Annotated in this window: 45 protein-coding genes and 3 tRNA genes (2 of these 48 only partly in view); 21 read left to right on the top strand and 27 right to left on the bottom strand. The window is 62.7% G+C overall.

The features are described from left to right. On the top strand, positions 1–542 hold the end of the coding sequence (phaC, locus tag AVCA_RS10770; RefSeq protein ID WP_012700949.1) for a class I poly(R)-hydroxyalkanoic acid synthase. 1,162 nt of this gene lie to the left of the window's left edge; only the last 542 of its 1,704 coding nucleotides appear in the window; its start codon lies beyond the left edge, outside the window; the stop codon is at positions 540–542. Between the two features lie 166 nt (positions 543–708). Here phaC and AVCA_RS10765 read toward each other — a convergent pair whose 3' ends face one another. The 9 genes from AVCA_RS10765 to AVCA_RS10725 form a co-directional block, all read right to left on the bottom strand. Continuing rightward, positions 709–2,583 (bottom strand): SurA N-terminal domain-containing protein, encoded by a 1,875-nt coding sequence (locus AVCA_RS10765; RefSeq protein WP_012700948.1) that lies wholly within the window; start codon positions 2,581–2,583, stop codon positions 709–711. Between the two features lie 223 nt (positions 2,584–2,806). Then, positions 2,807–3,079 (bottom strand): nucleoid-associated protein HU-beta, encoded by a 273-nt coding sequence (hupB, locus tag AVCA_RS10760; RefSeq protein ID WP_012700946.1) that lies wholly within the window; start codon positions 3,077–3,079, stop codon positions 2,807–2,809. A 135-nt stretch (positions 3,080–3,214) separates the two neighbouring features. Then, positions 3,215–5,608, bottom strand: coding sequence for an endopeptidase La (gene lon, locus AVCA_RS10755; RefSeq protein WP_012700945.1), 2,394 nt, complete (start codon positions 5,606–5,608; stop codon positions 3,215–3,217). Between the two features lie 129 nt (positions 5,609–5,737). Beyond that, entirely contained in the window at positions 5,738–7,018 is a 1,281-nt protein-coding gene (gene clpX, locus AVCA_RS10750; protein ID WP_012700944.1) for an ATP-dependent Clp protease ATP-binding subunit ClpX, read from the bottom strand. Between the two features lie 102 nt (positions 7,019–7,120). After that, entirely contained in the window at positions 7,121–7,741 is a 621-nt protein-coding gene (gene clpP / locus AVCA_RS10745; protein WP_041807539.1) for an ATP-dependent Clp endopeptidase proteolytic subunit ClpP, read from the bottom strand. Positions 7,742–7,845: 104 nt separating this feature from the next. Beyond that, the gene (gene tig, locus AVCA_RS10740; RefSeq protein WP_012700941.1) at positions 7,846–9,156 is read right to left on the bottom strand and encodes a trigger factor; all 1,311 of its coding nucleotides are present in this window, start codon (positions 9,154–9,156) and stop codon (positions 7,846–7,848) included. A gap of 130 nt (positions 9,157–9,286) precedes the next feature. Further along, positions 9,287–9,371: transfer RNA gene (locus tag AVCA_RS10735), tRNA-Leu, on the bottom strand. Positions 9,372–9,433: 62 nt separating this feature from the next. Continuing rightward, positions 9,434–9,509 (bottom strand) — tRNA-His (locus tag AVCA_RS10730). Between the two features lie 34 nt (positions 9,510–9,543). After that, positions 9,544–9,620, bottom strand: a tRNA-Arg gene (locus AVCA_RS10725). Positions 9,621–9,887: 267 nt separating this feature from the next. Here AVCA_RS10725 and folD point away from each other — a divergent pair. Next, positions 9,888–10,742, top strand: a complete 855-nt coding sequence (folD, locus tag AVCA_RS10720; RefSeq protein WP_012700940.1) for a bifunctional methylenetetrahydrofolate dehydrogenase/methenyltetrahydrofolate cyclohydrolase FolD — start codon at positions 9,888–9,890, stop codon at positions 10,740–10,742. 91 nt (positions 10,743–10,833) lie between these two features. On the opposite strand, the gene cysS is transcribed toward folD, so the two are convergent. Both cysS and AVCA_RS10710 read right to left on the bottom strand, forming a co-directional pair. Continuing rightward, a complete protein-coding gene (gene cysS / locus AVCA_RS10715; protein WP_012700939.1) occupies positions 10,834–12,219 on the bottom strand; it encodes a cysteine--tRNA ligase in 1,386 nt (461 codons plus the stop codon). Next, positions 12,220–13,887 carry a glutamine--tRNA ligase/YqeY domain fusion protein gene (locus AVCA_RS10710; protein WP_012700938.1) on the bottom strand — a complete coding sequence of 556 codons (1,668 nt, stop codon included), beginning with the start codon at positions 13,885–13,887 and terminating at the stop codon, positions 12,220–12,222. Between the two features lie 156 nt (positions 13,888–14,043). On the opposite strand from AVCA_RS10710, the gene AVCA_RS10705 reads away from it, so the two are divergent. Next, on the top strand, positions 14,044–14,538 hold the full coding sequence (locus AVCA_RS10705; RefSeq protein ID WP_012700937.1) for a peptidylprolyl isomerase: 495 nt from the start codon (positions 14,044–14,046) through the stop codon (positions 14,536–14,538). A gap of 5 nt (positions 14,539–14,543) precedes the next feature. Next, positions 14,544–15,269 carry a UDP-2,3-diacylglucosamine diphosphatase gene (gene lpxH / locus AVCA_RS10700; protein ID WP_012700936.1) on the top strand — a complete coding sequence of 242 codons (726 nt, stop codon included), beginning with the start codon at positions 14,544–14,546 and terminating at the stop codon, positions 15,267–15,269. A 153-nt stretch (positions 15,270–15,422) separates the two neighbouring features. Here the strand turns inward: lpxH and AVCA_RS10695 are convergent, their stop codons facing one another. Next, positions 15,423–16,025, bottom strand: a complete 603-nt coding sequence (locus AVCA_RS10695) for a MiaE family protein (protein ID WP_041807169.1) — start codon at positions 16,023–16,025, stop codon at positions 15,423–15,425. Between the two features lie 76 nt (positions 16,026–16,101). Continuing rightward, positions 16,102–16,578: a DUF1289 domain-containing protein gene (locus AVCA_RS10690; RefSeq protein WP_012700934.1), complete on the bottom strand. Its 477-nt coding sequence runs from the start codon at positions 16,576–16,578 to the stop codon at positions 16,102–16,104. Positions 16,579–16,959: 381 nt separating this feature from the next. Between AVCA_RS10690 and acnB the strand changes: the two genes are divergently transcribed. From acnB to AVCA_RS10675, 3 genes are all read left to right on the top strand, one after another. After that, entirely contained in the window at positions 16,960–19,569 is a 2,610-nt protein-coding gene (acnB, locus tag AVCA_RS10685) for a bifunctional aconitate hydratase 2/2-methylisocitrate dehydratase (RefSeq protein ID WP_012700933.1), read from the top strand. Positions 19,570–19,816: 247 nt separating this feature from the next. Further along, positions 19,817–21,067, top strand: a complete 1,251-nt coding sequence (locus AVCA_RS10680; RefSeq protein ID WP_175555921.1) for a CmpA/NrtA family ABC transporter substrate-binding protein — start codon at positions 19,817–19,819, stop codon at positions 21,065–21,067. Next, entirely contained in the window at positions 21,049–21,627 is a 579-nt protein-coding gene (locus AVCA_RS10675; protein ID WP_012700931.1) for an ANTAR domain-containing response regulator, read from the top strand. The genes AVCA_RS10680 and AVCA_RS10675 overlap by 19 nt, the downstream gene beginning before the upstream one ends. Before the next feature lie 38 nt (positions 21,628–21,665). On the opposite strand, the gene AVCA_RS10670 is transcribed toward AVCA_RS10675, so the two are convergent. After that, entirely contained in the window at positions 21,666–21,965 is a 300-nt protein-coding gene (locus tag AVCA_RS10670) for a hypothetical protein (RefSeq protein WP_012700930.1), read from the bottom strand. Positions 21,966–22,170: 205 nt separating this feature from the next. On the opposite strand from AVCA_RS10670, the gene alaC reads away from it, so the two are divergent. Both alaC and AVCA_RS10660 read left to right on the top strand, forming a co-directional pair. Next, positions 22,171–23,412: an alanine transaminase gene (alaC, locus tag AVCA_RS10665; RefSeq protein ID WP_175555922.1), complete on the top strand. Its 1,242-nt coding sequence runs from the start codon at positions 22,171–22,173 to the stop codon at positions 23,410–23,412. An 89-nt stretch (positions 23,413–23,501) separates the two neighbouring features. Next, complete coding sequence (locus tag AVCA_RS10660; RefSeq protein ID WP_012700928.1) at positions 23,502–24,818, top strand: leucine-rich repeat-containing protein kinase family protein; 1,317 nt, start codon at positions 23,502–23,504, stop codon at positions 24,816–24,818. A 7-nt stretch (positions 24,819–24,825) separates the two neighbouring features. Here the strand turns inward: AVCA_RS10660 and AVCA_RS10655 are convergent, their stop codons facing one another. Together AVCA_RS10655 and AVCA_RS10650 are read right to left on the bottom strand one after the other, a co-directional pair. Beyond that, positions 24,826–25,752, bottom strand: coding sequence for a 1-phosphofructokinase family hexose kinase (locus AVCA_RS10655; protein ID WP_041807166.1), 927 nt, complete (start codon positions 25,750–25,752; stop codon positions 24,826–24,828). A gap of 123 nt (positions 25,753–25,875) precedes the next feature. Then, the gene (locus AVCA_RS10650) at positions 25,876–27,549 is read right to left on the bottom strand and encodes a sulfatase-like hydrolase/transferase (protein ID WP_012700926.1); all 1,674 of its coding nucleotides are present in this window, start codon (positions 27,547–27,549) and stop codon (positions 25,876–25,878) included. Positions 27,550–28,065: 516 nt separating this feature from the next. On the opposite strand from AVCA_RS10650, the gene AVCA_RS10645 reads away from it, so the two are divergent. The 6 genes from AVCA_RS10645 to cobA all read left to right on the top strand — a co-directional run bounded on the left by AVCA_RS10645 (position 28,066) and on the right by cobA (position 37,811). After that, the gene (locus tag AVCA_RS10645; RefSeq protein ID WP_012700925.1) at positions 28,066–29,277 is read left to right on the top strand and encodes a nitrate/nitrite transporter; all 1,212 of its coding nucleotides are present in this window, start codon (positions 28,066–28,068) and stop codon (positions 29,275–29,277) included. An 86-nt stretch (positions 29,278–29,363) separates the two neighbouring features. Then, positions 29,364–31,043, top strand: a complete 1,680-nt coding sequence (locus tag AVCA_RS10640; RefSeq protein WP_012700924.1) for a bifunctional protein-serine/threonine kinase/phosphatase — start codon at positions 29,364–29,366, stop codon at positions 31,041–31,043. A gap of 263 nt (positions 31,044–31,306) precedes the next feature. After that, complete coding sequence (nirB, locus tag AVCA_RS10635; RefSeq protein ID WP_012700923.1) at positions 31,307–33,757, top strand: nitrite reductase large subunit NirB; 2,451 nt, start codon at positions 31,307–31,309, stop codon at positions 33,755–33,757. Positions 33,758–33,866: 109 nt separating this feature from the next. Then, positions 33,867–34,193, top strand: a complete 327-nt coding sequence (nirD, locus tag AVCA_RS10630; RefSeq protein ID WP_012700922.1) for a nitrite reductase small subunit NirD — start codon at positions 33,867–33,869, stop codon at positions 34,191–34,193. 76 nt (positions 34,194–34,269) lie between these two features. Further along, positions 34,270–36,975: a nitrate reductase gene (locus AVCA_RS10625; protein WP_012700921.1), complete on the top strand. Its 2,706-nt coding sequence runs from the start codon at positions 34,270–34,272 to the stop codon at positions 36,973–36,975. 98 nt (positions 36,976–37,073) lie between these two features. Continuing rightward, positions 37,074–37,811 carry a uroporphyrinogen-III C-methyltransferase gene (gene cobA, locus AVCA_RS10620; RefSeq protein ID WP_012700920.1) on the top strand — a complete coding sequence of 246 codons (738 nt, stop codon included), beginning with the start codon at positions 37,074–37,076 and terminating at the stop codon, positions 37,809–37,811. A gap of 113 nt (positions 37,812–37,924) precedes the next feature. Here cobA and AVCA_RS10615 read toward each other — a convergent pair whose 3' ends face one another. From AVCA_RS10615 to ppsA, 6 genes are all read right to left on the bottom strand, one after another. Further along, a complete protein-coding gene (locus AVCA_RS10615) occupies positions 37,925–38,980 on the bottom strand; it encodes an OmpA family protein (protein WP_012700919.1) in 1,056 nt (351 codons plus the stop codon). Between the two features lie 110 nt (positions 38,981–39,090). Beyond that, the gene (gene sigX, locus AVCA_RS10610) at positions 39,091–39,681 is read right to left on the bottom strand and encodes an RNA polymerase sigma factor SigX (RefSeq protein WP_041807537.1); all 591 of its coding nucleotides are present in this window, start codon (positions 39,679–39,681) and stop codon (positions 39,091–39,093) included. Positions 39,682–39,767: 86 nt separating this feature from the next. Then, positions 39,768–40,592: a mechanosensitive ion channel family protein gene (locus AVCA_RS10605; RefSeq protein ID WP_012700917.1), complete on the bottom strand. Its 825-nt coding sequence runs from the start codon at positions 40,590–40,592 to the stop codon at positions 39,768–39,770. A gap of 1 nt (position 40,593) precedes the next feature. Further along, positions 40,594–40,839, bottom strand: a complete 246-nt coding sequence (locus AVCA_RS10600; RefSeq protein WP_012700916.1) for a hypothetical protein — start codon at positions 40,837–40,839, stop codon at positions 40,594–40,596. A 197-nt stretch (positions 40,840–41,036) separates the two neighbouring features. Further along, on the bottom strand, positions 41,037–41,525 hold the full coding sequence (rraA, locus tag AVCA_RS10595) for a ribonuclease E activity regulator RraA (protein ID WP_012700915.1): 489 nt from the start codon (positions 41,523–41,525) through the stop codon (positions 41,037–41,039). 559 nt (positions 41,526–42,084) lie between these two features. Further along, positions 42,085–44,457 (bottom strand): phosphoenolpyruvate synthase, encoded by a 2,373-nt coding sequence (gene ppsA, locus AVCA_RS10590; protein ID WP_012700914.1) that lies wholly within the window; start codon positions 44,455–44,457, stop codon positions 42,085–42,087. 161 nt (positions 44,458–44,618) lie between these two features. On the opposite strand from ppsA, the gene ppsR reads away from it, so the two are divergent. Then, a complete protein-coding gene (gene ppsR / locus AVCA_RS10585) occupies positions 44,619–45,437 on the top strand; it encodes a posphoenolpyruvate synthetase regulatory kinase/phosphorylase PpsR (RefSeq protein WP_012700912.1) in 819 nt (272 codons plus the stop codon). A gap of 228 nt (positions 45,438–45,665) precedes the next feature. Here ppsR and prpF read toward each other — a convergent pair whose 3' ends face one another. The 5 genes from prpF to AVCA_RS10560 form a co-directional block, all read right to left on the bottom strand. Continuing rightward, a complete protein-coding gene (gene prpF, locus AVCA_RS10580; protein ID WP_012700911.1) occupies positions 45,666–46,859 on the bottom strand; it encodes a 2-methylaconitate cis-trans isomerase PrpF in 1,194 nt (397 codons plus the stop codon). 110 nt (positions 46,860–46,969) lie between these two features. Further along, positions 46,970–49,573, bottom strand: coding sequence for a Fe/S-dependent 2-methylisocitrate dehydratase AcnD (acnD, locus tag AVCA_RS10575; protein WP_012700909.1), 2,604 nt, complete (start codon positions 49,571–49,573; stop codon positions 46,970–46,972). 1 nt (position 49,574) lies between these two features. Further along, positions 49,575–50,738: a bifunctional 2-methylcitrate synthase/citrate synthase gene (gene prpC, locus AVCA_RS10570; RefSeq protein ID WP_012700908.1), complete on the bottom strand. Its 1,164-nt coding sequence runs from the start codon at positions 50,736–50,738 to the stop codon at positions 49,575–49,577. A 76-nt stretch (positions 50,739–50,814) separates the two neighbouring features. Next, positions 50,815–51,702, bottom strand: a complete 888-nt coding sequence (gene prpB, locus AVCA_RS10565; RefSeq protein WP_012700907.1) for a methylisocitrate lyase — start codon at positions 51,700–51,702, stop codon at positions 50,815–50,817. Further along, complete coding sequence (locus AVCA_RS10560) at positions 51,699–52,421, bottom strand: GntR family transcriptional regulator (RefSeq protein ID WP_012700906.1); 723 nt, start codon at positions 52,419–52,421, stop codon at positions 51,699–51,701. Before AVCA_RS10560 ends, prpB begins: the two co-directional genes overlap by 4 nt. Positions 52,422–52,695: 274 nt before the next feature. On the opposite strand from AVCA_RS10560, the gene rloA reads away from it, so the two are divergent. The 5 genes from rloA to AVCA_RS10535 form a co-directional block, all read left to right on the top strand. Then, positions 52,696–53,232 (top strand): retropepsin-like aspartic peptidase RloA, encoded by a 537-nt coding sequence (gene rloA / locus AVCA_RS10555; protein ID WP_012700905.1) that lies wholly within the window; start codon positions 52,696–52,698, stop codon positions 53,230–53,232. Positions 53,233–53,237: 5 nt separating this feature from the next. After that, positions 53,238–54,764, top strand: a complete 1,527-nt coding sequence (rloB, locus tag AVCA_RS10550; RefSeq protein ID WP_012700904.1) for an osmotic stress tolerance membrane protein RloB — start codon at positions 53,238–53,240, stop codon at positions 54,762–54,764. Between the two features lie 3 nt (positions 54,765–54,767). Beyond that, entirely contained in the window at positions 54,768–55,754 is a 987-nt protein-coding gene (locus tag AVCA_RS10545) for an alpha-L-glutamate ligase-like protein (protein WP_012700903.1), read from the top strand. Between the two features lie 85 nt (positions 55,755–55,839). After that, positions 55,840–57,171, top strand: a complete 1,332-nt coding sequence (gene pabB, locus AVCA_RS10540) for an aminodeoxychorismate synthase component I (protein WP_012700902.1) — start codon at positions 55,840–55,842, stop codon at positions 57,169–57,171. Positions 57,172–57,290: 119 nt separating this feature from the next. Beyond that, positions 57,291–57,671, top strand: the 5' portion of a protein-coding gene (locus AVCA_RS10535) for a phosphoadenylyl-sulfate reductase (protein WP_012700901.1). The gene runs 354 nt beyond the window's last position; the window shows 381 of its 735 coding nt (coding positions 1–381); the start codon lies at positions 57,291–57,293; its stop codon lies beyond the right edge, outside the window.

Here is a 57,671-nt window from a genome sequence, read left to right as displayed (position 1 = left end):
CTGTGGACAAATATCTCAAGGGACAAAAACCACGGACCTTGGATATGTTGTTCTGGAATAATGACAGTACCAATCTTCCTGGCCCCATGTACTGTTGGTATCTACGGCATACTTATCTACAAAATGACCTTAAATCAGGTGACTTGGAGTGCTGTGGAGTCAGGCTGGATCTGAGCAAGATCAAGGCCCCCACCTACTTGCTAGGCACTCAAGATGACCATATCGTCCCTTGGCGCAGCGCCTATAACACCAGCAACCTGCTTTCCGGCAAGATTCGTTTCGTTCTTGGCGCTTCGGGTCATATCGCAGGAGTCATCAACCCACCAGCACAGAACAAACGGCACTACTGGACCAATGAACAGACACCAGCCGATCCGGATATCTGGATGGAGACTGCCGAGAAAAAGCCGGGCAGTTGGTGGAACGATTGGTTCGCCTGGCTTGTTCAGCACGCTGGCGAGCAGGGCCCGGCAGTCAAACAGAGCGGTAATCGCGAGTATCAGGTCATAGAGGCAGCACCAGGCCGTTACGTGAAAGGCTGATCCATCAATCTCAGACCATCGTGAAGTCTGAGAAACCATCAGCGCCACTAATCAGTGCGAGCACTAGAGGCTGTTAAAGTTAAAATGCCCATATCTCTGAAGATATGGGCATTCTTGATTTCCCTATTTAAAAGCTAAAGCACTCCAGCAGCCCTACCAAGCGATGTCAGAAACGCTCGATGTCAGCTACCGACTGAAGCTGGCGCCGATAGGCTGCAAAATCCTGTTGGCCATTACGTGAGGCCAAAAAGCGTCGATACATGCCTTTCTCCTCTTCGGACAAAGCATCCGAAGGATCGCTGACTCCAGTCAGGCGAATCAGTGCATAATCACCGTTCGGTAGCTCAACTCCGGCAAAGGAGGGCTTATCTGTGCCAGCAGGCTTCGGCATGTGGAATGCCGACTGCAGGATGGCAGGATCAACACCTTCTTGATCACGTGCCGCAGCTTCCACCACATGCCAACCCTCCCCCTGTTGAGCTTGATCAATCGGTGTGTGTCCCTGCCGAAGCTCACCGAGGAGAGCCTCTCCTCTGACTCTGACCTCTTCGGCAGCATGCTTCTTCAGCAACTGCTCTCGAATTTTGCCAGCTACCTGATCAAAGGGAATTTGCTCGGGCTTCTTATGTTCTTTCACCCTCAGAACAACGACTGTATCGGGATCCAACTCGATAGCACTACTATTATTGCCTTGCTCAAGCACTTCGGGACTGAATGCAATCTGAACGACCTGCCGGTTCGCTGTTAAGCCTTCACCGCCTTCACGACCAAAAGGAGGAGTGACTTTAATCTGAAGCCCAAGCTCCTGGGCCGGCTGAGCAAGATCCGATGCCTCGAAGGCTGCATTCTCCAAGTCACGCGAAGCCTCAACAAAAGCCTGCTCGACTTGCTCTGCCTTGAGTTCATGGACCAATTTTTCCTTCAGGGTATCGAAGCTGGGAATCTCGGGCGCTTGCACATCGAGCAGCTTGATCAAGTGCCAGCCGAACTCGCTGCGAACCGGAGAACTGACCTCTCCCTCCTTCAAGGAATAAAGCACCTTCTCAAAAGCCGGATCATAGACATCAGGCCCTGCATAGCCTAGATCACCCCCTTTGTCTGCCGAGCCCGGATCCTGAGAGAACTCCTTGGCCAGAGCGGCAAAATCTTCCCCCTTGTCGATACGCGCCTTGAGCTCCTCCAGCTTGGCCTTAGCCTGCTCCTCACTCAGCTTGTCGTTCACTTCGAGGAGAATATGTGCAGCCTGTCGCTGTTCAGCAAGATTGGCAATTTCTCGCTGATAAAGTGCCTGTAGATCCTCGTCCCTGATTTCTACCTGGTCGAAGAAGGCATCCCGCTTCAGCTCGATATATTCCACTACGAGCTGCTCGGAAGTCATATAGCTACTGGCATGTTCCTCGTAGTAGGCCTGCACCACCTCGTCCCCGACCGTCACCTGGGCAGGGTCAGCGGATAATGTCAAGGTGTAAAAATCTCGAGTCTGCCGCTCCAAGCGAACAAAGTCGCCGATCTCGCGATCAGTCGCAAAGCCACTACCAGCCAAACCGGCGCGCAACTGACCGATGAGCATTTCCTGCTCCAACATCTGTCGAAACTGCGGACGACTGTAGCCCATCTGCGCAATGACTTGATCGAACCTATTGGCGTCGAATCTGCCATCGACCTGAAATTCAGGAGTCTGCAGAATCAGCTGATCCAGAGCATTTTGGGAAAAAGCAAAATCTGCCGCTTCCGCTCCCTGCAGCAGCAACTTGCGCTCTATCAGGCCGCTGAGCGCTGCATTGCGTAGCAACCCCTCGTTCAATTGAGAAGCATCGAAGTCCTTGCCAAGCTGCTGGAGCAGTTGCCGACGCTGCGTCTCCACTTCCCTGTTCAGCTCGGCCAGTCCGATTTTCGCGCCATTGACCTCTGCCGCATTCTGGCTGTTGCTCGTGCTAGTGAGAATGGCGTCGAAGCCGGTCAAGGCCAACAGTACGATGATAACCCCAATGATGATCTTGGCAATCCACCCTTGTGAATTGTCCCTGATGTTCTGCAGCATGCATCCCCCAGAAATGACCGACGAAAAGCCATTTAGCACTGGTAGAGTCTGAATATGAAAAAGGCGCATCTTTTTGGATGCGCCTCCTCGTAACTGGTGGAGAGAGCGAACTCCGACCCCATAATTTCCGACGTGACAAGTCGGTATGCTAATCGGCCGAACCCTTGCTCCGTGACCAGAGACTAGGCAATCCCCACTAACGTCCCCTATGCTCGCAAGACGCTCAGTTGACCGCGTCCTTCAAGGCCTTGCCAGCCTTGAAGCCAGGGATTTTGGCTGCCTCGATGTTGATCGGCTTGCCAGTCTGCGGATTGCGACCAGTACGAGCAGCACGCTCCTTGACAGCAAAAGTACCAAAGCCAACCAGCACCACGGAATCGCCAGCCTTCAGGGCGCCAGTGACAGACTCAATCACTGCGTCCAGCGCCCGGCCGGCAACAGCTTTCGGGATATCAGCGGATGCGGCAATCGCATCAATCAATTCCGACTTGTTCACTCTAGGTCCCCTTATTTCATTTGGGTTATTTCTTGATCCTGGTGCAGGCAAAGCGGGTGCTGGATGGTTTGCCGACACGAAAAGAGTGGCTTTATATCAAGCGCTTCAAAAAGATGTCAAGGAAAGCCCTAGCGGCTAGTGCGTACTGATTCTCTCCTTGGGATCAGTTTCGCGCTTCTCATCCTTTGCGACCATCTCCGGGGCCGTATCAGGCAAGGGCTCTGGGGCGTATTGCAGCGCAATCTGCAGGACCTCGTCAATCCATTTGACCGGTTTGATCTGCAAGTCCTGCTTAATGTTCTCTGGGATATCTTTTAAATCCCGGACGTTCTCTTCAGGAATGATAACGATCTTGATACCTCCCCGATGAGCCGCCAGAAGTTTTTCCTTTAATCCACCAATGGCCAGTACTTGACCACGCAGCGTTATTTCCCCGGTCATTGCCACATCAGCCCTCACGGGAATTTGTGTCAACGCGGAAACCAAGGCAGTACACATCCCCACTCCCGCACTGGGACCATCCTTGGGCGTCGCCCCTTCCGGCATGTGGATATGGATATCCCGCTTCTCGTGGAAATCCAGCGGAATCCCGAGACTTTTCGCCCGGCTTCGCACTACGGTCAATGCCGCCGTAATGGATTCGACCATGACATCACCAAGCGATCCGGTTTTGATCAGTTGCCCTTTGCCCGGTACGACAGCCGCTTCGATGGTCAACAACTCACCCCCGACCTGGGTCCAAGCCAGTCCCGTGACTTGACCGATCTGATCCTGCTGCTCAGCCAACCCATAACGATATTTGCGGACGCCCAGAAAATGCTCCAGCGAGTCGGCCGTTACCGTAACCTTGAAATGTTTTTCCTTGGCATTTTCCTTGACCACTTTGCGACAGACCTTGGCGATTTGCCGCTCGAGGCTACGAACTCCCGCCTCACGGGTATAGTAGCGGACCATGTCGCGGATTGCTGCCTCCTCGAACTCCAGTTCCCCTTTTTTCAAGCCATTGGCCTGGGTTTGCTTGGGAGCCAAATATTTGACGACGATATTGACTTTCTCGTCTTCGGTATATCCAGGAAGCCGGATCACCTCCATACGATCCAAGAGCGGCGCCGGAATGTTCATGGAGTTGGCGGTGCAGACGAACATCACATCCGAGAGGTCATAGTCAACCTCCAGGTAATGATCGTTGAAGTTGTGGTTCTGCTCCGGATCCAGCACCTCCAGCAGCGCAGAAGCAGGATCTCCCCGCATGTCGCTGCCCATCTTGTCGATTTCATCGAGGAGAAACAGTGGATTGCGAACCCCCACCTTGGTCATTTTCTGGATCAGCCGGCCAGGCATCGAGCCAATATAGGTACGGCGATGACCGCGGATTTCGGCTTCATCGCGGACACCGCCCAGCGCCATGCGCACAAATTTGCGATTGGTAGCCCGCGCAATGGACTCGGCCAGGGAAGTCTTGCCAACGCCTGGAGGCCCGACCAAGCAGAGCACAGGCCCCTTGAGCTTCTTCACACGTTTCTGCACGGCAAGATATTCGAGGATGCGTTCCTTAACCTCCTCCAAACCATAATGATCCGTATCGAGAATGGTCTCGGCCTTGGACAGATCCAGACGAACCTTGCTCTCGGCTTTCCAGGGCACATTGACCAGCCAGTCGATATAGGAACGGACGACAGTAGCTTCCGCCGACATCGGAGACATCTGCTTCAGCTTATTCAACTCGGCCTGGGCTTTGGCCAGCGCCTCCTTCGTCAAACCGGCAGTCTCGATGCGCTGCTTCAAGTCATCGATTTCATTGTGACCTTCATCGATATCGCCGAGCTCCTTCTGAATGGCTTTCATTTGCTCGTTCAGATAGTACTCGCGCTGACTGCGCTCCATCTGCTTCTTCACTCGCCCCCGGATACGCTTCTCGACCTGCAGCAGATCGATTTCAGCATCCAGAAGCGCCAGAACGTGCTCGACACGGGCCGAAAGATCGGCGATCTCCAAGATTTCCTGCTTCTGCTCAAGCTTGAGAGCCATGTGTGCAGCCATGGTGTCGACCAGCCGCCCCGGCTCATCGATGCTATTCAATGACGACAGGACTTCGGCAGGCACTTTCTTGCCAAGCTGGACATACTGCTCGAACTGACTGAGCAGGCTACGAATGAAGACCTCGCCCTCTCGCTCGGTGATCGAAGCCTCCTCGACCAAGGACAACTGCGCCCGACTGTGCCCCTCGGCATCGATGAAGCGCTCAATGATCCCTCGCTGCTCTCCTTCGACCAGAACCTTGACGGTACCGTCGGGAAGCTTCAGCAGCTGCAGGACCGTTGCAACGGTACCGACTCGATAGAGAGATGCCTCTCCCGGATCGTCATCTGCCGGGTTCTTCTGGGCCAGCAAGAGGATCTGCTTGTCTCCGCTCATAGCAGACTCAAGGGCTTCGATGGACTTTTCGCGCCCCACGAACAGCGGGATTACCATGTGCGGATATACGACAACATCACGCAGCGGCAGAAGAGGTAATTCGATCATATTCATGATTTAGGCTCTACGTGGGCTCAGGACCGGAGAGTGACGAACGCACCCTGATTTCTAAGATGAGGGTAGCCCTAGGAAAAAACAAGCACCGCGGTGGAAATGCAAAGGGGCCCGCAGGCCCCTTCCGGATCAAGCATCAGGTGCGGCCTTGGCAGGCGGCTCCACGTTTTCATAGATCAGTAGGGGCTTGGAAGCACCAGCGATGACACTCTCATCGATAACCACCTTGCTGACACCAGATTGCGAGGGAATCTCATACATGGTATCCAGCAGAACACCCTCGAGAATGGAGCGCAATCCACGCGCCCCGGTCTTTCGCTCAAGTGCGCGCAAGGCCACGGCTCGCAATGCATCGGGACGGAATTCAAGCTCCACCCCTTCCATCTCGAACAGCTTGCCGTACTGCTTGGTCAAGGCATTCTTGGGCTCCGTGAGGATCTGCACCAAGGCCGCCTCATCCAACTCGTCAAGCGTGGCGATGACGGGTAAACGCCCTACGAACTCCGGTATCAGACCGAACTTGACCAGATCATCCGGCTCCACATCGCGTAGAGCCTCGCCGATTTTCTTGCCAACATCCGGGCTTCGTACCTCGGCATTGAAGCCGATCCCCCCCTTCGTCGAGCGGTTCTGGATCACCTTTTCCAAACCGGAAAAGGCGCCGCCACAAATAAAGAGAATGTTGCGAGTATCCACCTGCAGGAACTCCTGCTGCGGATGCTTGCGCCCACCCTGCGGCGGAACGGAAGCTACCGTTCCCTCGATCAGCTTGAGCAGAGCTTGCTGGACGCCCTCGCCCGATACATCCCGCGTAATCGACGGATTATCGGATTTGCGCGAAATCTTGTCGATTTCGTCAATGTAGACGATACCCATCTGGGCTTTCTCGACATCATAGTCGCATTTCTGCAATAGCTTCTGAATGATGTTCTCGACATCCTCGCCAACATAACCTGCCTCGGTCAGAGTAGTCGCGTCGGCGATGGTAAAAGGAACATTCAATAGACGGGCCAAGGTTTCAGCCAGCAAAGTCTTGCCCGAGCCAGTTGGGCCGATCAACAGGATATTGCTCTTGCCCAGCTCGACATCATCCTTCTTGTCACGCTGGTTCAGGCGCTTGTAGTGGTTGTACACCGCCACAGCCAAGACCTTCTTGGCACGCTCCTGACCAATGACATACTGGTCAAGAATGGTACTGATTTCCTTGGGTGCGGGTAGCTTATGCGCACTGCTTTCGGCCTGAGCTTCTTGCACTTCCTCTCGGATAATGTCGTTGCACAGGTCGACGCACTCGTCACAAATAAAGACCGAGGGGCCGGCAATCAGCTTGCGTACCTCATGCTGGCTCTTGCCGCAGAAGGAGCAGTAAAGCAGTTTGCCATTGTCCTCGCCGTTACGGGTGTCAGTCATTCGATCAATCCAATCCGGTAGGCTTGCAACACAAGATGAAGGCAAATGCGGGCATTTTCAAGCCCGAGGGCGGCCTCAATTTGAGACCGCCCCGAGGTGAGATCAACTCACCAGTTGGCGGTGCACGAGAACCTGATCGATGAGGCGATACTTGACCGCTTCCTCACCACTCATGAAATTGTCACGATCCGTGTCACGAGCGATCACATCGATGGGCTGCCCAGTGTGATGCGCCAGAATCTTGTTCAGACGCTCGCGAATGGTGAGAATCTCCCGGGCGTGGATCTCGATGTCCGAAGCCTGCCCCTGGAACCCCCCCAAAGGCTGGTGAATCATCATCCGCGAATGCGGGAGGCAGTAACGCTTTCCGGCGGCGCCACCGGCCAGCAACAAGGCTCCCATGCTGCAGGCCTGGCCAATACAAATGGTGGAAACGTCAGGCTTGATGAACTGCATGGTGTCGTAGATGGACATGCCTGCCGTCACGGAGCCACCAGGCGAATTGATGTAAAGGTGAATATCCTTGTCGGGATTCTCGGCCTCAAGGAACAACAACTGAGCGACAATCAAGTTCGCCATGTAGTCTTCTACTTGGCCAACCATGAATATTACTCGCTCCTTCAAGAGACGCGAATAAATATCGTAAGCACGCTCACCGCGAGCGGACTGTTCGATCACCATCGGTACCAGGCCACCAGCGGCCTGGATTTCAGGCATTTGCATGAAATGATTAGTCATGTCCTGATCGCTCCCTAATGGTCAGGTCTTGAAATGCAAATAAGCCAGCACGAAGGCTGGCTTATAGGTGTACTCGCACGAGGGAAGAATCAGGCAGCTTGCGGAGCTTCCGCCGGCTTGACAGCTTCTTCGTAAGAGACCGCTTTGTCGGTTACATTGGCCTTCTGGAGAACAGTATCTACAACTTGCTCCTCCAGCACAACCGAACGGACTTCACTGAGCTGCTGCTCATTGCCGTAGTACCAGGCAACGACCTGCTCCGGCTCTTGATAAGCAGAGGCGATTTCCTCGATCAGAGTCTTCACTTTCGACTCATCCGGCTTCAGATCGAATTGCTTGACCATCTCGGCGACAATCAACCCCAGCGTGACACGACGCTTGGCCTGATCCTGGAACAGATCCGCAGGCAACTGTTCCGGCTTGATGTTGCCACCGAATTGCTGCACAGCCTGAACACGCAGACGATTCACTTCGTTTTCGATCAAGGCCTTGGGCACTTCGACCGGATTGGCGGCCAGAAGACCATCCATCACCTGGGTCTTGACCTTGGACTTGATGGCTTGGCGAAGCTCACGCTCCATGTTCTTGCCGACCTCGGCGCGGAAGGCTTCCAGACTCGACTCGTTGATCCCAAACAGGGAGAAGAAGTCGGCATTCAGTTCCGGCAGCTCAGCCTCGGATACCGAGTTGACGGTTACGGCGAATTCGGCGGCCTTGCCTGCGAGATCCAGATTCTGGTAGTCCGCCGGGAAGGTGAGAGACAGGACACGCTCCTCGCCAGCTTTCGCACCAACCAGACCCGCCTCGAACCCTTCGATCATCCGCCCGGAGCCCAATACCAGCAATGTGCCCTTGGCAGACCCACCGGCGAAGGCTTCACCGTCGACCTTGCCGACGAAATCGATATTCAGCTGATCGCCATCCCGCGCCTCACGCTCGACCTGCTTGTAGTGGGTATTCTGCTTGCGCAGAATCTCCAGCATGTTGTCGACATCGGACTCGGCGACCTCCGCCTGCAGACGTTCGACAGCGATACTCTCCAGGCCGGTAATCTCGAATTCGGGATAAACCTCGAAAGTGGCAACGTATTCCAGATCCTTGCCCTTCTCGAAAACCTTCGGCTCGACGGAAGGAGCACCGGCCGGCTTCAGCTTCTGCTCGACCACAGCCTCATAGAAGCTGGCCTGAATCAGTTCACCCAGGGCCTCCTGACGAGCCGACTCCTCGTAGCGCTGGCGAATCACGCTCATCGGTACCTTGCCCGGACGAAAGCCAGGAATTTTGGCACGACGCGCCGTCTGCTGCAGACGCTTGTTGACTTCGGTCTCGATGCGCTCGGCCGGCACGCCGATCGTCAAGCGGCGCTCAAGAGCGGAGGTGCTTTCAACAGAAACTTGCATGGATATTCCTCGTTGCACAGACGTTAGCCGGCCATTGACGGCCTCAAATCAAGGGCATGCATTCTAGTGGGTCGAACTACAGAAGTCACCCTGCAGAGAAGAAGGCGACATACGGGAGGGGACAGATAAATGGTGCGGATGAAGAGACTCGAACTCTTACGCCTTGCGGCGCTGGAACCTAAATCCAGTGTGTCTACCAATTCCACCACATCCGCGTGGCTAGAGCCCCGACAAGAGAAACGAAAACGCCAGGCTGGATGCCTGGCGCTTTGGAATATGGGGTGGACGATGGGAATCGAACCCACGACACCAGGAGCCACAATCCTGTGCTCTACCAACTGAGCTACGCCCACCATATCAATTGCCACTTGCCGCCGAACTGCCCTATGGCGCGCCCGGCAGGACTCGAACCTGCGACCATCCGCTTAGAAGGCGGATGCTCTATCCAGCTGAGCTACGGGCGCTTTTCATCTGCATTCTGAGCAGAGCGCAAATTCGAAGCCTTTTGCAAAGCCTACCTCTAGACCGACTTCGCATTCACCCAGCAACAGGCTGTGCTCGACAAGCGGGGCGAATCTTATAGAGCAGACAATTCAGTGTCAATAATATTTTTAAATAAATCAGCAAGATGTAAGGAGTGGCGGTAGCAATCGGTCGCCCACGTTGGCCCCTTAGCCTCGCCATGAGAGAATGTCCGCTTCGTCTTATCAACTTATGGTCAAGCAAGCGTCATGACTGCGAAATTAATCGACGGCAAAGCGATCGCCGCCAGTCTTCGTCAGCAGATCGCCCAATGTGTCGCCGAGCGACGCCAGCAGGGCCTGCGCGCTCCCGGCCTGGCAGTCATCCTGGTGGGAACTGATCCAGCCTCTCAAGTCTATGTATCCCACAAGCGCAAGGACTGCGAAGAAGTGGGCTTCCACTCTCGAGCCTACGACCTTCCCGCCAGCACTACCCAGGGAGAACTTCTATCCCTGATCGACCGCCTGAACGAAGACTCGGCGATCGACGGAATTCTGGTACAGCTACCGCTTCCAGTGCATCTTGATGCCTCCCTGCTGCTCGAGCGTATCCGCCCGGACAAGGACGTGGACGGCTTCCACCCTTACAACATCGGTCGCCTCGCCCAACGCATGCCGCTGCTGCGCCCCTGCACCCCCAAAGGCATCATGACGCTCCTGCAGAGCACCGGCGCAAACCTGTACGGGCTGGATGCCACGGTCGTCGGCGCCTCCAATATCGTCGGCCGCCCGATGGCGCTGGAGCTGCTGCTGGCCGGCTGTACCGTGACCGTCACCCACCGGTTCACCCGCAATCTGGCCGAGCACGTCAGTCGCGCCGACCTGGTGATAGCCGCAGCCGGAAAGCCCGGCCTGGTCAAAGGCGAATGGATCAAACCCGGAGCGATCGTCATAGATGTCGGCATCAACCGGCTGGACGACGGCAGACTGGTCGGCGACGTGGAGTTTTCCTCCGCGGCCGCACGCGCGGAATGGATCACCCCTGTCCCGGGCGGTGTCGGCCCGATGACCCGAGCCTGCCTTCTGGAAAACACCCTGCACGCAGCCGAGCAGTTGCACCGCTAACCAGAACAGCCCCCTATGAAAATGGCACCCTGGAGTGCCATTTTCCGCCCACAGGCGCACCTCCGGCGCCTTGCTCTTCCGAAGATGCTCCTCAGTCGACCAGGCGCCAGGTGGTGCCGTTCTTACCGTCTTCCAGCAATACGCCCATGGCAGCAAGCTGGTCGCGAATGCGGTCGGACTCGGCCCAGTTCTTTCCGGCACGCGCAGCGAGGCGCGCAGCGATCAGCGCTTCAACTTCGGCGGCATCCACCCTGTCCGCAGCGCCGGCCTGCAGGAAGGCCTCCGGCTCCAACTGCAACACGCCGAGCAGGCCACCCAGCTCCTTCAGACGCGCAGCCAACGATGCAGCGGATTGCAAATCCGTGTCACGCAGGCGATTGACCTCGCGCGCCAGTTCGAACAACACGGCGCAGGCCTCCGGGGTGTTGAAGTCATCGTTCATCGCCGCGTTGAAGCGCGCCACATACTCATCGCCACCAGTGGGCTGCGCAGCCGGCAGGCCCTTGAGCGCGTTGTAGAAACGCTCCAGCGCGGCCCTGGCCTCGCGCAGACTGTCCTCGGAGTAGTTGATCGGACTCCGGTAGTGGCTGGATACCAGCAGATAACGCACCACTTCGGGATGGTATTTCTCCAGCACCTCACGGATGGTGAAGAAGTTGCCCAGCGATTTGGACATTTTCTCGCCGTCGACACGTACCGCGCCGGCATGCATCCAGATGTTGGCGTACCGCTTGCCGGTGGCCGCCTCGCTCTGCGCGATCTCGTTCTCATGGTGCGGGAAAACCAGGTCCGGGCCGCCGCCATGGATGTCGAAGGTCTCACCCAAGCAGCAGGTGGACATCACCGAGCATTCGATGTGCCAGCCCGGCCGACCGGCTCCCCAGGGCGACTCCCAGCTCGGCTCGCCCGGCTTGGCGCCCTTCCACAGCACGAAGTCGAGCGGATCCTCCTTGGCTTCGCCAGGCTCGATGCGCGCACCGATCTTCAGGTCCTCGATCTTGCGGCGCGACAGCTTGCCGTAGCCTTCGAACTTGCCGACCCGGTAGTAGACGTCACCGTTGCCCGGTGCATAGGCATAGCTTTTGTCGATCAGAGTCCGGATCATCGCATGCATGCCGGCGATGTGATCGGTGGCGCGCGGCTCACTGTCCGGGCGCAGTACATTCAGGCGCGCCTCGTCCTCGTGCATGGCGGCGATCATGCGACCGACCAGGTCCTGGAACGACTCGCCGTTCTCGTTGGCGCGCCTGATGATCTTGTCGTCGATGTCGGTGATGTTGCGCACATAGGTGACGTCGTAGCCGCTATGGCGCAACCAGCGGGAAACCACATCGAACGCCACCATCACCCGCGCGTGACCGATGTGGCAGAAGTCATAGACGGTCATGCCGCATACATACATGCGAACCTTGTTGCCTTCCAGTGGCTTGAACGCTTCCTTGCCCTTGGACAGGGTGCTGTAGATGGAAAGCGTCATTCACTGCCCCCAGGAGTCGCGCAGGGTGACGGTACGGTTGAACACCGGAGCGCCCGGCCTGGAGTCCTTCAGATCGGCGCAGAAATAGCCTTCGCGCTCGAACTGGAAGCGCTCCTCCGGGCGCGCATTGGCCAGCGACGGCTCGGCGCGGCAGCCCGTGAGCACCACCAGGGAGCCGGAATTGATGTTATCGAGAAAACTGCCGCCCTCTTCGCTCTTCTCCGGATTGGCGACCTTGAACAGACGATCGTACAGGCGCACCTCGCATTTAATGCTGCCCTCAAGCGGCACCCAGTGAATCACTCCCTTGACCTTGCGGCCTTCCGGGTTCTTGCCGAGAGTGTTCTCGTCATAGGAACAACGTAGCTCGACGATGTTGCCGGCTTCGTCCTTGATCGCCTCGTCGGCGCGGATCACGTAGCTGCCGCGCAGGCGCACCTCGCCACCGGGAATCAGGCGCTTGTAGCCGGCCGGAGGGGTTTCCTCGAAATCGCCGGCATCGATGTAGATCTCGCGGGAGAACGGAAGCACGCGCACACCCATGTCCTGCTTGGGATGGCGCGGCAACTCGAGGCTCTCGACCCGCCCTTGCGGATAATTGGTGATCACCACTTTCAGCGGCTTAAGCACGCACATGGCACGCGCGGCGTTGGCGTCCAGATCCTCGCGGATGGCGAACTCCAGCATGCCGATATCGACCACGCCGCCAGCGCGGTTGACACCGATCATGTCGCAGAAGGCGCGGATCGAAGCCGGTGTGTAACCGCGGCGGCGATAACCGGACAAAGTCGACATGCGCGGGTCGTCCCAGCCGCCGACATGCCCCTCGTCGACCAGTTGCTTGAGCTTGCGCTTGCTGGTGATGGTGTAATTCAGATTGAGGCGGGCGAACTCGTACTGGCGCGGCCGGCACGGCACAGGCAGGTTATCCAGGAACCACTCGTAGAGCGGACGGTGATCCTCGAACTCCAGGGTGCAGATCGAGTGAGTGATACCCTCGATGGCATCCGACTGGCCGTGGGTGAAATCGTAGCTCGGGTAGATGCACCACTTGTCGCCGGTCTGGTGGTGATGGGCGTGGCGGATACGATAGAGGATCGGGTCGCGCAGGTTCATGTTCGGGGCGGCCATGTCGATCTTCGCCCGCAGGGCGCGGGCGCCATCCGGGAACTCGCCAGCCCTCATGCGCGCGAACAGGTCGAGGTTCTCTTCCACCGAGCGCTCCCGGTAGGGACTGTTCCTGCCCGGCTCGGTCAGGCTGCCACGATACTCGCGCGCCTCGTCCGGCGACAGATCGCAGACGTAGGCCTTGCCGGCCTCGATCAGATGAATCGCCCAGTCGTAGAGCTGATCGAAATAGCTGGAGGCGTAGCGCTCCTCGCCCGCCCACTGGAAACCCAGCCAGCGGACGTCACTCTTGATCGCATCGATGTACTCCTGGTCTTCCTTGGCCGGGTTGGTGTCGTCGAAGCGCAGGTTGCACTCGCCACCGAACTCCTGGGCCAGGCCGAAGTTCAGGCATATCGACTTGGCATGGCCGATATGCAGGTAGCCGTTGGGCTCCGGCGGGAAGCGGGTGACGATCTTGGCGTGCTTGCCCGACTCCAGGTCGGCCTGGACGATCGGGCGGAGGAAGTTCGCGGCGGCGGGAGTCTCGGGCTTGCTCATGGGATCCTTGAAACATGTCGGCGCCGGCCAGGGTAGGCCGGCCAATGCAAAGGGCTTATCATAGCGGACCCGTCATGCCCCTGACAGAGATCCGGCAGCAACGAGCATCGGCCGGCGGACTCCGGGCATCCCCAATCCACCCAGCGGAACTCAGCCATGATCAAGCTGCAAACCAACCACGGCACCATCACCCTGAAGCTATTCGCCGACAAGGCCCCGGAAACCGCCGCCAACTTCGAGCAGTATGTGAAGGACGGCCACTACGACGGCACCATCTTCCACCGCGTGATCGACGGCTTCATGATCCAGGGCGGCGGTTTCGAGCCGGGCATGAAGCAGAAGTCGACCCGCGCACCGATCAAAAACGAGGCCAACAACGGCCTGTCCAACAAAAAATACACCATTGCCATGGCGCGCACGCCCGACCCGCACTCGGCCAGCGCGCAGTTCTTCATCAACGTCAAGGACAACGCCTTTCTCGACCACACTGCGCCGACCGCGCACGGCTGGGGCTACGCCGTATTCGGTGAAGTGGTCGAGGGCACCGATGTGGTCGACAGGATCAAGAGCGTAGCCACCGGCAGCCGCGCCGGCCATGGTGACGTGCCGGTGGACGACGTGATCATCGAGAAGGCCGAGATCGTCGAATAATCCCGATGACCACACTGCTGATCTCGGATCTGCATCTCGACGAGGAGCGCCCGGACATAGCCCGGGCGTTTCTACGCTTCCTGAAGGAGCGTGCCAGCCAGGCCGAAGCCCTGTACATCCTCGGCGATTTCTTCGAGGCCTGGATCGGTGACGACGCCATGACATCCTTCCAGCGCGACATCGCCGCAGCCCTTCGCGAAGTGGCGGAACGGGGCACGCGGGTCTTCCTGATGCACGGCAACCGCGACTTCCTCGTCGGCCACTCGTTCTGCCGCCAGGCTGGTTGCACCCTTCTGCGCGACCCCAGCCGCGTCATCCTGAACGGCGCTCCCGTGCTGCTGATGCATGGCGATACCCTGTGCACCCGCGACATCGCCTACATGCGCTTTCGCCGACGCCTGCGCAACCCGGTGTCGGTATGGCTCCTGCGCCACCTGCCCCTCTCCAAGCGCCGACAACTGGCGCGCAAATGGCGCGATGCCAGCCGCATGCAGGTCCGCCGGAAGGCCACCGAAATCGTCGATGTCACTCCTGAAGAAGTGCCGCGGATCATGGCCGCCCACGGCGTGCTGACCCTGATCCATGGCCATACCCACCGCCCCGCCGTGCACGAACTGCAGGTCGACGGCCGTCAGGCCCGGCGCATAGTCCTGGGCGACTGGAACCGACAGGGCTGGGTACTGCAAGTCGACGGAAGCGGCTACCACCTGACACCCTTTCCCATCGACTGAGGGCCAAAGCCCGCCCCGCCGCCCGAGCCTGTCCGCGCCTCATCGAGTGCACCTCATGCATCTCGCACCGGACGCACGGAACGAGGAAGCCACGGCGGCATGCGCTTCTCGTTCGCCCCGTGACGCCCGAAGCCAATCCGGGAAGAACGGCGGTCAGGCCGACGCACCGCTATGGAAACGGAACTCCGTATCCGGGACAAGGATCGCCTGGCGCTCGATCTCGGCGAAGAAGGCCACGCGCTCGTCGATCGGCTCGCCGGCATACTGGCGGGCCATGCCCAGATAGTCCTGATAGTGCCGCGCCTCCGAGGCGAGCAGCGAGACGTAGAAGCGCCCCAGTTCCTCGTCGAGGAATGGCGCCAGACGATGGAAACGCTCGCAGGAGCGAGCCTCGATGTAGGCGCCGACGATCAAGGTATCGATCAGCCGACCCGGCTCGCTCTTGCGGATATGCGCGTGCAGGCGCTGGGCGTAGAGCGAAGCACTGAGCGGCCGGTAGACGACGCCACGCTTTTTCATCAGTTCGGCCACCTGCTCGAAATGGCGCAGCTCTTCGCGCGCCAGGCGCGACAACTTATACTGCAGGTCCTCCTTGTCGACATGCCGGAACAACAGGGTCAATGCCGTGCCAGCCGCCTTCTTCTCGCAGTTGGCGTGATCGATCAACAGGATCTCGGGATGCTGTAACGCCTGCTCGATCCAGGCCCGGGGTGTCGGGCAGAGCAGGAAACTTTCGATTTCGGGAAGCAGGGACATGGCAATCTGACTGGACTTGGAGGGCTAGGCATTATACGGCTCCCGCCCAGGACGGAGGAGCCGGCCGCATCCGTTCTCAAACACGCATCTGCAGCTCCCCGCGCAGAAAACGCGGCGCGATGTAGCGCTCGTAATGAGCCTCGGAAAGCAGGAAGAACTCGCGGTCGATGGCATCGCGCAGAGCCGGCAGCTCCCAATCGCGGAATTCCGGCAACAGAGCGATGCCATAAGCCTCGAGCTGGTTGATCGCCCGAGCGCCGCGGGCGATCAATTGGTAGGCCCAGCAATACACCGACTGTTCGGCCAGGAAGCGGATCTGCCGCTGTTCCAGTTGATCGCGCAGACGCTGCGCGTCGAACACCTCCAGCTTGGCCTGCACCACCTGCACCAGCAAGGCCTCCAGGCGCCCCCAGACGGCGCGCTTCTCCACCTCGGCGTACTGGTTCCAGTTCACCACCTCGTAGTGGAAGCGCTTGCAGCCCCGGCAGACCAGATCGCCATAGACCGTCGAGCAGCGACCGATACAGGGCGTCTTGATGCGCTGATGAGACATGGGTGAGAGAGGCCGGTGAAAGCGGAAAACGGGGGTATCTTAGCCCTTTGTCTAGGCCCGGTCACCCGCTTGAAGCCTCTGGCAGCTTTAACTCGGCCATCGCTTTCCAGTAAACTGCCAACGCCTTTTTGGCACCACTGTCCAGTCGAAGCTGTTTTCAAAGCGTCACGAGCACAGTTGACCCGAGGAACGGCGCAGGCATCCCGCCACAGGGTGCCGGGTGCCTCCCCTCCCTCGGCGTAAAACTTTGAAAACAGCTTCTGGAGGGGGATCACCGCAACCTTGGCCGTGCCGCCCATAAAGTGGCTAAGGCGCTTGCGTGCGGAGATTCCCGGGATAAGTGTTCCGGAAGCTCCCGGGACCACTGATGAGGGTAAAACTGTGCTTGAAGCCTACCGCAAACACGTAGCTGAGCGTGCCGCCCTGGGTGTCGTGCCCCAGCCGCTGAATGCCGAACAGACCGCTGCTCTGGTCGAATTGCTGAAGAATCCGCCGGCCGGCGAAGAAGAATTCCTGCTTGACCTGATCACCAACCGTGTTCCGCCGGGCGTGGACGAGGCAGCCTACGTCAAGGCCGGTTTCCTCTCCGCCATCGCCAAGGGCGAAGCCGCTTCCCCGCTGATCGGCAAGACCCGCGCCATCGAGCTGCTGGGCACCATGCAAGGCGGCTACAACATCGCCACCCTGGTCGAACTGCTGGACAGCGCCGAGCTGGCCAACGCCGCCGCCGAACAGCTCAAGCACACCCTGCTGATGTTCGACGCCTTCCATGACGTCTCCGAGCGCGCCAAGAAGGGCAATGCCGCCGCCAAGGCCGTGCTGCAGTCCTGGGCCGACGGCGAGTGGTTCACCGCCAAGCCCGCCGTTCCGGAAAAAGTCACCCTGACCGTGTTCAAGGTCCCGGGCGAAACCAACACCGACGACCTGTCCCCGGCTCCGGACGCCTGGTCGCGCCCCGACATCCCGCTGCACGCCCTGGCCATGCTGAAGATGGCCCGCGACGGCATCGAGCCGATCCAGCCGGGCTCCGTCGGTCCGCTGAAGCAGATCGAAGCGGTCAAGGCCAAGGGCTTCCCGGTTGCCTACGTCGGTGACGTGGTCGGTACCGGCTCCTCCCGCAAGTCCGCCACCAACTCGGTGCTGTGGTTCTTCGGCGACGACATCCCCTACGTGCCGAACAAGCGCGCTGGTGGTTTCTGCTTCGGCACCAAGATCGCCCCGATCTTCTACAACACCATGGAAGACGCCGGCGCCCTGCCGATCGAATTCGACTGCACCAACCTGGCCATGGGCGACGTGATCGACGTCTACCCGGTCAAGGGCGAAGTGCGCCGCAACGGCAGCGACGAGCTGGTCACCACCTTCGCGCTGAAGACCGACGTGCTGCTCGACGAAGTCCGCGCCGGCGGCCGCATCCCGCTGATCATCGGCCGCGGCCTGACCGAGAAGGCCCGCGCCGAGCTGGGCCTGGCTCCCTCCACCCTGTTCAAGAAGCCGGAAGCGCCGGCCGACAGCGGCAAGGGCTACAGCCTGGCCCAGAAGATGGTCGGTCGCGCCTGCGGCCTGCCGGAAGGCAAGGGCGTCCGTCCGGGCACCTACTGCGAACCGAAGATGACCACCGTCGGCTCCCAGGACACCACCGGCCCGATGACCCGCGACGAGCTGAAGGACCTGGCCTGCCTGGGCTTCTCCGCCGACCTGGTGATGCAGTCCTTCTGCCACACCGCCGCCTATCCGAAGCCCATCGACGTCAAGACCCACCACACCCTGCCGGACTTCATCATGAACCGCAGCGGCGTGTCCCTGCGTCCTGGCGACGGCATCATCCACAGCTGGCTGAACCGCATGCTGCTGCCGGACACCGTGGGTACCGGTGGCGACTCGCACACCCGCTTCCCGATCGGCATCTCCTTCCCGGCCGGTTCCGGCCTGGTCGCCTTCGCCGCCGCCACCGGCGTGATGCCGCTGGACATGCCGGAATCCGTGCTGGTGCGCTTCAAGGGCAAGCTGCAGCCCGGTATCACCCTGCGTGACCTGGTGCATGCCATCCCCTACTACGCCATCCAGGCCGGCCTGCTGACCGTCGAGAAGAAGGGCAAGAAGAACATCTTCTCCGGCCGCATCCTCGAGATCGAAGGTCTGAACGACCTGACCGTCGAGCAGGCGTTCGAGCTGTCCGACGCCTCCGCCGAGCGTTCGGCTGCCGGCTGCACCATCAAGCTGCCGGAAAAGGCCATTGCCGAGTACCTGAAGTCCAACATCACCATGCTGCGCTGGATGATCGGCGAAGGCTATGGCGATCCGCGCACCCTGGAGCGTCGTGCCCAGGCGATGGAAGCCTGGCTGGCCAAGCCGCAACTGCTGGAAGCCGACAAGGACGCCGAATACGCCGCCGTGATCGAAATCGATCTGGCCGACGTCAAGGAACCGGTCCTCTGCGCGCCGAACGATCCGGACGACGCCCGTCTGCTGTCCAGCGTCGCCGGCCAGAAGATCGACGAAGTGTTCATCGGTTCCTGCATGACCAACATCGGTCACTTCCGCGCCGCCGGCAAGCTGCTCGACAAGGTCAAGGGCGGCATCCCGACCCGTCTGTGGCTGGCTCCGCCGACCAAGATGGACGCCCACCAGCTGACCGAGGAAGGCTACTACGGCATCTACGGCAAGGCCGGTGCGCGCATGGAAATGCCGGGCTGCTCGCTGTGCATGGGTAACCAGGCCCGCGTACAGACCGGTTCGACTGTGGTCTCCACCTCGACCCGTAACTTCCCGAACCGTCTGGGCGATGCGACCAACGTGTTCCTGGCCTCCGCCGAACTGGCGTCGGTCGCCTCGATCCTCGGCAAGCTGCCGACCGTCGAGGAATACATGGAATACGCGAAGAACATCGACACCATGGCTGCCGATATCTATCGCTACCTGTCCTTCGACCAGATCGCCGAGTACAAGGAAGCGGCCGCCAAGGCCGAACTCCCGGTCCTCCAGGTCTAAGCGTCTCGCGCGCTGAACGAAGAAGCCCCGCCCCGTGCGGGGCTTCTTCTTTTCTGCGCTCCTGCGCTAGAGTGACGGCAAGCCGAAAGACCGATATGTCCCGGCTCCTGGCGCATCGGTTGCCTCGAGTCCAGCAACATCGGCGGTCCCAACGGCGGGGCCCCATTCATCGACAATGGCGTCGTTTTCGGCCCTGCCCCAGGCAGTTGTCGAGGCGACGCCTTTTCGTCCAGCGCCGGAAAACACCATGACAGACCACCACGCAACTTCCAGAGCGGATGCCCGGGCCTGGGTCGCGGGCAGTGATGCCCCCGAGAAGAGCTCGATCAACCTGGGCTTCATGCCGCTCACCGACTCCGCCTCGCTGATCGTCGCCGCGACCCAGGGTTTCGCCGAACCCTATGGGCTGACCCTCAATCTCAAGCGCCAGGTATCCTGGTCGGGCCTGCGCGACAAGTTGCTCAGCGGCGAACTGGATGCCGCCCAGGGACTGTACGGACTGATCTACAGCATGCAGCTCGGCATCGGCGGCGCACCGGCGACCGACATGGCGGTGCTGATGGGCCTCAACCAGAACGGCCAGAGCATCAACCTGTCGACCCCGCTCCGGCAAGCCGGGGTGTGCAGTGGCGAGACACTGGTCCGGCATGTGCGCCAGAGCAGCGCGAAGCTCACCCTGGCCCAGACCTTTCCGACCGGCACCCATGCCCTCTGGCTCTACTACTGGCTCGCCAGCCTGGGCATCCACCCCCTCGCGGACGTGAACACCCTGGTGGTGCCGCCGCCGCAGATGGTCGAGCACTTGCGCGCCGGCCGCATCGACGGTTTCTGCGCCGGAGAGCCCTGGGGCGCCCACGCCATCGACCAGGGCATGGGTTTCACCATCGCTACCAGCCAGTCGATCTGGCCGGACCACCCGGAGAAAGTCCTCGGCTGCACCCGTGCCTTCGCCGAGCAGTACCCCAATACCGCCCGCGCCCTGATCATGGCCGTGCTGGAAGCGAGCCGCTTCATCGACGCCAGCGAAGAGAACAAGGCCGGCACCGCGCAACTGATCAGCGCCGACGAATACGTGGCCGCACCGCGCCAGGTGATCGAACCGCGCTTTCTCGGCGACTACGAGGACGGCAACGGCCATGCCTGGCGCGACAGCCATGCCCTGCGCTTTCATGGCGACGGCGAGGTCAACCTGCCCTATCTCTCCGACGGTCTCTGGTTCATGACCCAGTTCCGCCGTTGGGGACTGCTGCGCGAAGACCCGGATTACCTGGCCATCGCCACTCGGGTGCAGCAGCTCGAACTGTATCGCGATGCCGCCGGCGCTCTCGGCATGGCGCAGCCCGCCACGGCCATGCGCAGCGCCACCCTGCTGGACGGCAGGCGCTGGGACGGCTCCGACCCCGCGGCCTATGCCCGCAGCTTCGACCTCCACGCCCTGAGCGAGCTGCCCTCCTCGGCCGATGACCAAGGACCATCCCCATGCTGCGCATCCTCCTGATCAACGACACGCCGAAAAAGGTCGGCCGCCTGAAAAGCGCCCTGGTCGAGGCCGGCTTCGAAGTCGTCGACGAGTCCGGCCTGACCATCGATCTGCCGGTGCGGGTCGAGGCCGTGCGCCCCGATGTGATCCTCATCGACACCGAATCTCCCGGCCGCGACGTGATGGAGCAGGTGGTACTGGTCAGTCGCGACCGACCACGCCCGATCGTGATGTTCACCGACGAGCACGACCCGCAGGTGATGCGCCAGGCGATCCAGGCCGGGGTCAGCGCCTATATCGTCGAGGGCATCCAGGCGCAGCGCCTGCAGCCGATCCTCGACGTGGCCATGGCCCGCTTCGAGAGCGACCAGGCCCTGCGCGCCCAGTTGCAGGCCCGCGAGGCGCAGTTGGCCGAGCGTAAGCGCGTCGAACTGGCCAAGGGCCTGCTGATGAAAATGAAGAACTGCAGCGAGGAGGAGGCCTATACCCTGATGCGCCGCCAGGCCATGAGCCGCCAGCAGAAGCTGATCCAGGTCGCCGAGCAGGTCATCGCCATGCACGACATGTTGGGAAGCTGAAGGAAGGCGGTCAGGGTCGCTCCTGCCGCCGTCCGCCCTCAAGCCAGGCCGAGGAATTTCAGCGCCGACCGATAGATCTTGTCGCTGGCGCAGACGATCACCAGCGAGTCGCCGGATTTCGCCCCGCTCAGCAGATTGGTCAGGTCGCGGGTCACCCCGAAAGGATTCTGCAGCACCGCCACCTGCACTTCGTCGCCCTCGGGCATCATCCGCTCGGCCACCAGTCGGTCCGGCTTCATGGTGAGCGTGATGCCGAGCACCTTGCCGCCGAAGCGGGTTTCGAGAAACTCGCTGCCGGACGAGCGCTGCGTGGACGATCTGGTGCTGACTGGTTTCATGGATTTCACCCTGTTGAAAATGCGGGGAATCTACCAAAACGGCCATGGCGAAACCCAGTCTCGATTGCCTTCTCGTCCGCCATCGCCTCATCTTAAAGTTGGACTTGCCGCCCGGCGGGCCTCGCACGTATGGTGCGCGGGCAGGCCAGCGTACTGGCCAACGTCGCTCGGACGGTTCCGGGCGCCTACGTCTTTCGAGGAAATCATGGCCGAACTCGGCAAGCGCCGCTTTGCGCGCATCGATCGTCTCCCCCCCTACGTATTCAACATCACCGCCGAACTGAAGATGGCGGCCCGCCGCCGCGGCGAGGACATCATCGACTTCAGCATGGGCAACCCCGACGGCGCCCCTCCAGCGCACATCGTCGAGAAGCTGGTGCAGGTCGCCCGCCGCGAGGACACCCATGGCTACTCCACTTCCCGCGGCATCCCGCGCCTGCGCCGCGCCATTTCGCACTGGTACAGGGACCGCTACGCCGTCGAGATCGACCCGGACAGCGAGGCCATCGTCACCATCGGCTCCAAGGAGGGCTTGGCGCACCTGATGCTGGCCACCCTCGACCATGGCGACAGCGTGCTGGTGCCCAATCCCAGCTACCCGATCCACATCTACGGCGCGGTGATCGCCGGCGCCCAGGTGCGCTCGGTGCCGCTGGTACCCGGCATGGACTTCTTCGCCGAGCTGGAGCGGGCCATCCGCGAGACGATCCCCAAGCCGAAGATGATGATCCTCGGCTTTCCCTCCAACCCCACCGCGCAATGCGTGGAACTGGACTTCTTCGAACGCGTGGTGGCCCTCGCCAGGCAGTACGACATCCTGGTGGTGCACGACCTGGCCTACGCCGACATCGTCTACGACGGCTGGAAGGCACCGTCGATCATGCAGGTACCGGGCGCCAAGGAGGTCGCCGTGGAATTCTTCACCCTGTCGAAGAGCTACAACATGGCCGGCTGGCGTATCGGTTTCATGGTCGGCAACCAGGAACTGGTCGGCGCCCTGGCGCGGATCAAGAGCTACCACGATTACGGCACCTTCACCCCGTTGCAGGTGGCGGCCATCGCCGCCCTGGAAGGCGACCAGCAATGTGTGCGCGACATCGCCGAGCAGTACCGCGAGCGGCGCAACCTGCTGGTCAAGGGTCTGCACGAGATCGGCTGGATGGTGGAGAAACCCAAGGCCTCCATGTATATCTGGGCGAAGATCCCCGAGCCCTATGCCCATCTCGGCTCGCTGGAGTTCGCCAAGAAGCTCCTGGCCGAGGCCAAGGTTTGCGTCTCGCCGGGACTGGGTTTCGGCGATTACGGCGACGATCACGTACGCTTCGCCCTGATCGAGAACCTCGACCGTACCCGTCAGGCCATCCGCGGTATCAAAGCCATGTTCCGCGCCGACGGTCTGCTCGAGGTCACTTCGGAAAAGGCGCGCAAGTCCGACGCCAGCCACTGACCCGCACCGGCCCCGTCCCGGCGACGGGGCTTTCCGCGCCTTGCCGACCATACTTCCTGCCTGACTGACCACAGGCCCGACGAATGCCCATGTCCACCCTCGAACAATTGCGCCGCGGCGAACTGGCCGGCAGCGCGCGCCTGACACTCTCCGCCGACCTCGACGCATTTCCCGAGGAAATCTTCGCCCTGGCCGACAGCCTGGAAATCCTCGACCTTTCGGGCAATCGCCTGACCAGCCTGCCGGCCGACCTGCCGCGCCTTGGCAAGCTGCGCATCCTGTTCTGCTCGGACAATCCGTTCAGCGTATTGCCGGAAGTACTCGGCGACTGCCCGCGACTGGAAATGATCGGCTTCAAGGCCAACCGCATCCACCACCTGCCGGCTGCCGCGCTGCCGCCGGCATTGCGCTGGCTGATCCTGACCGACAACCGGCTGGAACACCTGCCCACCGAGCTGGGAGAGCGCCCCCGCTTGCAGAAGCTAATGCTGGCCGGCAACCGATTGCGGACGCTGCCAGCGAGTCTGGCCGGGCTGGAGCGGCTGGAGTTGCTGCGCATCGCCGCCAACCGCCTCGCGGCCCTGCCCGGCTGGCTGGCGGAGCTGCCGCGGCTGTCCTGGCTGGCCTTCGCCGGCAATCCCTTCAGCGATGCCAGCGAGGCGGAAGTCCTGCGCCGGCATCCGCTGCCGCCGATCCCGCGCAGCGACATCGCACTCGGCGAGATCCTCGGCCAGGGCGCTTCCGGCATCATCCAGCGCGCCGACTGGCGCAGCCCCGGACAACCGGCACGGCCCATGGCGGCCAAGCTGTTCAAGGGCAGCGTCACCAGCGACGGCCTGCCGCGCAGCGAAATGGCCGCCTGCCTCGCCGCCGGCGAGCATGCCAACCTGATCCGCGTGGCCGGCCCGCTGGCCGAACGACCGGGAGCGCCACCGGGGCTGCTGCTGGAACTGATCGACCCGACCTTCCGCGTACTTGCCGGACCGCCCTCGCTGGCCAGTTGCAGTCGCGACTGCTATGCGCCGGAACGGCGCTTCGTCTTCGACGAGGCCTTGCGCATCGCTCGTGGCGTGGCCGCAGCGGTGAACCATCTACATGGACGCGGCATCCTGCATGGCGATCTGTACGCCCATAACCTGCTGGTGGACGAACAGGGCGACTGCCTGCTCGGCGATTTCGGCGCCGCCTCGTTCTTCGAGCCGGGCAGCGCCGCTGGCCGGGCGCTGCAACGCATCGAGGCGCGAGCCTTCGGCTGTCTGCTGGAAGAGTTGCTGGAGCGCTGTCCGGCGGACGAGCGGAACCTGCGTCAACGGCGTCTCGGGCAACTGCGGGAAGCCTGCATGAGCACGCAAGCGGAGCAACGGCCGGACTTCGCCAGCCTGAGCGCCGACCTCGCCGCTCTCTGAGAAAGCCTTAGCCCTCGCGATACAGGCGCTCGACATCTTCCGCCCGGCACAGCCCGGTGCCGGGGCGCATCAGGGTCGCGGCCGCCGCGGCCATGCCGTAGCGCACCGCATCGTGCAGGCTCCAGCCGCGACTCAAGGCGAGTACCGTGGCGCCGACCACGCTGTCGCCGGCCCCCACCGCACTGCGCAAGGGCACGTCGAAGGCGGAAAAGCGCTCGATGCCTTCCCGGCTCGCCAGCAGCGCGCCGCCGGCGCCGAGGGACAGGACGACGATCTCCACCGCGCCCCGCTCGACCAGCCGGCGTGCCTCCTCCTCCTGTCCGGCCTCGTCGTCCAGTCGCCGCCCCGCCAGGCTGGAGAGCTCGCTCAGGCTCGGCTTGAGCAGGTAGATACCTCCGCGGGCCACCGCATGGCGCAGGGCCTCTCCCGAGTAGTCGAGCACCAGCCTCGCCCCCAGGCGCCGCGCCAGATCCAGGATTTCGTCGTGGAAATCCAGCGCCACGCCGGACGGAAAACTGCCACTGACGACCAGATGGGATGGCGCCGGCACAAGCGCGGCGATGGTTTCCAGACAGTTCCGCCGCTCCGTCGGAGTCAAGGTCGGGCCGGGCAGGACGAAACGGTACTGCAGGCCGGTTTCACCCTCGTCCACGGTGAAACTTTCCCGGGTATCGCCAGCGATCGGCACCCGCACCTGGGGCAGACCGAGCGCCTCCAGCGCATGCTGCAGCATCTCGCCGAACGGACCGCCGGCCGGATAGACCGCCACGCTCTCGCCGCCGAGTGCCCGGATCACTCGCGCCACGTTGATCCCGCCACCGCCCGGCTCGTAGCGCGGCGGACCACAACGCAGCTTGCGGGTCGGCTCGAGCCGCGCAACGGCGGTCGAGACATCCATCGCCGGGTTCAGGGTCAAGGTGACGATACACGACATGGCGAACTCCAGACTGTCCTGCTCGCGGGTTCACGAGAGGATCGGAGGTCCTCGCTCTCGGGGGGCGCCATGATAGCAGCGCACTCGCCGACCGGCCCCATCGACGCCCCCGCGGTCCGTACCTCACTGCAGCACGGGCGTCACCACCTCCTTCAAGTCGATGAACTTCCAGTTCGCCTTCTCTCCCAGGCGCGCATTGAAGCGGGTGTTGAAGGTGAATTCGTCCTCGGTATGCAGGCTCAGCGGCCTGCCATAGACGGCTTGCAGCGCCGTCAGGTCGTAGCCCATCAACTGCAGCAGCGTGGGGAAGATGTTGTAGTGGCTGGAACGGTTCCTGTTGCCCGTCAGTTCGCGTTGCCAGTCGAGGCCGCGCAGGCCGTGACCCTGGATCACCACCAGCGGCACCAATCCCTCCTCCACCACCGGATCGCCGCCACAGTGGGTATCGAGCCCGGGGTTGCCGCGCTCGTGCAGGTCCTGGCCATGGTCGGAGGTATAGATCAGCACGGCATTGTCGAGCCTGGCCCGGGCGAAGAGCCGGGCGAAGAACTCGCCGACGTTCCACAGCAGGGTATTTCTGTAGGCGTTGCGGTACCGCCCCCAATCCTCGGCCTGGCCGCCGAAGCCGTCACGCTCGCCGGTATCGGAAATATCGGCGTACCGGCCGCGCGGCAATGCCGGTCGGTAGATCATGAAATCGTCCGGGTACTTGTCGTGCACCGGAAAGTGCGCGCCGACCTTGTTGAGGTAGATCAGCTCGGCCGTATCGTTGCCGAGCAGTTCGATGAGTTTCTGCGCAGCCGCCATGTCGCGGTCGCGTACCGGGATGCCGTCGAACTGGACGAACTCGTCGATTTCCTTTCGCTCGCTCTTGCTCATCAGATTCTGCAAGCGTCCGCCGGTGCGCTGTGCATCGATGTAGACCGTACGCAGCCCGGCCCTCCTGGCGTACTGCCAGATCGAGGGCATGGTCGAATTGATCCGCAGGTAATCGCTGCGCGTGCCCCCGTAACGCAGGGTGACGTTGGTATCGGCGCTGCAGTTGGCGATGGCGGCGGCATAGCCGTAGTTGTAGAGGGTCGCACCGGGAGGCGACTGCCCGAGGTTGGTGCGCACGCCGTGCTCGACATTGATGTCCAGATAGTTGCCGGACACGCTCTCGTCGATGATCAGCACGATATCGTTGCCGATCGCCTGGCCATGGCGCGGCAGGCTTACCGTTTCCCGCGGCCCCACGGTGCTGCTCGCCGCCTCGTAGGCGAACAGGTTGAGGTAGGCCAGCGGCGTATACATCGCCGGCAGACCGCGAGCCCCGACGCCACCGCGCACGAACAGGATGCCCGTCAGCAGCAGCAGAGCGCAGAGTGGCGCCGCGACCAGCGCGATCCCCGGTAGCGGCAGGCGCCGCCGGGGTGCGAGAGCGATGCCGAACAATAACGGCAAGGCTCCGGCGGCACAGACCAGGATACTCGCCCGGTACTGGTACAGGGCCTCGTCGATGAAGCCGCCGGAATAGATCAACGAGACGAAGGTGCCGTAGGTCAGGTACTCGGCGGAGACCTGGGTGTAGACGTCGAAGAACAGCGTGCTGGCGAAGAACAGCAAAGCGAACAGGTAGCGGACCGGGGCCGACCGGATGTGGGCGGTCAGCCACAAGGCAACGAGCAACACGGCGAACATCCCGGCGAACAGCACTACCGGCACGCCGCCCTGCAGCGCCATCAGGCGCTCGCGGTAATAGTCATGCTGGATCAGCAGGTACAGCCCGAGCAGCAACTCCTTCAGGGAAATCGCCATGGCTTCCTTTCCAATCCGCTCCAGCGGCGTCGCCGACATCCTGGAAGGTGCCAATGAGAAGTAACCTGTTCGTAACATTAGCAGCGCGCTCGCGACCTACAAGCGAAGCCCTTCCTACCGCTTCCGGCATCCCGTCGCGGCCTGAGCCAAGCCATTTCGGCAAGCGTGACAACGCCCCAATACAGTGCAATCCCGGATCGTTCGCCTCGTTTTGGCTCGTAACGTCTCCGCAAAGACGCCGGAATTTCCCAAAATAGCAGCCGAACGCAGGCATGGGTATTGCTAAGGATCTGGCACAGGGCAGCCAACGGCGGTTGCCTGTCGAACGACAAAGGCGTCGCATCACCCTCGCTCCGGCGAGTCGTGATGTGGCGCCTTTTGCGTTTCGGCCCCAACGCCCGGGGCGGTGAACGGAGGCCCTCGTGGCCCGCCCTTTTCAACCTGTCATGACTCCGGCCCGGACGCGCGCATCGTCCGTCGATCCAGCGGAGTTGCCTGTCGCCGACGAGGTGTTCGATGAATACGAGTTTCTGGAAGGCTGGCCATACCCCCACGCTGTTCGCCGCATTCCTCTATTTCGACCTGAGCTTCATGGTCTGGTACGTGCTCGGCCCGTTGGGCGTGCAGATCGCCACCGACCTAGGGCTGAGCACTCAACAACGCGCCCTGATGGTCGCCACGCCGATCCTCTCCGGCGCCGTGCTGCGCTTCGTCATGGGCATGCTGGCCGACCGCACTTCGCCGAAGAGCGCCGGCATCCTCGGCCAGGCGATCGTCATCGCCGCCCTGGGGCTGGCCTGGAGCATGGGCATCCACAACTACGAACAGGCGTTGCTGCTCGGCCTGTTCCTCGGCTTCGCCGGCGCCTCCTTCGCCGTGGCCCTGCCGCTGGCCTCGCAGTGGTATCCGCCGCAGCACCAGGGCAAAGCCATGGGCATCGCCGGCGCCGGCAACTCCGGCACCGTGCTCGCCGCGCTCTTCGCTCCCGGTCTGGCCGGCGCATTCGGCTGGAACAATGTGTTCGGCCTGGCGCTGATCCCGCTGGTGCTGACCCTGGTCATCTTCGCCGGTGTCGCCAGGAACGCTCCGGAGCGCCCGCAACCAAAGGCCGTAGCCGACTACCTGAAAGCCCTGGCCGACCGCGACAGCTGGTGGTTCATGCTGTTCTACAGCGTGACTTTCGGCGGCTTCCTCGGCCTGGCCAGCACCCTGCCCGGCTACTTCCACGACCAGTACGGCTTCGATCCGGTGAAAGCCGGCTACTACACCGCCGCCTGCGTGTTCGCCGGCAGCCTGCTGCGTCCGCTCGGCGGCGCCCTGGCCGACCGCATCGGCGGGATTCGCACCCTGCTGGTGATGTATACCCTGGCCGCCCTGTGCATCGCCGTGGTCGGCTTCAACCTGTCCAGCTCCAGCGCCGCGCTGGCCCTGTTCGTGGTCGCCATGCTCAGCCTGGGCGCCGGCAACGGCGCGGTGTTCCAACTGGTGCCACAGCGTTTTCGCAAGGAGATCGGCGTGATGACCGGCCTGATCGGCATGGCCGGCGGTATCGGCGGTTTCGCCCTGACCGCGGGACTCGGCGCCATCAAGCAGTCCACCGGCGACTACCAGATCGGCCTGTGGCTGTTCGCCGCTCTCGGCGTGATCGCCTGGATCGGCCTGCACGGCGTGAAGAAGCGCTGGCGCACCACCTGGGGTAGCGCCGCGGTGACGGCGGCACGGGTCTGAGGCGGCCCCGTCCCCCAACCGACGGCCTCCATGCTCTCCGCCTGGAGGCCTTCTCGTATCCAGCCCCCCGAGCCCGGAGATCGCCCATGACTCTGCAACTCAGCATCGGCGAAGCCAGCGCCGCCGGTCCCCGCCCGGAAAACCAGGATGCCATCCGCGTGGTAACCCCGAATCCGACGCTGGCGGCGAGCAAGGGCTACCTGTTCGCCCTCGCCGATGGCGTCAGCCAGTGCGCCGACGGCGGCCTGGCGGCACGCGCCAGCCTGCAGGCCCTGGCCATGGACTACTACGCCACCCCGGAAACCTGGGCGGTGGCGCAGGCGCTGGATCGCCTGCTGCTGGCGCAGAACCGCTGGCTGCAGGCCAACGGTGGCGGCCAGCCGCTGCTCACCACCCTCACCGCCCTGGTTTTGCGCGGACGACGCTTCACCCTCGCCCATGTCGGCGACTGCCGGGCCTATCGCTGGCGCGACGGACAACTGCAACGGCTGACCGAGGAGCACGTCTGGGAGCAGCCCGGGATGCGCCATGTGCTCAAACGCGCCCTGGGTCTGGACCAGCACCTGCTGGTCGACTACCGGGATGGCGACCTGCAGGAAGCCGATGCCTTCCTGCTGGTCAGCGACGGTGTCTGGGCCACTCTGGGCGACCAGGGTATCCGCCGCATTCTCGTCGACGAGCAGGACAGCTCGGTGGCGAGCCGGGCACTGGTACGCGCCGCCCATCTGGCCGGCAGCCGGGACAATGCCAGCGCCCTGCTGGTGCGCGCCGAACGCCTGCCGGAAGGCTCGCTGGCCGACAGCCTGGCCCGGCTGCAACACTGGCCAGCGCCGCCCGCACTGCGCGAAGGCCAGTCGTTCGAGGGCTGGCGAGTCGATGGCCTGCTGGCGGAGTCGCGCCAATCCCTGGTCTACCGGGTACGCGACAGCCATGAACGACGCTGGTTGCTGAAGACCCTGCCACCGACCCGACACAGCAAGGCCGAAGCCGGCCAGGCCCTGTTGCTGGAGGAATGGTTCCTGCGTCGGGTGGCGAGCCGCTATTTTCCGGAGATCGCGCCCTTGCCGCAGCGCCAACACCTTTACTACGTGCAGCGCGAATACCCGGGCAAAACCCTGGCCGAGCACCTGCAGGCGCACGGCCCGCTGACCCTGGCCCAGTGGCTGGACCTCGCCCCCCGCCTGCTGCGCGCGCTCGGCATGCTGCACCGACGCAACATCCTGCACCGCGACATCAAGCCGGAAAACCTGCTATGGGGCGAGGACGGCGAGCTGCGCCTGCTCGACTTCGGCCTGGCCTACTGCCCGGGACTGTCCCGCGACGAGCCCAACAGCCTGCCGGGCACGCCCAGCCATATCGCGCCGGAAGCCTTCGCCGGCGCCGCGCCCGACGCTCGCCAGGATCTCTACGCCGCCGGCGTCACCCTCTATCTTCTGCTCACCGGCCATTACCCCTATGGTGAGATCGAGGCCTTCCAGCATCCACGCTTCGGTACTCCGCTCCCGGCCAGCCGCTATCGGCCGGACCTGCCCGCCTGGCTCGACGAATGCCTGCAGCGGGCGCTGATCGCCGATCCCGAGCAGCGCTTCGAAACCGCCGAGGAATGGCTGCTCGATCTGGAGCGGGGCGAACGCCGACCCCAGGAACTGCACCCCCGTCCCTGGCTGGAGCGCGAGCCGCTGAAGGTCTGGCGCGGCGTCGCCCTGCTCTCCCTGCTGCTCAACCTGGCTCTGCTCGCCCTGTTGATCGTCCCTGCGCGCCCATGAAACCCCATAAGAGGGCGCACCGAACCAAGACAGTGCAAGCTGGAACGACTCCTTCAGGCCAGCCACCGGGAAATCCCTTGCAAATCAGTCATCCGTGAAACTGGCACAGCCCCTGCATCGAGAAAACCGACAGATCACATAAGCATTGCCTTCAACGTGGAGGGCAGTGTTTCCCGACAGAACGGGAATGGACAAAGGCGTCCTCGCTGGGTAACCGGCGGGACGCCTTTTTTGTTTTCCGCTTTCCGTAACGGAGAAGAGCGATGGAAAAACTCAAGCTGGTGATGATCGGCAACGGCATGGCCGGGGTCCGCACCCTGGAAGAACTGCTCAAGCTCGCCCCGGACCTCTACGAGATCGCGGTGTTCGGCGCCGAACCGCACCCGAACTACAACCGCATCCTGCTCTCTCCGGTGCTGGCCGGCGAACAGACCTTCGAAGAAATCGTTCTCAACGACCTGGACTGGTACCGGGACAACGGCATCGACCTGCGCCTCGGCTGCAAGGTGGTCGACATCGACCGCGAGAATCGCCGGGTCACGGCCTCCGACGGCAGCCAGGCCGAATACGACCGCCTGCTCGTCGCCACCGGTTCCAGCCCTTTCATCCTGCCGATCCCCGGCAAGGATCTGCAGGGCGTGATCGGCTACCGCGACATCGCCGATACCCGGGCGATGATGGAAACCGCCCGCTCCCACCGTCACGCGCTGGTGATCGGTGGCGGCCTGCTCGGCCTGGAAGCGGCCAACGGCCTCAGGCTGCGCGGCATGGAGGTGACCGTGGTACACCTCGGCGACTGGCTGCTCGATCGCCAGCTCGACAGGACCGCCGGCAAACTGCTGCAGAACGCCCTGGAGGCACGCGGCATCAAGTTCCGCCTGAACACCAACACCGCCGCCCTGCTCGACGATGGCCAGGGCCGGGTGGCCAGCGCGCATTTCAGCGACGGCGAAGAATGCCCCGCCGATCTGGTGGTGATGGCCGCCGGCATCCGTCCCAACGTCGAACTGGCCGAACGCGCGGGCCTGGCCTGCGATCGCGGCATCCGGGTCGACGACTACCTGCGGACCGCCGATCCGGCCATCTACGCCGTCGGCGAATGCGCCAATCACCGCGGCATCGCCTACGGCCTGGTGGCCCCGCTGTTCGAGCAGGCCCGGGTCTGCGCCGACCATCTGGCCCGACTCGGCAACGCCCGCTACGAAGGCTCGGTGACCTCCACCAAGCTCAAGGTCACCGGCATCGACCTGTTTTCCGCCGGCGACTTCATGGGCGGGGAAGGCACCGAGACCATCACCTTTTCCGACCCCATCGGCGGCGTCTACAAGAAGCTGGTGGTCAAGGACGACGTGCTGGTCGGCGCCTGCCTGTACGGCGACACCGCCGACGGCGGCTGGTACTTCCGGCAGATCCGCGAGCAGCACAATGTCGCCGAAATCCGCGACCTCCTGATGTTCGGCGAAAACGCCATCGGCGACGCCGGCCATCAGGGCCAGGACAAGGCCATGGCGATGAGCGACGAGATGGAGGTCTGCGGCTGCAACGGTGTGTGCAAGGGCACCATCGTCAAGGCGATCCGGGAAAATGGTCTGCTTTCCGTGGACGAGGTGAAGAAGCACACCAAGGCCGCCAGTTCCTGCGGCTCCTGCGCCAGGCTGGTCGAACAGATTCTGATCAACACCGTCGGCGGCGCCGCGGACGTCAAACCCAAGAGCGAGAAGCCGGTGTGCGGCTGCACCGACCTCAACCACGGCCAGGTACGCCAGGCGATCCGCGAACAGCGTCTGACCGGCATGGGCGAGGCCATGAAGGCCATGGAATGGCGCAGCCCCGATGGCTGCGCCACCTGCCGCCCGGCGCTGAACTACTACCTGATCTCCACCTGGCCGGGCGAGGCCAAGGACGATCCGCAGTCGCGCCTGATCAACGAGCGTGCCCACGCCAACATCCAGAAGGACGGCACCTACTCGGTGGTGCCGCGCATGTGGGGCGGCGTGACCAGCCCCGCCGAGCTGCGGCGCATCGCCGACGTGGCCGAGAAGTACAAGGTGCCGATGGTCAAGGTCACCGGCGGCCAGCGCATCGACCTGCTCGGCGTGAAGAAGGAAGACCTGCCGAACGTGTGGCGCGAGCTGGGCATGCCTTCCGGCCATGCCTACGGCAAATCCATCCGCACCGTGAAGACCTGCGTCGGCAGCGAATTCTGCCGCTTCGGCACCCAGAATTCGACGCAGATGGGTATCGACCTCGAGCATGCGCTGTTCGGCATGTGGTCGCCGCACAAGGTCAAGCTGGCGGTTTCCGGCTGCCCGCGCAACTGCGCCGAGTCGGGCATCAAGGATGTCGGCGTCATCGGCGTGGATTCGGGCTGGGAGATCTACATCGGCGGCAACGGCGGCATCAAGACCGAGGCCGGCGAGTTCTTCGTCAAGGTCGGGAGCGCCGGGGAAGTCATGGAGTACAGCCTGGCCTTCCTCCAGCTCTATCGCGAGGAAGCCTTCTACCTGGAGCGCACCGTGCACTACCTGCACCGCGTCGGCCTGGAGCACATCAGGCAGGCGGTGCTGGAGGACGGGGAACGGCGCAAGGCCCTGCACCAGCGCCTGCTGTTCGCCCTGTCCTTCGAGCAGGACCCGTGGCAGCAGCAGATCGGCAACCCGGCCCTGAAGAAGGAATTCGAACGTATCCCGGTCAGGGAAACGGAAACCGCCTGATCGACCTTGTCCGCCAGCAGGAGCGGCTCCATCCGCAATCGGCACGACGTCCGTCGCGGATGAATTCGCTCCTGCAACCAATCCGCAACGTATTGAGCGAGGAATATCGATGAACTGGCTGGATATCTGTGCCCTGGACGAGATCAACGTGCTCGGCGCGCGCATCGTCGCCGGCCCCAGGGGCGACATCGCCATCTTCCGTACCGCCCGCGACGAGGTTTTCGCTCTCGACGACCGTTGCCCGCACAAAGGCGGTCCGCTGTCGCAGGGACTGATCTACGGCAAGCGCGTGGCCTGCCCGCTGCACAACTGGCAGATCGATCTGGAAAGCGGCGAGGCGCTGGAACCGGATGTCGGCTGCTCGCACAAGTATCCGGTCAAGATCGAGGGCGGGCGCGTACTGCTGGCCCTGAAATCCCTGAAGGACTGCGCCTGAACCCCGCAGGAGCGAGTTCATTCGCGCCCCCCACGCCATCGCGGATGAATCCGCTCGTGCCGACGGAGAAACGACCATGGCCCACCAGACCACCGCCTCCACCTGCTGTTACTGCGGCGTCGGCTGCGGCGTGCTGATCGAGCACGACGGCGAACAGATCACCGGCGTCGCCGGCGACCCGGCACATCCGGCCAATCACGGCCGCCTGTGCAGCAAGGGCTCGACCCTGCACCTGACCGGCGATCTGGCCGCCCGCGCGCTCCATCCCGAACTGCGCTCGGGCAAGGCGCTGCCCCGTGACCGTACCGACTGGGACAATGCGCTGGATCACGCGGCTGCGGTTTTCGCCGAAACCATCCGCGAGCACGGCCCGGACAGCGTGGCCTTCTATATCTCCGGGCAACTCCTGACCGAAGACTACTACGCCTTCAACAAGCTGGCGCGCGCGCTGGTCGGCACCAACAACATCGACAGCAACTCGCGGCTGTGCATGTCCTCGGCGGTGGTCGGCTACAAGCGCAGCCTGGGCGCCGATGCCCCGCCCTGCGCCTACGAGGACGTCGAGCAGAGCCATTGCCTGCTGATCGCCGGCAGCAACATGGCCTACGCCCATCCGGTTCTGTTCCGTCGCCTGGAAGCGGCCAAGGCCCGCCGTCCAGAGATGAAGATCATCGTGGTCGATCCGCGACGCACCGATACCTGTGAGTTGGCTGATCTACACCTGGCGATCTTGCCGGGCACCGATGTGGCGCTGTTCCACGGCATTCTGCACATCCTCTTGTGGGAAGGCTGGATCGACCGCGCCTGGATCGAGGCCCACACCGAGGGCTTCGACGAATTGAAGAAACTGGTGCGCGACTACAGCCCGGCGGCGGTGGCGGATATCTGCGGCATCTCGGTTGGCAGCCTGCAGACCTGCGCCGAGCTGATCGGCAAGGCGCCCAGCTTCCTGTCGCTGTGGTGCATGGGGCTCAACCAGTCCACATCGGGTAGCGCCAAGAACAGTGCGCTGATCAACCTGCACCTGGCCACCGGACAGATCGGCAAGCCCGGCGCCGGCCCCTTCTCGCTGACCGGCCAGCCCAACGCCATGGGCGGCCGCGAGACCGGCAGCCTGGCCAACCTGCTGCCCGGTCACCGCGAAGCCGGCAATGCCGGGCACCGTGCCGAAGTCGCCGACTACTGGCGCATCGACGCTCTGCCGGAAAGCACCGGCCTGACCGCCATCGAGCTGTTCGAGGCCGTGCGCATCGGCCGCATCAAGGCCTTGTGGATCGCCTGCACCAACCCGGCGCAGTCGCTGCCTGACCAGCAGAAGATCCACGAGGCCCTTGCCGCCTGCCCGTTCGTGGTGGTGCAGGAGGCCTACGCCACCACCGAGACCTGTCGCTACGCCGACCTGTTGCTGCCCGCCGCGGGCTGGGGCGAAAAGGAAGGCATGGTGACCAACTCCGAACGGCGCCTCAGCCATGTGCGCCGGGCCGTGCCGGCACCGGGCGAGGCGCGGGCGGACTGGGCGATCGTCTGCGACTTCGCCCGTCGCCTGGAAAAACACCTGCGCCCCGGCCGACCCAGCCTGTTCGAGTTCGCCGACCCGGCCGCGCTGTTCGATGAATACAAACAACTGACCGCCGGTCGCGACCTCGACCTGTCCGGTCTGAGCCACGCCCTGATCGACGAACTCGGTCCCCAGCAATGGCCTTTCCCGACTGGCGCCAGCCGCGGCACGCCACGCTTGTATGCCGATGGAGTATTCCCCACCGCCAGCGGCCGTGCCCACCTCCATGCCGATCCGTACCGGGCGCCGCAGGAAAGGCGCGAAGCGCGCTATCCCCTGATCCTCAATACCGGCCGTCTGCGCGACCAGTGGCACGGCATGAGCCGTACCGGTACCGTTGCCCGCCTGTTCGGTCACGTCGAGGAGGCCGTCCTCGGCCTGCATCCGGACGAACTGCGCCGTCGGCGCCTGGCCGGCGGCGACCTGGCCAGGCTGCGCAGCCGCCGCGGCAGCCTGATCCTGCCGGTGCAAGCCGACGAATCCATACGTCCCGGCCAGGCCTTTCTGCCGATGCACTGGGGCGACCGCTTCCTCAAGGGCCTGGGCACCAACGTGCTGACCCTGCCGGCCTGCGACCCGCTATCCAAGCAGCCGGAGCTCAAGCATGCCGGCGTCGAGGTGGAGAAGGTCGAGCTGCCGTGGCAACTGTTCGCCCTGGTCGAGGGCGACGTCCAACAGCGCTTCGCCGAGCTGCGCCCACTGCTGGACGGATTCGCCTACGCCAGCCTGACCCTGGCCGGCCGCGAGCGCCCGGCCCTGCTGGTCAAGGCCGCCAGCGCCGTGCCGCCGGAGAGCGGCCTGCTGGCGCGCATCGACGTTCTGCTCGGCCTCGACGAGGGGCCGATACTGGCCTACGACGACCCTGGCCGCAGCGTGGGCAAGCGCGTGCGCATCGAGAACGGGCGCATCACCGCGCTGCGCCTGGCCGGCGAAACCGCCGCACGCGACTGGCTCAAGGCGCTGTGGAACGAAGGCCGAACCGATGCCGAACTGCGCCGCTGGATGCTCGCTCCGCTCGGCGGCCCCCTGGGCAGCGACGGGGCGATCAAGGATAGGACGGTATGCAGTTGCATGAACGTCGGCGAGGCGGCGATTCGTGCCGGTATCGAGCGCGGCCTCGATCTCGATGGCCTCAAGCAGGAACTCGGGTGCGGTACCGGCTGCGGCTCCTGTGTACCGGAAATCAGGCGGCTGCTGGCTCGCCCCATGACGGCGAATAGCTGAATCCGGGACGGAAGAGCGCACAACGCTTTCCAGAACAGACACTTCCGGGTGGGTGCGCCATGGCGGTTACCCATCCTCCAAAGCGATAGAGGTGGAACATGAGCGCAAAAGTCTGGCTGATCGGTGCCGGCCCCGGCGATCCCGAATTGCTGACGCTCAAGGCCGTGCGTGCCCTGGGCGAGGCGGAGGTGGTGCTGATCGACGACCTGGTCAATCCGGCGGTGCTCGAGCACTGCCCGCAGGCCCGGGTGATCGGCGTGGGCAAGCGCGGCGGCTGCCGCTCCACGCCACAGGATTTCATCCACCGCCTGATGCTGCGCTATGCCCGCCAGGGAAAATGCGTGGCGCGCCTGAAGGGCGGCGATCCCTGCATCTTCGGCCGTGGCAGCGAAGAGGCAGACTGGCTGGCGAGCCACGGCATCGCCACGGAAATCGTCAACGGCATCACGGCGGGCCTGGCCGGCGCCACCCAATGCGGCATTCCACTGACCCTGCGCGGCGTGGCGCGTGGCGTGACCCTGGTCACGGCCCACACCCAGGACGACAGCAGCCTGAACTGGCAGGCGCTGGCCCGGAGCGGCACCACCCTGGTGGTCTACATGGGCGTGGCCAAGCTGGCCGAGATACGCGATGGCCTGCTGGCAGGCGGCATGCGTGCAGACATGCCGGTGGCGATGATCGAAAACGCCTCGTTGCCGCAGCAACGCGAATGCCGCAGCAGCCTCGGCGCCATGCAATGGGACGCTGCGGCCTTCAGCCTGAGAAGCCCGGCGATTCTGGTGATCGGCGAAGTCGCCGCCGTCGCCCAAGCGCAGCTCATGGCCCGTACGGCCTGAACCCTCCTCCTCGTAACGGCGGGGCTCCAAGCCTGCCGGCCCGGACTCTCCGAGCCCGTCCCTGGAAAAAGAAAAACCCGGCAAAGCCGGGTTTTTCCTGAAGCACCTGCCAATTACTGGGCTTGGGCTTCCACTTCCGCTTCCACGCGACGGTTGATAGCGCGACCGGACTCGGTAGCGTTGTCGGCCACCGGACGGGATTCGCCGTAACCGACGGAATCTACGCGGCTGCCTTGCACGCCATACTCGTTGACCAGAACATCACGCACCGCATTGGCACGGCGCTCGGACAGCTTCTGGTTGTAGGCATCCGTACCGACGGAGTCGGTGTGACCTTCCACGGTAGTGTTGGTCTGCGGATACTGCTTCATGAAGTCGGCCAGGTTCTTGATGTCGGCATAGCTTTCTTCCTTGACCTGCGCCTTGTCGAAGTCGAACTTGACGTCCAGCTCGACACGCACCACCTCGGCGACGGCGGTGCAGCCCTCGGCATTCACGGTGGTGTTGGCGGGAGTATCCGGGCAGCGGTCGACATTGTCGCAGACGCCATCGTTGTCGACGTCGGCACAGACCTCGGCAACCGGCTCCGCAACGGGTTGCTGCTTCCCGCCGCTGCCACCGAAGTTCAGACCGATACCCACGCCAGCCTGCCAGTCGGTCTGATCATCGTCGAAGTTGTACATGCCTTCGAGACCGGCCCGGGCGTAAAGCATGTCGGTGAAGTAGTACTTCAGACCGGCGCCGACGTTGGCCAGGGTGCTGTTGTTACGGCCGCCACGGGCCTGGCCGATGCTCTGGTGGGCGAAGCCGCCGGAAACGTAGGGACGAAGGCCTGCGCCGGGCTCGCCGAAGTGATAGAGGGCATCGATGGAGGTCAGTTCACCCTTGATGTCCTTGTGCCCGCCGTCGCCAATCGGCTCATCGGTAGTGACGTCCCTGTAAACGCCATGCGACAAGACCAGCTCCACATCATCGGTCAAAAAATAACCGATCGATGCACCATAGAGTTCGGCTTCATCGTTTTCGAAGTCGCGCGAACTCTCATCGCTGAACCAGTGCTTGGCGAAAGCTTCCACCTCAACTGCGCCCTGGCCCTGAGCCAGCGCGCTGATCGAAGATGCGGCGACCATCGAGCCAATAATGGCGCCCAAGGTGTTTTTCAGTTTCATCCGTATTTCCCCATCGTGCGTGGTATGTGACGGTAAGACAATCTCAAACTTGTTTTTCAACCACATAATAATGGCTGAGATCGCTATTCGTTAAGAGGCTAGCTGTCAAGCTAAGGTTCAGCAAGCCCTGAAAATTTTTCCCGTAGCCGGTCTAAAGCACGCTTGTAGCGCATTTTAGTGGCACTGAGCCCCATATCCATAATGTCGGCGATTTCCTGGAACTCCAGCTCCGCGACAAAGCGCAACACCAAAATCTCCCGGTCGATCGGATTGACATGCACCAACCAGCGGTCCAAGCCACCTCGCTCTTCCAGTTTCGGTGCCCTTTCCTCCGAAGCCTCTTCTTGGGGATCGAGACTCAGGGCATCCATTAGACGCCGTTTTCGCCGTTCTTTTCGGTATTGAGTAATACATTCGTTGTATGTGATGCTGTAAAGCCAAGTCTTGAATTTCGACTTGCCCTCGAAGTTCTTCAAACCATAGAGAACCTTGAGCATGACCTCTTGACAGACGTCGTCGGCGTCCCGTTCGTTACCCAGGTACCTGGCGCAGACGTTGAACAATATACGCTGATAGCGCTGCATCAGCTCCGCATAAGCGCGGGTGATGTGAAAAAGCTCGGCATGTGCACGCTCGACCAGTTCCTCGTCGGACAGTTCCTTAGGATCGTATCGCAAAGGAAGTGAGTGGTCTGTGTTCAAGACAAGAAAGGCTGGCAGTCGGGTCACGGCCGCCAAAGCCCAGACCTCGGGTTCGAATTGGCGACATAGATTACCAGATCTTCGCCTTAACGGGTGCTAACGTGTTCATCCAGCAGGGAACGGTTGGCCAACGAGACCAACTCGCCCTCGGTGGTCAGCAAAACCGTCTTGACCGTACCGATCTCTTCGATGCGCCCTTCGAGGTCGCCGATCCTGATTGCCTGCCCTACCCGGTAGAGTTCGCGGACATAGATGCCGGCGATGATCTGACCGGCCACTTCGCGGCTGCCTAGGCCCAGTGCCAGGGCAACCGCCACTCCCGCGGAAATCAGCACGATGGCCACGACCGTATTGAGCAGATCCGTCTTGATCTCCAGTTGCCCGATCGCCACGGAAATGCTGATGATGATCACCAGCCCCTGAACGACACGCCCTAGTCCGCTGGCGTAATCGAGCCCCACGCCTTCGGCCGCCCCACGAACCAGGCCATTGACCAATTGCGCCAGCAGCAGCCCGGCGAGCAGGATCAACGCCGCCCCGAAGACCTTGGGCAGATAGAGCGCCAGCACGTCCAGGGTTGCGGAAACGCGGGCCAGCCCTAGGGATTCGGCAGCCGAGACCATGAATACGAGCAACACGAACCAGTAAACGATCTTGCCGACCAGGGTCGAAACAGGTACCTGAATGCCAACGCGGACCAGCAGCCGGGTCAGCCCGATACCCGACATCAGACGATCCAACCCCACCTTCGCCAGCAGTTTGGAAAGCAACGTATCGAGCAGCCTGGCCACGACGAAGCCCAGCAGTACCACGATCAGGGCGACGAACAGATTGGGAATGAAGCTGGTTACCTTGAACCAAAGTGCCTTCATCACAGCAACCAGGCTTTGAGTCCAGAGATCGAGTTCCATTTCAGTCAGCCTTGTCTGCAGAAGAATCGGAAGTGCCACCACGGGAGACCGGCATGATATGAGGCGATCCATTGTTCAGACCGATCATCAGCGCTTCGAACCAGTGTCCCAGCAAGGCGAACAGGTCGCTCGCCCCCGCCTGGCGGTTGGCGGCTTTCAGGACGCGTCCCAGCGCAGCATCGTCATCGTGGCTGAGCGCCGAAGACTTGAGCAGATCACGTAGGGATTCTTCGAATGGATCGTGCATGCGTGCCTCTCCGGATGTAACGCCTAGACGAGATTATTCGCCGGCAGGTCACATCTGTGCACCCAACGCCGAGCGATCCACATCGCCGTGGGATGACGGATATCGGCAGCGGGAAAAGCGGGTGGCCCGGTCACTCTTGCATTCGCACAAGGTCGGGCCAACCCCGCCAAGAGGCGGATGGCGGCCCGGAGCCGGGATTATTCCGGCATTTTCAGAGGCTGTGGAGACACGATGATGCCATTGTTGTCGGCATACAGGTACTCGCCTGGCCGGAAAGTGACGCCACCGAAAGTCACCGGAACGTTCAGATCGCCGATGCCCCGCTTGTCGGTCTTCATGGGATGGGTAGCCAAGGCCTGGACTCCCAGGTCGGTCTGGGCAATCACGTCCACATCACGGATGCAACCGTAGACGACCAGTCCTTCCCAACCATTGCGGGCAGCCTTTTCAGCGAGCATGTCGCCCAGCAAGGCACGACGCAACGAACCGCCGCCATCCACCACGAGCACTTTGCCCTTGCCATCGGTGTCGACCTGGTCCTTGACCAGCGAATTGTCTTCGAAACACTTGATGGTGACGATTTCGCCGCCGAAGGAATCGCGACCGCCAAAATTGCTGAACATCGGCTCGACCACTTGCACCAGCTCGGGATAGGCGTCGCACAGATCCGGGGTGACGTATTGCATGGCAAAACTCCTCTGGAGAAGTAACACAGGTAGATGAGCGCCTCTCGGCCCGTGCCCGAAGGCCTGGAAAGCCGGAAAGGCTCGGCGATGCCGAATGAATATGGTCTCGTCATGGCCGAGCGTTGCACGACGCCGATTCCGGACAATTTCCAGTCGGCACCTGGCCACTGGAAATCACCCCGTATCGACGGCAACGCATTATCCTGTCGCTCAAGCCGCATCCTGCGAACCAGCCCCTGGCTTATCAGCAATACGGAGTCGCCGTCGGCAGCCCGACAGGAACAGGCTCGTCCTCTGTGTGCCCCGGAAACTCGCCGACAACGCCCTTGTACAGATGCGACGACCGCTCAAGTGCAATATGGCGCCTCCGTCGACGACAAGACGATCGCAGGCGAATTTGGTCGAACATCTTAGCGACAAGGCTGCTCCGGCGAAATGCCGGACCGGGCGGGAAAGGACCCGACACGGAACGACATACGTCGAATATACAAATCCACAAGCGGAAAAAGGCGGGACGCTGCCCGCCTTTTTCCGTTTCCCTCGTCGGCTCATTCCGGAATCAGTTGCCCAACCCTTCCGCCAGGAAGAACCAGGTATCCAGTACCGAATCGGGATTCAACGAGACACTGTCGATACCCTGATCCATCAGCCACTTGGCCAGATCCGGATGATCCGACGGTCCCTGACCACAGATGCCGATGTACTTGCCGGCCTTGTTGCAGGCCTGGATGGCGCTGGACAGCAACTTCTTCACGGCAGCGTTCCGCTCGTCGAACAGGTGGGCGACGATCCCCGAATCGCGATCCAGCCCCAGGGTCAGTTGGGTTAGGTCGTTGGAGCCGATGGAGAAGCCGTCGAAATACTCGAGGAACTCCTCGGCCAGCAGCGCGTTGGAGGGCAGCTCGCACATCATGATCACGCGCAGGCCATTCTCGCCACGCTTGAGGCCATGGCTGCCGAGCAGGTCGATGACCTGGCTGGCCTCGCCCGGCGTGCGCACGAAGGGAATCATGATCTCGACGTTGGCCAGCCCCATCTCGTTGCGCACCTTCTTGATCGCCCGGCATTCCAGCTCGAAGCAATCGCGGAAGGACTCGCTGATGTAGCGCGAGGCGCCACGGAAGCCGAGCATCGGGTTCTCTTCCTCCGGCTCGTAGAGCTTGCCGCCGATCAGGTTGGCGTATTCGTTGGACTTGAAGTCGGACATGCGCACGATGACCTTCTTCGGCCAGAAGGCGGCGGCCAGGGTGCTGATGCCCTCGACCAGCTTCTCGACATAGAAGCCGACCGGATCGCCATAACCGGCGATACGCTTCTCGACGCTACCCTTGATTTCCGGCGGCAGGCCGGCGAAGTTCAGCAATGCCTTGGGGTGTACGCCGATCATGCGGTTGATGATGAACTCCAGGCGGGCCAGGCCGACACCCTCGTTCGGCAATTGGGCGAAGTCGAAGGCCCGGTCCGGATTGCCGACGTTCATCATGATCTTGAACGGCAGATGCGGCATGGCATCAATGGAGTTCTTGCGGATATCGAAGCCCAGTTCGCCTTCGAAGATATAGCCGGTATCGCCTTCGGCGCAGGAAACGGTCACGCCCTGGCCATCCCGCAACACGGTGGTGGCATTGCCGCAGCCGACGACCGCCGGGATACCCAGTTCGCGGGCGATGATCGCCGCATGGCAGGTACGCCCGCCACGGTTGGTGACGATGGCGCTGGCGCGCTTCATGATCGGTTCCCAGTCCGGGTCGGTCATGTCGGAAACCAGTACGTCGCCCGGCTGGACCTTGTCCATTTCGGCGATGTCATGGATCACCTTGACCGGGCCGGCGCCGATCCGCTGGCCGATGGCACGCCCCTCGACCAGGATGTTGCCCTTCTCCTTGAGCAGGTAACGCTCCATCACGGTGGCGCTGTCGCGGCTTTTCACCGTTTCCGGACGCGCCTGGACGACATAGAGCCTGCCGTCGTCGCCGTCCTTGGCCCATTCGATGTCCATCGGCCGCCCGTAGTGCTTCTCGATGATCAAGGCCTGCTTGGCCAGCTCGCTGACCTCGACATCGCTGATGCAGAAGCGGGCGCGATCCGCGCCGCTCACCTCGACGGTCTTCACCGACTTGCCGGCCCGGGCTTCCTCGCCATAGATCATCTTGATCGCCTTGCTGCCCAGGTTGCGGCGCAGGATGGCGGGACGTCCGGCTTCGAGGGTCGACTTGTGGACATAGAACTCGTCGGGGTTCACCGCGCCCTGCACCACGGTTTCGCCGAGACCGTAGGCGCCGGTGACGAATACGACATCCCGGAAGCCGGACTCGGTGTCCAGAGTGAACATCACCCCGGCGGTACCGGTCTCCGAACGCACCATGCGCTGCACACCGGCGGACAGGGCGACCAGCTTGTGATCGAACCCCTGGTGGACCCGATAGGCGATGGCCCTGTCGTTGAACAGAGAAGCGAAGACCTCCTTGACCGCGCGGATCACGTTGTCCACGCCACGGATGTTGAGAAAGGTCTCCTGCTGACCGGCAAAGGAGGCGTCGGGCAGATCCTCCGCCGTGGCGGAAGAGCGTACCGCCACGGCCAGGTGCTCGTTGCCGCCCGCCATTTCGGCGAAGGCCTTGCGGACATCGGCGTCGAGCTGGGCAGGCAGGTCGGCTTCCATCACCCACTGGCGAATCTGCGCACCGGTTTTGGCCAGTGCATTCACATCATCCACATCCAGTACGTCGAGTGCGGCATGGATACGATTATTCAGGCCGCTTTGCTCGAGGAAGTCACGGTAGGCCTGGGCTGTGGTGGCAAAGCCCCCGGGAACGGATACACCGGCACCGGACAGGTTGCTGATCATTTCGCCCAGGGATGCGTTTTTGCCCCCTACTCGCTCCACATCGTGGACGCCGAGCTTGTCAAGGGAAACTACGTACTCTACCAAGATGAATTCTCCACTAGGGGTTGGGAAGTCAGAGGAGGAACCTTTCCGCACGATTCTGGCTTGACCCGTGAAAATAAGTGACAATGTTGGGTCAGGATGCCCGGCAATGCCGGGTCCCATCATAGCCTAACCATCGTCATATCCTTAAGGCCAAGGGCGCAATGAAACGAACCGCTTTCTTCATCTCCGACGGTACTGGCATAACCGCGGAAACCCTTGGCCAGAGCCTGTTGGCACAGTTTGAAAACATCTCCTTCACCAAGCTTACCCGTCCCTATATCGATACGGCGGAGAAAGCGCGCGGCATGGTCCAGCAGATCAATGCCGCGGCGGAGAGGGACGGCGCCCGCCCGATCATCTTTGACACCGTCGTCAATCAAGAAATCCGTGACATCCTGGCCAAATCCAACGGATTCATGATCGATATCTTTTCCACTTTTCTCGCTCCCCTGGAGCATGAGCTGATCTCTCACTCCTCCTACTCCGTGGGCAAGTCGCACTCCATCAGTCACAACGCCCATTACATGGAGCGGATCGAGGCGGTGAACTTCGCTCTCGACAATGACGACGGTGCCCGCACCCACTATTACGACAAGGCCGATCTGATCCTGGTGGGCGTCTCGCGCAGCGGCAAGACCCCGACCTGTCTGTACATGGCCATGCAGTATGGCATCCGTGCCGCCAATTACCCACTCACGGAGGAGGACATGGAACGCCTGCAGTTACCGACGGCGCTGAAACCCTATCGGGAAAAACTCTTCGGGCTGACCATCGACAGCGAGCGACTGGCTGCCATTCGTCACGAGCGCAAGCCGAACAGCCGCTACTCCAGTTTTTCCCAATGCGAGTTCGAAGTACGCGAAACGGAGAAACTGCTGCGACGCGAAAAAATTCCCTTCATCAATTCCACCCATTTCTCGGTGGAGGAAATTTCCGCAAAGATCCTGGTCGAGAAGGGCGTCGAACGACGCCTGAAATGAATGGATAGCCATCCCTCGAAACAGGATATCCATAGCCCATATCCGGAAAACCGGGAGTCGAACTCCCGGCTTTTCATATCACCTGCCGCCCGTGTCAGAAGTCTCGGCCGGAACGAGTCGAAGAAGCGGCCATTCCGGATTACCCATCGATAGCCCGTGCCCGTCTCCGAAGAACTGCACTCGACAACCGGTCAGTTCCCCTTCCTGCAGCAAGTCCGCAGGGACACCTTAGAAGGAGTCGCCCGGCACGCGGACCCAGCCCTCCATCAGCACACGGGCGCTGCGGCTCATGATGGCCTTGGTGACCGTCCATTCGCCGTCGACCAATCTGGCCTCGGCACCGACGCGCAGGGTGCCGGACGGATGGCCGAAACGCACGGCATTGCGCTCGCCGCCACCGGCGGCGAGATTGACCAGGGTGCCCGGAATCGCCGCGGCCGTGCCGATGGCCACGGCGGCCGTGCCCATCATGGCGTGGTGCAACTTGCCCATCGACAGCGCGCGCACCAACAGGTCCACGTCGCCGGCAGCGACCTGCCTGCCACTGGAGGCGACGTAATCCCTGGGCTTGGCGACGAAGGCGACCTTGGGCGTGTGCTGGCGGTTGGCAGCCTCGCTCACATCCTTGATCAGGCCCATGCGCAGCGCGCCATAGGCGCGGATGGTCTCGAAACGCTCCAGTTGCTTCGGATCGCCGTTGATGGCGTCCTGCAGTTCGGTGCCGGTGTAACCGATGTCTTCGGCATTGACGAACACGGTGGGGATGCCGGCGTTGATCATGGTCGCCTTGAAGGTGCCGACACCCGGCACTTCCAGATCGTCCACCAGGTTGCCGGTGGGAAACATCGAACCGCCACCTTCGCCTTCGCCCTCGTCGGCCGGATCGAGGAACTCCAGTTGCACTTCGGCCGCCGGGAAGGTCACGCCATCCAGCTCGAAGTCGCCGGTTTCCTGCACTTCGCCGTTGGTGATCGGAACATGGGCGACGATGGTCTTGCCGATGTTGGCCTGCCAGATGCGCACGGTGCAGGTGCCGCTCCGCGGGATGCGATTGGGATCGACCAGGCCGCTGCTGATGGCGAAGGCGCCGACCGCGGCGGACAGGTTGCCGCAGTTGCCGGACCAGTCGACGAAGGCCTTGTCGATGGACACCTGGCCGAACAGGTAGTCGACGTCGTGGTCGGCCCGCTCGCTCTTGGCAAGGATCACCGTCTTGCTGGTGCTCGAGGTGGCGCCGCCCATGCCGTCGATCTGCTTGCCGTACGGGTCGGGACTGCCGATCACCCGCAGCAGCAGCCTGTCGCGAGCCTCGCCGGGCACCCGGCAGGCTTCCGGCAGGTCCTGCAGGCGGAAGAACACACCCTTGCTGGTACCGCCGCGGATATAGGTGGCGGGAATCTTGATCTGGGGTACATGAGCCATGGGAGTCTCGTCCTCATGAGACCGTGCCACCGGATGGTGGCACGGAAGGGAATGCAGATGCCTGTCTACCCGTCCCGCAGGGCGCGGGACGGGTAGACAGGCCACACCGGTCAGGCCTGGCCGAGGAAGTCCTTGGCGAAGCGCTGCAGTACGCCGCCGGCCTCGTAGATGGACACTTCTTCGGCGGTGTCCAGGCGGCAGGTCACGGGCACTTCAATGGTCTCGCCGCTCTTGCGGTGGATGACCAGGGTCAGCTCGGTGCGCGGCTTGCGCTCGCCGATCACATCGAAAGTCTCGGTGCCGTCGATGCCCAGGGTCTTGCGGGTGGTGCCCGGCTTGAACTCCAGCGGCAGCACGCCCATGCCGACCAGGTTGGTACGGTGGATGCGCTCGAAGCCTTCGGCGACGATGGCCTCGACGCCGGCCAGGCGCACGCCCTTGGCCGCCCAGTCGCGCGAGGAACCCTGGCCGTAGTCGGCGCCGGCGACGATGATCAGGTTCTGCTTGCGCCCCATGTAGGTTTCGATGGCTTCCCACATGCGCATGACCTTGCCGTCCGGCTCGACGCGGGTCAGCGAGCCCTTCTTCACCTCACCGTCGACCACGGCCATTTCGTTGACCAGTTGCGGGTTGGCGAAGGTGGCGCGCTGCGCGGTCAGGTGGTCGCCGCGGTGGGTGGCGTAGGAGTTGAAGTCCTCCTCCGGCAGGCCCATCTTGGCCAGGTACTCGCCCGCGGCGCTGTCCGGCAGGATGGCGTTGGACGGCGACAGGTGGTCGGTGGTGATGTTGTCCGGCAGCACCGCCAGCGGGCGCATGCCCTTGAGGGTACGCTCGCCGGCCAGGGCGCCTTCCCAGTACGGCGGGCGGCGGATGTAGGTGGACATCGGACGCCAGTCGTACAGCGGGCTCTTGGCCTCCTCCACGATGCCCAGATCGAACATCGGGATGTAGACCTGCTTGAACTGCTCGGGCTTCACGCAGGAGGCGACGATGGCGTCGATCTCCTCGTCGCTCGGCCACAGGTCCTTCAAGGTGATGGCCTTGCCGTCCTTGTCGTGGCCCAGCACGTCCTGCTCGATGTCGAAGCGCACGGTACCGGCGATGGCGTAGGCGACCACCAGCGGCGGCGAGGCCAGGAAGGCCTGCTTGGCGTACGGATGGATGCGGCCGTCGAAGTTGCGGTTGCCGGACAGCACGGCGGTGGCGTACAGGTCGCGGTCGATGATCTCTTGCTGAATCTCCGGGTCCAGGGCGCCGGACATGCCGTTACAGGTGGTGCAGGCGTAGGCGACGATGCCGAAGCCCAGCTTCTCCAGCTCGGGCAGCAGGCCGGCCTCCTCCAGGTACAGCCTGGCGACCTTGGAGCCCGGAGCGAACGAGCTTTTCACCCAGGGTTTGCGCACCAGGCCCAGCGCGTTGGCCTTCTTGGCCAGAAGGCCGGCGGCCACCACGTTGCGCGGGTTGGAGGTGTTGGTGCAACTGGTGATGGCGGCGATGATCACCGCGCCGTCCGGTAGCAGACCTTCGGCCTCTTCGGCCCTGGCGGCGGCCAGCTTGGCCTCGTCGGCGATGCCGCGCTCGTGCAGGGCGCTGGTCGGCAGGCGGCGGTGCGGGTTGCTCGGCCCGGCCATGTTGCGCACCACGCCGGACAGGTCGAATTCGAGCACGCGCTCGTATTCGGCGCCGACCAGGGCATCGGCCCACAGGCCGGTGGTCCTGGCGTAGTTCTCGACCAGGGCGACCTGCTCCGGCTCGCGGCCGGTCAGCTTCAGGTAGTCGATGGTCTGCTGGTCGATGTAGAACATCGCCGCCGTGGCACCGTATTCCGGGCACATGTTGGAGATGGTGGCGCGGTCGCCGATCGACAGGCTGGCGGCGCCGTCGCCGAAGAACTCGACGTAGGCACCGACCACGCGCTCCTTGCGCAGGAACTCGGTCAGCGCCAGCACGATATCGGTGGCGGTGATGCCGGGCTGGCGCTTGCCGGTCAGCCTGACGCCGACGATGTCCGGCAGGCGCATCATGGAAGCGCGGCCGAGCATCACGGTTTCGGCTTCCAGGCCGCCGACGCCGATGGCGATCACGCCCAGGGCATCGACGTGCGGGGTGTGCGAGTCGGTACCCACGCAGGTGTCCGGGAAGGCCACGCCGTCACGCGCCTGGATCACCGGGGACATCTTCTCCAGGTTGATCTGGTGCATGATGCCGTTGCCGGCCGGGATCACGTCCACGTTCTTGAACGCGGTGCGGGTCCAGTCGATGAAGTGGAAGCGGTCCTCGTTGCGGCGCTCCTCGACGGCACGGTTCTTCTCGAAAGCCTGCGGATCGAAGCCGCCGTACTCCACGGCCAGCGAGTGGTCGACGATCAACTGGGTCGGCACCACCGGGTTGACCTTGGACGGATCGCCACCCTGCTCGGCGATGGCGTCGCGCAGGCCGGCCAGATCGACCAGCGCGGTCTGGCCGAGGATGTCGTGGCAGACCACGCGGGCCGGGTACCAGGGGAAGTCCAGGTCGCGCTTGCGCTCGATGATCTGCTTCAGCGAGTCGCTCAGCAGGGCCGGATCGCAGCGGCGCACCAACTGCTCGGCCAGCACGCGAGAGGTATACGGCAGCTTGTCGTAGGCGCCCGGCTGGATGGCTTCGACGGCCGCGCGGGTGTCGAAGTAGTCCAGCGTGCTGCCCGGCAAGCTCTTGCGGTACTGGGTGTTCATTTTACTTGCGCTCCCTGAGCGGAACGAACTTCAGGTTTTCCGGACCGACGTAGTTGGCGCTCGGCCGGATGATCTTGCCGTCGATGCGCTGCTCGATGGCGTGGGCGGCCCAGCCGGAGGTGCGGGCGATCACGAACACCGGGGTGAACATGGCGGTGGGAATGCCCATCATGTGGTAGCTGACGGCGCTGAACCAATCCAGGTTGGGGAACATCTTCTTGATTTCCCACATCACGCTTTCGAGGCGCTCGGCGATGTCGTACATCTTAGTGTTGCCCTGTTCGACGCTGAGCTCGCGGGCGACTTCCTTGATCACCTTGTTGCGCGGATCGCCAACGGTGTAGACCGGGTGGCCGAAGCCGATCACGACTTCCTTGCGCTCGACGCGGGCACGGATATCGGCCTCGGCCTCGTCCGGGGTGTCGTAACGTTTCTGGATCTCGAAGGCCACCTCGTTGGCGCCGCCGTGCTTCGGCCCGCGCAGCGCGCCGATGGCGCCGGTGATGCAGGAGAACATGTCGGAGCCGGTGCCGGAGATCACCCGGGAGGTGAAAGTGGAGGCGTTGAACTCGTGCTCGGCGTAGAGGATCAGCGAGGTGTGCATGGCGCGCACCCAACTGTCGCTCGGCTTCTTGCCGTGCAGCAGGTGCAGGAAGTGGCCGCCGATGGAGTCGTCGTCGGTTTCCACGTCGATGCGCTTGCCGTTGTGGCTGAAGTGGTACCAGTACAGCAGCATGGAGCCCAGGGACGCCATCAGCTTGTCGGCGATGTCGCGGGCGCCGGGGTAGTTGTGGTCTTCCTTCTCGGGCGACAGGCAGCCGAGCACGGACACGCCGGTGCGCATCACGTCCATCGGGTGAGAGGACGGCGGCAACTGCTCGAGGGCGGCCTTCACGCCGGCCGGCAGGCCGCGCAGGGACTTGAGCTTGGCCTTGTAGCCGTTCAGTTCGGCGACATTGGGCAGCTTGCCGTGCACCAGCAGATGGGCGACCTCCTCGAATTCGCAGGTGGTGGCGAAGTCGAGAATGTCATAGCCGCGATAGTGCAGGTCATTGCCGGTGCGACCCACGGTGCACAGAGCGGTATTGCCGGCGGCGGTGCCACTCAGGGCCACTGACTTCTTCGGCTTGAAGCCAACAGTGGTGGTTTCTGCGGTAGCGCTCATCGCTCGTTTCTCCTAATCCGGTTGGTCATTGCTATTGTTTTCCGGGACCGGCCCGTTCCGGCCGGTCAGGCGGCGGTCATTTCTTGTTGGCTGCGAACAATGCGTCGAGGTGCTGCTCGAAGGCGTGGTAGTTGATGCGGTCGTAAAGCTCCATGCGGGTCTGCATGGTGTCGATCACGTTCTTCTGGGTGCCGTCGCGGCGCAGCGCCGTGTAGACGTTCTCGGCCGCCTTGTTCATGGCGCGGAACGCCGACAGCGGATAGAGCACCAGGGATACGTCGACGTTGGCCAGTTCCTGGGTGGTGTACAGCGGCGTGGCGCCGAACTCGGTGATGTTGGCCAGGATCGGCGCTTTCACCCGGTCGGCGAAGGTCTTGTACATCGCCAGTTCGGTGATCGCCTCGGGGAAGATCATGTCGGCGCCCGCCTCGATGCAGGCGGCGGCGCGATCCAGCGCCGAGTTCAGCCCCTCGACCGCCAGCGCGTCGGTGCGCGCCATGATCACGAAGCTGTCGTCGGTACGGGCGTCCACGGCCGCCTTGATCCGGTCGACCATCTCCTGCTGGGAAACGATTTCCTTGTTCGGACGGTGACCGCAGCGCTTGGCGCCCACTTGGTCCTCGATGTGGATGGCGGCCGCACCGAACTTGATCATCGACTTGACGGTACGGGCGACGTTGAAGGCCGAGGAGCCGAATCCGGTATCGACGTCCACCAGCAGCGGCAGGTCGCATACGTCGGTGATGCGGCGCACGTCGGTCAGCACGTCGTCCAGCCCGGTGATGCCCAGGTCCGGCAGGCCCAGGGAACCGGCCGCCACGCCGCCGCCGGACAGGTAGATGGCCTTGAAGCCGGCACGCTTGGCCAGCAGCGCATGGTTGGCATTGATGGCGCCGACCACCTGCAGCGGATGTTCACTGGCGACGGCATCGCGGAAACGTTGCCCGGCAGACGTCTGAGTCATGACTTACCTCTCTTGTTGGCTGTAGTGACCTGAGCGCCTTCGTAGTGGCGCTCCATGTTGCGCCGGGAAGCGGCTATGTGCCGGCGCATCAGCAGTTCGGCCAGTTCGCCGTCACGGTCGGCGATGGCATCGAGTATCCGGTGGTGTTCGTTGAAGGCCTGGCGCGGCCGGTTGGGCGTGGAGGAGAACTGGATGCGGTACATGCGCACCAGTTGATACATCTCCCCGCAGAGCATGCGCACCAGCGTCTGGTTGCCGCTGCCCTGGATGATCCGGTAATGGAAGTCGAAATCGCCTTCCTGCTGGTAATAGCCGACACCGGCCTGGAAGGCTTCGTCGCGCTCGTGGGTATCCAGTACCCGACGCAATTCGTCGACGCCCGCCTGCGTCATGCGCTCGGCCGCCAGGCGGCAGGCCATGCCTTCGAGCGACTCGCGGATCTCGTAAAGCTCGATCAGTTCCTGGTGGCTGAGCGAAACCACCCTGGCTCCCACATGGGGAACCCGGACCAGCAGTTTCTGCCCTTCCAGGCGATGGATGGCTTCACGCAGAGGACCGCGGCTGATGCCGTAGACACGCGCCAGTTCGGGCTCGGAAATCTTGCTGCCCGGGGCGATCTCACCCTTCACGATCGCCGCCTGGATGCGTCGGAACACATGCTCGGAGAGCGTTTCGGAATCGTCTGGAATAGCCAGCAGCGAGGATGGTGTCTCAAGCATATTGTCGACAATCAGTGTTTTCGTTGCACGGAAATTAGGCTTGATAAGCCATTCTGTCAAACTAATCTTTCAGATTGTCGACAATCGTCGAATACGCATGCGTCTCCACACCTTTTCCGCGGCCGAGGGGCGGAATCTGCCGATACGGGAAACCCGTGCTAGAATGCGCGCCGCGCGGCAGGCGGTCCTGTCCGTGACCGCCTGTTGCCCAGGCAGCGGGATCGTCGTGCCAAGCCGCTGCCTGAACTGTCGATCGCCTCCGTCTACAGGACCTATGAGATTCCAGCCCCTTGCCCTGTCTGCTTGCCTGCTGTTCATCCCCGGAACACTTTTCGCCACCGAGAAGTCCGTCTATGGCCTGAACGAATACGTGTCGCTGCCCGAACTCAAACTGGAAGTGACGGCCAAGCTGGATACGGGTGCCGAGACGGCATCGCTCAGCGCCCGCGACATCACGCGCTTCAAGCGCAACGGTGAGACCTGGGTACGCTTCTATCTGGCCATCGATGACAGCCATTCGCACCCCATCGAACGTCCGCTGGCGAGACTCAGCAAGATCAAGCGCCGCGCCGGAGACTACGATCCGGCGGAAAGCCAGACCTACACGGCTCGCCCGGTGGTCGAGCTGGACTTCTGCATGGGCGGCACCCTGCGCACCATCGAGGTGAACCTGACCGACAGGAGCGCCTTCCAATACCCGCTGCTGATCGGCTCCGACGCCTTGACGCGCTTCGGGGCCCTGGTCGATCCGAGCCTTAAATACGCGGCCGGCAAGCCCGGTTGCGCCACTGTCGCAAACTCCGCCGAGTAATATGCATGCGCGCCCTCAACCTGCATTTGAAAATACTGATCGTCCTGCTGGTGTCGATCGGGGTTCTGGTCACGGCCTATCAGATCTTCGTCCTGGGCATTCCGGTGACCGAGGACGAGACCGACGATCTGTGGAACATCGACGCGCGCGTCGAATTTCAGGCCAACCCACGCGAGCCGGTGAAGGTGCAGATGTTCGCCCCGCCGCTCAACCAGAACTATGTCAGCCTCAACGAGAGCTTCATCTCCAACAACTATGGCGTGAGCGTCAATCAGGTCGACAGCAACCGCCGGGTGACCTGGTCGGCCCGGCGCGCCAGCGGCAAGCAGACCCTCTACTATCGCCTGGCCCTGACCAAGCGCTATACCGGCGACCTGCCCAAGCCCAAGGGCCCGGTATTCCGCGACAGCATCCCGGTGGAGGGTGCCGAAAAGATCGCCGCCGAAGCCCTGCTGGCGCCCATCCGGGAGCATTCGGCCGACGTCGAAACCTTCATCGGCGAAGCCATCAAGCGGGTCAACAACCTCAACGACGACAATGTCAAGCTGCTCACCGCCGGCAATACCTCGACGCCGAACCGGGTGCGCATCGTCGAACTCCTGCTGTCCTTCGCCCATGTGCCGATGGAGCGCGTGCACACCCTGCGCTTGATCACCGACCAGGCGGTCAGTCCCGAACTCTGGATTCGCAGCTTCAATGGCGATAAGTGGCTGTACTTCAACCCCGACACCGGCGAGCAGGGACTGCCGGCCGACCGCCTGATCTGGTGGACCGGCGACGAGCCGCTGGTCAGCGTGGACGGCGGCAAACAGGCCCAGGTCAACTTCACCCTCAACAACAGCGAGTTGAACGCCATCGGCCTGGCCAAGATGACCGACCAGAACACCGATGCCGACTTCCTCGAATACACGCTGTACGGCCTGCCGCTGGAAACCCAGCAGACCTATCAGATCATGATCATGATTCCGATCGGCGTGCTGGTGATCCTGATCCTGCGCAACCTGATCGGCATCCAGACCCTCGGAACCTTCACGCCGGTCCTGATCGCCCTGGCCTTCCGCGAAACCCAGGTGGGCTTCGGCATCATTCTCTTCACCCTGATCACCGCGCTGGGCCTGTCGCTGCGCTCTTACCTGGAGCATCTCAAGCTGCAGATGCTGCCGCGCCTGTCCGTGGTGCTGACCTTCGTGGTGGTGCTGATCGCCATCATCAGCCTGCTCAGCCACAAGCTCGGTCTCGAGCGCGGCCTATCGGTATCGCTGTTCCCGATGGTGATCCTGACCATGACCATCGAGCGCCTGTCGATCACCTGGGAAGAGCGCGGCGGCGGCCATGCCTTCAAGGTCGCCCTGGGCACCATCGTCGCCGCCTCGCTGGCTCATCTGCTGATGAACATTCCGCAGTTGACCTACTTCATCTTCACCTTCCCGACGGTACTGCTGATTCTGGTGGGCTTCATGCTGGCGATGGGACGCTACCGCGGCTACCGCCTGACGGAACTGTTCCGCTTCAAGGCCTTCCTGAAGGACTGAGACATGATCAACCTGTGGAAGAGATGGAAGGCCCTGGAAGCCAAGGGCATCATGGGCATCAACCGGCGCAACGCGGACTACGTGCTGAAATACAACAAACGCAGCCTGTACCCCATCGTCGACGACAAGATCATCACCAAGCAGCGCGCGATCGAAGCCGGCATCCATGTACCGGAGATGTACGGGATCATCGAAACCGAGAAGGAAATCGAGAAGCTCGAGCAGATCATCGGCGAACACAGCGATTTCGTGATCAAGCCGGCCCAGGGGGCCGGCGGCGACGGCATCCTGGTCATCGCCGACCGTTTCGAAGGCCGCTACAAGACGGTTTCCGGCCGGATCGTCACCCACGAGGAAATCGAGTACCACATCTCCAGCATTCTCACAGGCCTCTATTCCCTGGGCGGTGGTCGCGACCGGGCGCTAATCGAGTACCGCGTCAAGCCCGACCCGATCTTCAAGAGCATCAGCTACGAGGGCGTGCCGGACATCCGCATCATCGTGCTGATGGGCTATCCGGTCATGGCCATGCTGCGCCTGCCGACCCGCCAGTCCAGCGGCAAGGCCAACCTGCACCAGGGCGCCATCGGCGTCGGTGTCGATCTGACCACCGGCCTCACCCTGCGCGGCACCTGGCTGAACAACAAGATCGCCAAGCACCCGGACACCACCAATCCGGTCGATGGCGTGCAACTGCCCGACTGGGACGGCTTCATGAAGCTGGCGGCCGGCTGTTACGAACTTTGCGGTCTCGGTTATATCGGCGTCGACATGGTGCTGGACGAAACCAAGGGCCCCCTGATTCTCGAGCTCAACGCCCGTCCCGGCCTGAATATCCAGATCGCCAACGACTGCGGCCTGGCCCTGCGCACCCACAAGATCGAGGCTCACCTGGCAGACCTGAAGGAACGCGGCATCCAGGAGACCCCGACCGAGCGCATGCGCTTCGCCCAGGAGCTGTTCGGGCGCGTTTCCACGGCAGCCGTCTGACCCTCCGCCCCTTCGGGGGCGGGTTACCCGGCAATCCGGAACACCTGGCGCTACAATCAGGCCTTGCCACAACCAACGCATCCGCATGCCCAGTTGCCGTATCCACACACTCCCCTATAGCGCCGATCCGACCCGCTATTTCGAGAAGATCCGCCAGGCACCCGGCGCCGTACTGTTCGACAGTGGCCGACCGGCATCGCGACGGGGCCGTTACGACCTGCTCAGCGCCTGGCCGCGGGCCCGCCTCGTTCCTTCTGCCGGTGAAACCGGCAGCGGTTTTCTCCAACGACTGCGCCAGGCCGCATCGAGTCTGGGACATATCGAGACACCTGGACTTCCTTTCGCGGGCGGCCTGATGGGCTACCTGTCCTACGATTTCGCCCGTCGTCTCGAACGCCTGCCTGATACGACCCACGATGACCTGGAGCTTCCCGATGCCCAGCTCGGACTGTATGCCTGGGCAGTGATCACGGACCACCAGGCGCAGACCACCACGCTGGTCTGCCACCCCAGCCTGGACGGCCGCGAATGCGAGCGTTTGAGACGCCTGTTCCGCACGCCGCCGCCCCGAAGCACGGCATTCCATCTCGCGGCGGATTTCACCCCGGACCTGACCGTCAGCGACTATCGCGCAGCCATCGAGCGCATTCTCGCCTACATTCAGGCAGGCGACTGTTACCAGGTGAACTTCGCCCAGCGTTTCCAGGCCCCCTTCCAGGGCGATCCCTGGGTTGCCTACCAGGCTTTGCGCCAGGTCTGTCCGACCCCCTTCGCCGGATACCAGTCCCTGGATGGCGGCGGCGCCATTCTCAGCCTTTCGCCGGAACGCTTTCTGAGCGTCACGGATGGACAGGTGGAAACCCGTCCGATCAAGGGCACCCGCCCACGCGGTCGCAGTGCCGCGGAAGACCGACTGTACGCCGACGAGCTGCGGCTCAGCGCCAAGGATCGAGCCGAGAACCTGATGATCGTCGACCTGCTGCGCAACGACCTGAGCCGCAGTTGCCGGCCCGGCTCGGTGCACGTTCCGCAACTGTTCGCCCTGGAGAGCTATCCGAACGTGCATCATCTGGTCAGTTGCGTCAGGGGCGAGCTGGCTCCCGGCAAGGATGCCCTGGATCTGCTCGCCGGCAGTTTTCCGGGCGGCTCCATCACCGGCGCACCGAAGATCCGCGCCATGCAGATCATCGAGGAACTGGAAAGCAGACGCCGCGCCATCTACTGCGGTTCGCTGCTCTATCTGGATGCCGGCGGCAGGCTGGACAGCTCCATCGCCATTCGCACCCTGCTGGCCCGCAACGGGCGCATCACCTGCTGGGGCGGCGGCGGAATAGTCGCCGACTCCGACTGGCAGGCGGAGTATCAGGAGTCCATCACCAAGGTGCGAACACTGCTGGCGACCCTTCGCGCACTCTGACCGGTCATAACGCACAGAAAGCCACCGGCGAGACCGGTTGTTTAGGAAAGAAAACGTCCTCTGCTAGCATTCGCGACACACAATCCTCAGCCGCTCACGATACCTAGGAACATCGCCTGATGAAGCAAGCCGTGAACACCGCCGAGCTGGCCGCCGCCTGCATCGGCAAATCGCCCCAGGACATCCTGCAGATCGCCTTCGATCACTTCGGCGACGATCTGTGGATCTCCTTCAGTGGCGCCGAAGACGTAGTACTGCTCGACATGGCCTGGAAGCTCAACAAGAACGTCAAGGTCTTCAGCCTGGATACCGGCCGCCTGCACCCCGAAACCTACCGTTTCATCGAGCAGGTGCGCGAGCACTATGGCCTGGCCATCGAAGTGCTCTCGCCCGATGCCCGCCTGCTCGAACCACTGGTCAGGGAAAAAGGGCTGTTCAGCTTCTATAAGGATGGCCACGGCGAATGCTGCGGCATCCGCAAGATCGAACCGCTCAAGCGC

Origin of the sequence: Azotobacter vinelandii CA, assembly GCF_000380335.1 — a bacterium.
GTDB lineage: Bacteria > Pseudomonadota > Gammaproteobacteria > Pseudomonadales > Pseudomonadaceae > Azotobacter > Azotobacter vinelandii.
This window is presented reverse-complemented; position numbering and strand designations above follow the sequence as displayed.

What these genes read in the sequence shown, in the direction of transcription:
- AVCA_RS10765 (WP_012700948.1), bottom strand. Translation starts at nt 2,583, where the DNA reads ATGCTGCAGAACATCAGGGACAATTCACAAGGGTGGATTGCCAAGATC.
- lon (WP_012700945.1), bottom strand. Translation starts at nt 5,608, where the DNA reads ATGAATATGATCGAATTACCTCTTCTGCCGCTGCGTGATGTTGTCGTA.
- clpX (WP_012700944.1), bottom strand. Translation starts at nt 7,018, where the DNA reads ATGACTGACACCCGTAACGGCGAGGACAATGGCAAACTGCTTTACTGC.
- clpP (WP_041807539.1), bottom strand. Translation starts at nt 7,741, where the DNA reads ATGCAAATGCCTGAAATCCAGGCCGCTGGTGGCCTGGTACCGATGGTG.
- tig (WP_012700941.1), bottom strand. Translation starts at nt 9,156, where the DNA reads ATGCAAGTTTCTGTTGAAAGCACCTCCGCTCTTGAGCGCCGCTTGACG.
- folD (WP_012700940.1), top strand. Translation starts at nt 9,888, where the DNA reads ATGACTGCGAAATTAATCGACGGCAAAGCGATCGCCGCCAGTCTTCGT.
- cysS (WP_012700939.1), bottom strand. Translation starts at nt 12,219, where the DNA reads ATGACGCTTTCCATCTACAGCACCCTGTCCAAGGGCAAGGAAGCGTTC.
- AVCA_RS10710 (WP_012700938.1), bottom strand. Translation starts at nt 13,887, where the DNA reads ATGAGCAAGCCCGAGACTCCCGCCGCCGCGAACTTCCTCCGCCCGATC.
- AVCA_RS10705 (WP_012700937.1), top strand. Translation starts at nt 14,044, where the DNA reads ATGATCAAGCTGCAAACCAACCACGGCACCATCACCCTGAAGCTATTC.
- lpxH (WP_012700936.1), top strand. Translation starts at nt 14,544, where the DNA reads ATGACCACACTGCTGATCTCGGATCTGCATCTCGACGAGGAGCGCCCG.
- AVCA_RS10695 (WP_041807169.1), bottom strand. Translation starts at nt 16,025, where the DNA reads ATGTCCCTGCTTCCCGAAATCGAAAGTTTCCTGCTCTGCCCGACACCC.
- AVCA_RS10690 (WP_012700934.1), bottom strand. Translation starts at nt 16,578, where the DNA reads ATGTCTCATCAGCGCATCAAGACGCCCTGTATCGGTCGCTGCTCGACG.
- AVCA_RS10680 (WP_175555921.1), top strand. Translation starts at nt 19,817, where the DNA reads ATGACAGACCACCACGCAACTTCCAGAGCGGATGCCCGGGCCTGGGTC.
- AVCA_RS10675 (WP_012700931.1), top strand. Translation starts at nt 21,049, where the DNA reads ATGCTGCGCATCCTCCTGATCAACGACACGCCGAAAAAGGTCGGCCGC.
- AVCA_RS10670 (WP_012700930.1), bottom strand. Translation starts at nt 21,965, where the DNA reads ATGAAACCAGTCAGCACCAGATCGTCCACGCAGCGCTCGTCCGGCAGC.
- alaC (WP_175555922.1), top strand. Translation starts at nt 22,171, where the DNA reads ATGGCCGAACTCGGCAAGCGCCGCTTTGCGCGCATCGATCGTCTCCCC.
- AVCA_RS10660 (WP_012700928.1), top strand. Translation starts at nt 23,502, where the DNA reads ATGTCCACCCTCGAACAATTGCGCCGCGGCGAACTGGCCGGCAGCGCG.
- AVCA_RS10655 (WP_041807166.1), bottom strand. Translation starts at nt 25,752, where the DNA reads ATGTCGTGTATCGTCACCTTGACCCTGAACCCGGCGATGGATGTCTCG.
- AVCA_RS10650 (WP_012700926.1), bottom strand. Translation starts at nt 27,549, where the DNA reads ATGGCGATTTCCCTGAAGGAGTTGCTGCTCGGGCTGTACCTGCTGATC.
- AVCA_RS10645 (WP_012700925.1), top strand. Translation starts at nt 28,066, where the DNA reads ATGAATACGAGTTTCTGGAAGGCTGGCCATACCCCCACGCTGTTCGCC.
- AVCA_RS10640 (WP_012700924.1), top strand. Translation starts at nt 29,364, where the DNA reads ATGACTCTGCAACTCAGCATCGGCGAAGCCAGCGCCGCCGGTCCCCGC.
- nirB (WP_012700923.1), top strand. Translation starts at nt 31,307, where the DNA reads ATGGAAAAACTCAAGCTGGTGATGATCGGCAACGGCATGGCCGGGGTC.
- nirD (WP_012700922.1), top strand. Translation starts at nt 33,867, where the DNA reads ATGAACTGGCTGGATATCTGTGCCCTGGACGAGATCAACGTGCTCGGC.
- AVCA_RS10625 (WP_012700921.1), top strand. Translation starts at nt 34,270, where the DNA reads ATGGCCCACCAGACCACCGCCTCCACCTGCTGTTACTGCGGCGTCGGC.
- cobA (WP_012700920.1), top strand. Translation starts at nt 37,074, where the DNA reads ATGAGCGCAAAAGTCTGGCTGATCGGTGCCGGCCCCGGCGATCCCGAA.
- AVCA_RS10615 (WP_012700919.1), bottom strand. Translation starts at nt 38,980, where the DNA reads ATGAAACTGAAAAACACCTTGGGCGCCATTATTGGCTCGATGGTCGCC.
- AVCA_RS10605 (WP_012700917.1), bottom strand. Translation starts at nt 40,592, where the DNA reads ATGGAACTCGATCTCTGGACTCAAAGCCTGGTTGCTGTGATGAAGGCA.
- AVCA_RS10600 (WP_012700916.1), bottom strand. Translation starts at nt 40,839, where the DNA reads ATGCACGATCCATTCGAAGAATCCCTACGTGATCTGCTCAAGTCTTCG.
- rraA (WP_012700915.1), bottom strand. Translation starts at nt 41,525, where the DNA reads ATGCAATACGTCACCCCGGATCTGTGCGACGCCTATCCCGAGCTGGTG.
- ppsR (WP_012700912.1), top strand. Translation starts at nt 44,619, where the DNA reads ATGAAACGAACCGCTTTCTTCATCTCCGACGGTACTGGCATAACCGCG.
- prpF (WP_012700911.1), bottom strand. Translation starts at nt 46,859, where the DNA reads ATGGCTCATGTACCCCAGATCAAGATTCCCGCCACCTATATCCGCGGC.
- acnD (WP_012700909.1), bottom strand. Translation starts at nt 49,573, where the DNA reads ATGAACACCCAGTACCGCAAGAGCTTGCCGGGCAGCACGCTGGACTAC.
- prpC (WP_012700908.1), bottom strand. Translation starts at nt 50,738, where the DNA reads ATGAGCGCTACCGCAGAAACCACCACTGTTGGCTTCAAGCCGAAGAAG.
- prpB (WP_012700907.1), bottom strand. Translation starts at nt 51,702, where the DNA reads ATGACTCAGACGTCTGCCGGGCAACGTTTCCGCGATGCCGTCGCCAGT.
- AVCA_RS10560 (WP_012700906.1), bottom strand. Translation starts at nt 52,421, where the DNA reads ATGCTTGAGACACCATCCTCGCTGCTGGCTATTCCAGACGATTCCGAA.
- rloA (WP_012700905.1), top strand. Translation starts at nt 52,696, where the DNA reads ATGAGATTCCAGCCCCTTGCCCTGTCTGCTTGCCTGCTGTTCATCCCC.
- rloB (WP_012700904.1), top strand. Translation starts at nt 53,238, where the DNA reads ATGCGCGCCCTCAACCTGCATTTGAAAATACTGATCGTCCTGCTGGTG.
- AVCA_RS10545 (WP_012700903.1), top strand. Translation starts at nt 54,768, where the DNA reads ATGATCAACCTGTGGAAGAGATGGAAGGCCCTGGAAGCCAAGGGCATC.
- pabB (WP_012700902.1), top strand. Translation starts at nt 55,840, where the DNA reads ATGCCCAGTTGCCGTATCCACACACTCCCCTATAGCGCCGATCCGACC.